This is a genomic window from Metabacillus sp. 22489 (genome assembly GCF_052044855.1).
Lineage (GTDB): Bacteria > Bacillota > Bacilli > Bacillales > Bacillaceae > Metabacillus > Metabacillus niabensis.
Genome location: NZ_JBQENT010000007.1, coordinates 1 through 57671, shown reverse-complemented (window position 1 = coordinate 57671; position 57671 = coordinate 1). Strand labels below are relative to the sequence as shown.

The 57671-nt window shown below is 35.8% G+C and carries 58 protein-coding genes (1 of these 58 running past the window's edge); 50 read left to right on the top strand and 8 right to left on the bottom strand.

The features are described from left to right. The 5 genes from ACTJJ9_RS06220 to wecB form a co-directional block, all read left to right on the top strand. Window positions 1-1066, top strand: partial view of a nucleotide sugar dehydrogenase gene (locus ACTJJ9_RS06220; protein WP_145581322.1) — the 3' portion only. 191 nt of this gene lie to the left of the window's left edge; only the last 1066 of its 1257 coding nucleotides appear in the window; its start codon lies off the left edge, out of view; its stop codon occupies window positions 1064-1066. A 166-nt stretch (window positions 1067-1232) separates the two neighbouring features. Then, window positions 1233-2012 carry an ABC transporter permease gene (locus ACTJJ9_RS06215; protein ID WP_095299735.1) on the top strand — a complete coding sequence of 260 codons (780 nt, stop codon included), beginning with the start codon at window positions 1233-1235 and terminating at the stop codon, window positions 2010-2012. Beyond that, entirely contained in the window at window positions 2013-2747 is a 735-nt protein-coding gene (locus ACTJJ9_RS06210; protein WP_095299736.1) for an ABC transporter ATP-binding protein, read from the top strand. Then, on the top strand, window positions 2747-3970 hold the full coding sequence (locus ACTJJ9_RS06205; protein WP_145581320.1) for a glycosyltransferase: 1224 nt from the start codon (window positions 2747-2749) through the stop codon (window positions 3968-3970). Before ACTJJ9_RS06210 ends, ACTJJ9_RS06205 begins: the two co-directional genes overlap by 1 nt. A 47-nt stretch (window positions 3971-4017) precedes the next feature. Continuing rightward, window positions 4018-5163, top strand: coding sequence for a non-hydrolyzing UDP-N-acetylglucosamine 2-epimerase (wecB, locus tag ACTJJ9_RS06200; protein WP_095299738.1), 1146 nt, complete (start codon window positions 4018-4020; stop codon window positions 5161-5163). Window positions 5164-5184: 21 nt separating this feature from the next. Here the strand turns inward: wecB and ACTJJ9_RS06195 are convergent, their stop codons facing one another. Then, window positions 5185-6429 (bottom strand): glycosyltransferase family 4 protein, encoded by a 1245-nt coding sequence (locus ACTJJ9_RS06195; protein ID WP_145581319.1) that lies wholly within the window; start codon window positions 6427-6429, stop codon window positions 5185-5187. A gap of 101 nt (window positions 6430-6530) precedes the next feature. On the opposite strand from ACTJJ9_RS06195, the gene ACTJJ9_RS06190 reads away from it, so the two are divergent. Both ACTJJ9_RS06190 and ACTJJ9_RS06185 read left to right on the top strand, forming a co-directional pair. Further along, the gene (locus tag ACTJJ9_RS06190; protein ID WP_145581318.1) at window positions 6531-7655 is read left to right on the top strand and encodes a glycosyltransferase family 4 protein; all 1125 of its coding nucleotides are present in this window, start codon (window positions 6531-6533) and stop codon (window positions 7653-7655) included. A gap of 158 nt (window positions 7656-7813) precedes the next feature. Continuing rightward, the gene (locus tag ACTJJ9_RS06185; RefSeq protein ID WP_145581317.1) at window positions 7814-8881 is read left to right on the top strand and encodes an MraY family glycosyltransferase; all 1068 of its coding nucleotides are present in this window, start codon (window positions 7814-7816) and stop codon (window positions 8879-8881) included. A 105-nt stretch (window positions 8882-8986) separates the two neighbouring features. On the opposite strand, the gene ACTJJ9_RS06180 is transcribed toward ACTJJ9_RS06185, so the two are convergent. Beyond that, a complete protein-coding gene (locus ACTJJ9_RS06180; RefSeq protein ID WP_145581316.1) occupies window positions 8987-10036 on the bottom strand; it encodes an LCP family protein in 1050 nt (349 codons plus the stop codon). A gap of 18 nt (window positions 10037-10054) precedes the next feature. Continuing rightward, window positions 10055-10693, bottom strand: coding sequence for a YigZ family protein (locus tag ACTJJ9_RS06175; protein ID WP_145581315.1), 639 nt, complete (start codon window positions 10691-10693; stop codon window positions 10055-10057). A gap of 248 nt (window positions 10694-10941) precedes the next feature. Here ACTJJ9_RS06175 and ACTJJ9_RS06170 point away from each other — a divergent pair, with 248 nt between their 5' ends. From ACTJJ9_RS06170 to ACTJJ9_RS06080, 19 genes are all read left to right on the top strand, one after another. Beyond that, window positions 10942-12120, top strand: coding sequence for a sensor histidine kinase (locus ACTJJ9_RS06170; protein WP_145581314.1), 1179 nt, complete (start codon window positions 10942-10944; stop codon window positions 12118-12120). Window positions 12121-12190: 70 nt separating this feature from the next. Then, complete coding sequence (locus tag ACTJJ9_RS06165) at window positions 12191-12874, top strand: response regulator transcription factor (RefSeq protein ID WP_095299745.1); 684 nt, start codon at window positions 12191-12193, stop codon at window positions 12872-12874. Window positions 12875-13323: 449 nt separating this feature from the next. Next, window positions 13324-14166 (top strand): DegV family protein, encoded by an 843-nt coding sequence (locus tag ACTJJ9_RS06160; protein WP_145581313.1) that lies wholly within the window; start codon window positions 13324-13326, stop codon window positions 14164-14166. Window positions 14167-14411: 245 nt separating this feature from the next. Next, entirely contained in the window at window positions 14412-14612 is a 201-nt protein-coding gene (locus tag ACTJJ9_RS06155) for an SANT/Myb-like DNA-binding domain-containing protein (RefSeq protein ID WP_095299747.1), read from the top strand. 9 nt (window positions 14613-14621) lie between these two features. Continuing rightward, window positions 14622-16112: a DEAD/DEAH box helicase gene (locus ACTJJ9_RS06150; RefSeq protein WP_440768539.1), complete on the top strand. Its 1491-nt coding sequence runs from the start codon at window positions 14622-14624 to the stop codon at window positions 16110-16112. 72 nt (window positions 16113-16184) lie between these two features. Further along, window positions 16185-16490, top strand: coding sequence for a late competence development ComFB family protein (locus tag ACTJJ9_RS06145; protein WP_095299749.1), 306 nt, complete (start codon window positions 16185-16187; stop codon window positions 16488-16490). Next, window positions 16471-17160 carry a ComF family protein gene (locus tag ACTJJ9_RS06140; protein WP_186324151.1) on the top strand — a complete coding sequence of 230 codons (690 nt, stop codon included), beginning with the start codon at window positions 16471-16473 and terminating at the stop codon, window positions 17158-17160. The genes ACTJJ9_RS06145 and ACTJJ9_RS06140 overlap by 20 nt, the downstream gene beginning before the upstream one ends. Window positions 17161-17217: 57 nt before the next feature. After that, window positions 17218-17637 (top strand): TIGR03826 family flagellar region protein, encoded by a 420-nt coding sequence (locus tag ACTJJ9_RS06135; protein ID WP_145581256.1) that lies wholly within the window; start codon window positions 17218-17220, stop codon window positions 17635-17637. A gap of 79 nt (window positions 17638-17716) precedes the next feature. Next, window positions 17717-17977: a flagellar biosynthesis anti-sigma factor FlgM gene (gene flgM, locus ACTJJ9_RS06130; protein ID WP_145581255.1), complete on the top strand. Its 261-nt coding sequence runs from the start codon at window positions 17717-17719 to the stop codon at window positions 17975-17977. A gap of 18 nt (window positions 17978-17995) precedes the next feature. Further along, window positions 17996-18475, top strand: coding sequence for a flagellar protein FlgN (locus ACTJJ9_RS06125; protein ID WP_186324150.1), 480 nt, complete (start codon window positions 17996-17998; stop codon window positions 18473-18475). A 16-nt stretch (window positions 18476-18491) separates the two neighbouring features. Next, on the top strand, window positions 18492-20081 hold the full coding sequence (gene flgK / locus ACTJJ9_RS06120) for a flagellar hook-associated protein FlgK (RefSeq protein ID WP_145581253.1): 1590 nt from the start codon (window positions 18492-18494) through the stop codon (window positions 20079-20081). A gap of 17 nt (window positions 20082-20098) precedes the next feature. Continuing rightward, complete coding sequence (gene flgL / locus ACTJJ9_RS06115; protein ID WP_145581252.1) at window positions 20099-20989, top strand: flagellar hook-associated protein FlgL; 891 nt, start codon at window positions 20099-20101, stop codon at window positions 20987-20989. A 42-nt stretch (window positions 20990-21031) separates the two neighbouring features. Beyond that, window positions 21032-21601: a DUF6470 family protein gene (locus ACTJJ9_RS06110; protein ID WP_145581251.1), complete on the top strand. Its 570-nt coding sequence runs from the start codon at window positions 21032-21034 to the stop codon at window positions 21599-21601. Window positions 21602-21622: 21 nt separating this feature from the next. After that, window positions 21623-22060, top strand: a complete 438-nt coding sequence (gene fliW, locus ACTJJ9_RS06105; RefSeq protein ID WP_145581250.1) for a flagellar assembly protein FliW — start codon at window positions 21623-21625, stop codon at window positions 22058-22060. 12 nt (window positions 22061-22072) lie between these two features. Next, window positions 22073-22303, top strand: a complete 231-nt coding sequence (csrA, locus tag ACTJJ9_RS06100) for a carbon storage regulator CsrA (RefSeq protein WP_095299758.1) — start codon at window positions 22073-22075, stop codon at window positions 22301-22303. A 388-nt stretch (window positions 22304-22691) separates the two neighbouring features. Continuing rightward, window positions 22692-23507: a flagellin Hag gene (hag, locus tag ACTJJ9_RS06095; RefSeq protein WP_145581249.1), complete on the top strand. Its 816-nt coding sequence runs from the start codon at window positions 22692-22694 to the stop codon at window positions 23505-23507. A 91-nt stretch (window positions 23508-23598) separates the two neighbouring features. Continuing rightward, on the top strand, window positions 23599-25440 hold the full coding sequence (locus ACTJJ9_RS06090; protein WP_145581248.1) for a glycosyltransferase family 2 protein: 1842 nt from the start codon (window positions 23599-23601) through the stop codon (window positions 25438-25440). Window positions 25441-25542: 102 nt separating this feature from the next. Then, window positions 25543-26604: a glycosyltransferase family 2 protein gene (locus ACTJJ9_RS06085; protein ID WP_095299761.1), complete on the top strand. Its 1062-nt coding sequence runs from the start codon at window positions 25543-25545 to the stop codon at window positions 26602-26604. 13 nt (window positions 26605-26617) lie between these two features. Further along, on the top strand, window positions 26618-29284 hold the full coding sequence (locus ACTJJ9_RS06080) for a glycosyltransferase (protein WP_186324149.1): 2667 nt from the start codon (window positions 26618-26620) through the stop codon (window positions 29282-29284). A 631-nt stretch (window positions 29285-29915) separates the two neighbouring features. Here the strand turns inward: ACTJJ9_RS06080 and ACTJJ9_RS06075 are convergent. After that, window positions 29916-30917, bottom strand: coding sequence for a CatB-related O-acetyltransferase (locus tag ACTJJ9_RS06075; protein WP_440768538.1), 1002 nt, complete (start codon window positions 30915-30917; stop codon window positions 29916-29918). 612 nt (window positions 30918-31529) lie between these two features. On the opposite strand from ACTJJ9_RS06075, the gene ACTJJ9_RS06070 reads away from it, so the two are divergent. Next, window positions 31530-31655, top strand: a complete 126-nt coding sequence (locus tag ACTJJ9_RS06070; RefSeq protein ID WP_255451828.1) for a hypothetical protein — start codon at window positions 31530-31532, stop codon at window positions 31653-31655. Window positions 31656-31731: 76 nt separating this feature from the next. Here the strand turns inward: ACTJJ9_RS06070 and ACTJJ9_RS06065 are convergent, their stop codons facing one another. Continuing rightward, window positions 31732-32544, bottom strand: a complete 813-nt coding sequence (locus ACTJJ9_RS06065) for a flagellin N-terminal helical domain-containing protein (RefSeq protein ID WP_145581244.1) — start codon at window positions 32542-32544, stop codon at window positions 31732-31734. Window positions 32545-32680: 136 nt separating this feature from the next. On the opposite strand from ACTJJ9_RS06065, the gene ACTJJ9_RS06060 reads away from it, so the two are divergent. From ACTJJ9_RS06060 to ACTJJ9_RS05970, 19 genes are all read left to right on the top strand, one after another. Then, the gene (locus ACTJJ9_RS06060) at window positions 32681-33040 is read left to right on the top strand and encodes a flagellar export chaperone FliS (protein ID WP_095299765.1); all 360 of its coding nucleotides are present in this window, start codon (window positions 32681-32683) and stop codon (window positions 33038-33040) included. A gap of 149 nt (window positions 33041-33189) precedes the next feature. Further along, on the top strand, window positions 33190-33531 hold the full coding sequence (flaG, locus tag ACTJJ9_RS06055) for a flagellar protein FlaG (protein WP_095299766.1): 342 nt from the start codon (window positions 33190-33192) through the stop codon (window positions 33529-33531). A 12-nt stretch (window positions 33532-33543) separates the two neighbouring features. Then, a complete protein-coding gene (locus tag ACTJJ9_RS06050; protein WP_145581243.1) occupies window positions 33544-35061 on the top strand; it encodes a flagellar hook-associated protein 2 in 1518 nt (505 codons plus the stop codon). A gap of 19 nt (window positions 35062-35080) precedes the next feature. Beyond that, the gene (fliS, locus tag ACTJJ9_RS06045; RefSeq protein WP_145581242.1) at window positions 35081-35482 is read left to right on the top strand and encodes a flagellar export chaperone FliS; all 402 of its coding nucleotides are present in this window, start codon (window positions 35081-35083) and stop codon (window positions 35480-35482) included. Beyond that, a complete protein-coding gene (locus ACTJJ9_RS06040) occupies window positions 35482-35835 on the top strand; it encodes a hypothetical protein (protein ID WP_145581241.1) in 354 nt (117 codons plus the stop codon). The genes fliS and ACTJJ9_RS06040 overlap by 1 nt, the downstream gene beginning before the upstream one ends. 9 nt (window positions 35836-35844) lie before the next feature. Beyond that, window positions 35845-36228, top strand: coding sequence for a hypothetical protein (locus tag ACTJJ9_RS06035; RefSeq protein ID WP_145581240.1), 384 nt, complete (start codon window positions 35845-35847; stop codon window positions 36226-36228). 31 nt (window positions 36229-36259) lie between these two features. Beyond that, window positions 36260-36460: a YjfB family protein gene (locus ACTJJ9_RS06030; protein ID WP_095299771.1), complete on the top strand. Its 201-nt coding sequence runs from the start codon at window positions 36260-36262 to the stop codon at window positions 36458-36460. A 262-nt stretch (window positions 36461-36722) separates the two neighbouring features. Then, on the top strand, window positions 36723-37274 hold the full coding sequence (hpf, locus tag ACTJJ9_RS06025) for a ribosome hibernation-promoting factor, HPF/YfiA family (RefSeq protein WP_095299772.1): 552 nt from the start codon (window positions 36723-36725) through the stop codon (window positions 37272-37274). A gap of 57 nt (window positions 37275-37331) precedes the next feature. Beyond that, on the top strand, window positions 37332-38237 hold the full coding sequence (rbsK, locus tag ACTJJ9_RS06020; protein WP_145581239.1) for a ribokinase: 906 nt from the start codon (window positions 37332-37334) through the stop codon (window positions 38235-38237). Between the two features lie 242 nt (window positions 38238-38479). Then, window positions 38480-40990 (top strand): preprotein translocase subunit SecA, encoded by a 2511-nt coding sequence (secA, locus tag ACTJJ9_RS06015; protein ID WP_145581238.1) that lies wholly within the window; start codon window positions 38480-38482, stop codon window positions 40988-40990. Window positions 40991-41341: 351 nt separating this feature from the next. Next, window positions 41342-42443 (top strand): peptide chain release factor 2 gene (gene prfB, locus ACTJJ9_RS06010; protein WP_141231498.1). Its coding sequence is split into 2 segments (ribosomal slippage): window positions 41342-41413 and window positions 41415-42443, totalling 1101 coding nucleotides; the frame shifts between segments, so codons are not numbered across the junction. A 104-nt stretch (window positions 42444-42547) separates the two neighbouring features. Next, the gene (locus ACTJJ9_RS06005) at window positions 42548-43000 is read left to right on the top strand and encodes a hypothetical protein (RefSeq protein ID WP_095299775.1); all 453 of its coding nucleotides are present in this window, start codon (window positions 42548-42550) and stop codon (window positions 42998-43000) included. Between the two features lie 341 nt (window positions 43001-43341). Further along, window positions 43342-43662, top strand: coding sequence for a cytochrome c551 (gene cccB / locus ACTJJ9_RS06000; RefSeq protein WP_095299776.1), 321 nt, complete (start codon window positions 43342-43344; stop codon window positions 43660-43662). 364 nt (window positions 43663-44026) lie between these two features. Next, window positions 44027-44713 (top strand): cell division ATP-binding protein FtsE, encoded by a 687-nt coding sequence (ftsE, locus tag ACTJJ9_RS05995; protein WP_095299777.1) that lies wholly within the window; start codon window positions 44027-44029, stop codon window positions 44711-44713. Continuing rightward, window positions 44706-45596 (top strand): permease-like cell division protein FtsX, encoded by an 891-nt coding sequence (gene ftsX / locus ACTJJ9_RS05990; protein ID WP_095299790.1) that lies wholly within the window; start codon window positions 44706-44708, stop codon window positions 45594-45596. Before ftsE ends, ftsX begins: the two co-directional genes overlap by 8 nt. A 157-nt stretch (window positions 45597-45753) precedes the next feature. Beyond that, complete coding sequence (locus ACTJJ9_RS05985) at window positions 45754-47169, top strand: peptidoglycan DD-metalloendopeptidase family protein (RefSeq protein WP_145581237.1); 1416 nt, start codon at window positions 45754-45756, stop codon at window positions 47167-47169. Between the two features lie 378 nt (window positions 47170-47547). Continuing rightward, a complete protein-coding gene (locus ACTJJ9_RS05980; RefSeq protein ID WP_145581236.1) occupies window positions 47548-49005 on the top strand; it encodes a S41 family peptidase in 1458 nt (485 codons plus the stop codon). Between the two features lie 234 nt (window positions 49006-49239). Next, window positions 49240-49587 (top strand): swarming motility protein SwrAA, encoded by a 348-nt coding sequence (locus ACTJJ9_RS05975; protein ID WP_095299780.1) that lies wholly within the window; start codon window positions 49240-49242, stop codon window positions 49585-49587. A 75-nt stretch (window positions 49588-49662) separates the two neighbouring features. Next, on the top strand, window positions 49663-50850 hold the full coding sequence (locus ACTJJ9_RS05970; protein WP_095299781.1) for a PDZ domain-containing protein: 1188 nt from the start codon (window positions 49663-49665) through the stop codon (window positions 50848-50850). 107 nt (window positions 50851-50957) lie between these two features. Here ACTJJ9_RS05970 and ACTJJ9_RS05965 read toward each other — a convergent pair whose 3' ends face one another. Then, complete coding sequence (locus ACTJJ9_RS05965; protein ID WP_095299782.1) at window positions 50958-51407, bottom strand: Lrp/AsnC family transcriptional regulator; 450 nt, start codon at window positions 51405-51407, stop codon at window positions 50958-50960. Window positions 51408-51528: 121 nt separating this feature from the next. Between ACTJJ9_RS05965 and ACTJJ9_RS05960 the strand changes: the two genes are divergently transcribed. From ACTJJ9_RS05960 to ACTJJ9_RS05950, 3 genes are all read left to right on the top strand, one after another. Continuing rightward, window positions 51529-51945 carry a carboxymuconolactone decarboxylase family protein gene (locus ACTJJ9_RS05960; RefSeq protein WP_095299783.1) on the top strand — a complete coding sequence of 139 codons (417 nt, stop codon included), beginning with the start codon at window positions 51529-51531 and terminating at the stop codon, window positions 51943-51945. Between the two features lie 197 nt (window positions 51946-52142). Further along, window positions 52143-52676 (top strand): GNAT family N-acetyltransferase, encoded by a 534-nt coding sequence (locus tag ACTJJ9_RS05955; RefSeq protein ID WP_145581235.1) that lies wholly within the window; start codon window positions 52143-52145, stop codon window positions 52674-52676. Window positions 52677-53134: 458 nt separating this feature from the next. Then, a complete protein-coding gene (locus tag ACTJJ9_RS05950; protein ID WP_440768537.1) occupies window positions 53135-54685 on the top strand; it encodes an NTTRR-F1 domain in 1551 nt (516 codons plus the stop codon). Between the two features lie 174 nt (window positions 54686-54859). Here the strand turns inward: ACTJJ9_RS05950 and ACTJJ9_RS05945 are convergent, their stop codons facing one another. Further along, window positions 54860-56209, bottom strand: coding sequence for a helix-turn-helix domain-containing protein (locus ACTJJ9_RS05945; RefSeq protein ID WP_095297090.1), 1350 nt, complete (start codon window positions 56207-56209; stop codon window positions 54860-54862). 198 nt (window positions 56210-56407) lie between these two features. On the opposite strand from ACTJJ9_RS05945, the gene ACTJJ9_RS05940 reads away from it, so the two are divergent. After that, window positions 56408-56974, top strand: a complete 567-nt coding sequence (locus tag ACTJJ9_RS05940; RefSeq protein ID WP_095297092.1) for a hypothetical protein — start codon at window positions 56408-56410, stop codon at window positions 56972-56974. A gap of 249 nt (window positions 56975-57223) precedes the next feature. On the opposite strand, the gene ACTJJ9_RS05935 is transcribed toward ACTJJ9_RS05940, so the two are convergent. Beyond that, window positions 57224-57671 (bottom strand): transposase (locus tag ACTJJ9_RS05935; RefSeq protein ID WP_440768536.1); only part of this gene is annotated, 448 nt, incomplete at its 5' end.

Genomic DNA, 57671 nt, shown 5'->3' with positions numbered 1-57671 from the left:
TAAAGCATCTACAGCCCCTGAAAAGGGTGATGTGTTTATCATTGCTGTTCCAACTCCAAATCGAGATGACCAATATAAATCTGTAGATTTAAAATATGTTCTAAGTGCTGTTGAAATGATCATTCCTTATTTAGAAAAGAATAATACGGTTATTGTAGAGTCTACAATCGCACCTCGTACAACGGATGATCATGTTAAGCCATTACTTGAAAAAGCTGGATTTACAATTGGAGAGGATCTTTTCCTTGTCCACTGTCCAGAACGAGTTTTACCTGGCCAAATTATGCACGAGCTTATTCACAACAACCGGATCATCGGTGGAGTAACTGAAGCGTGTAAGGAAGCTGGTAAAAAGGTATATGGTACATTTGTTCAAGGTGAATTAATCTTAACAGATGCAAAAACAGCTGAAATGTCTAAACTAATGGAAAACACATACCGTGATGTGAATATTGCCTTAGCGAATGAGCTTGTAAAAGTTTGCACGAAGCTAGGCATAAATGCGTTGGATGTTATCCAAATGGCGAATAAGCATCCTCGTGTTAATTTGCATTCACCAGGTCCTGGTGTTGGAGGTCACTGCTTAGCTGTTGATCCTTACTTTATCGTTGCTGAAGCACCTGACCAAGCGAAATTAATTTATCAAGCACGTGATATTAACGTTTCAATGCCTTCCTTTGTTGTTGAGCATACAGCGAAACTTTTGAATGGTCTAGAAGGAAAGAAAATTACAGTATTTGGCCTAACTTATAAAGGAAATGTTGACGATATTCGTGAAAGTCCAGCAATGGATATTTACGGTATGTTAAAAGCATCTGGTGCTGGGGAAGTTGTTGCTTATGACCCACATGTGAATTTGGAATGGGTAGAGCAAGATATGGAAAAAGCCGTAAAAGATTCAAGTTTAGTTTTAATCCTAACTGACCATAATGAATTTAAGGAATTCAACGGCTCAGAATTTGCTGGTATGGCAACGAAGCAAATTTTTGATACGAAGAACATTGTGAAGCAATCACCTTCTGATGTTTCGTATATTAACTTTGGAAACCTATATGATTTTGTTTAAAGAAATGAAACATTAGTGAATATTTACTCTTATTTTGCGACCATATTCGACTATGGTCGCCTTTTACTTACTAAATCTTTGACAAAATTCTAGTTAAACTTGAAAGCTGTTCTAAGTAAGTTTATTATAATTAAGATGCAACATTTCGTTAGTTAGGAGAAGCTGTATGTTACTAGAAACATTTAAATCAATTAAAGCCAATAAAGATTTAATCTACCATTTAACTGCTTCTGACTTCAAAGCAAATACATCAAGAACATACTTTGGATTTACGTGGTGGATACTAGATCCAATCTTTTATATGGCTGTCTTTTACCTATTAGTAGTCGTGATACTGGATAGAGGTACTCCTAATTACCCGGTCGTTATTTTTACGGGGTTAATTCCGTTGAAATTTGTTACTGCTTGCCTTGTAGATGGGACAAATGCAATTTCCTCTAAAGGGAATATCTTGCAGCAAGTTTATATACCAAAGATTATCTTTATTTTGGTTAGACTGCTCGTTAACTGTATAAAATATCTCATTAGCGTTGTCGTTTTAATCTTATTCTTGGCGATTTATGGTATAGATTTCACTTGGAACGTTCTTTATTTCCCAGTTATTTTTATTATTAATGCGATCTGTTTGCTAGGAGTCATGATATACCTAGCACATCTAGGAGTCTTTTTAAGAGATATAAAAAATATGATGCAATATATTTCAAGAGTTTTAATGTATCTTTCACCAGTACTGTTTGAAATGAGTACCGTTCCTGAAAAATTAGTTCCAGTTTTATATTTAAATCCTTTTACGACTTTCCTTGAATCCTATCGAGACGTGTTAGTATATGGAAAGCCTCCAGAGTTTTTACCGTTATTCCTATTAACCGTTATTTCGGTTGCTATTTTATACTTTGGATTACGTTTGCTTAATAAAAATGAAAAAGAATATGCTAAGGTGATTTAATTGACACAAAATATAATTGAAATTAAAGATCTTTGGGTTTCTTATCCGGAATTTACCGAGAAACCTCTCAAAAAGTTATTAAATCTCCATAAAAAAGAAGACCGGTTTTGGGCGCTTAAAGGCTTAAACTTTGAAGTGAAAAAAGGAGAGGTGCTTGGTGTCATTGGGCGAAATGGCTCTGGAAAAAGTACACTTTTAAAGCTTCTTAGTGGATTGATTTCTCCAGATAAGGGGGAATTTAATATTTATGAAGATGAGCATCCTGTTCTTCTCTCATTAGGGGCAGGTTTTCAGCCGGAGCTTCCGGGAATTGATAATATTTATCTGAATGGCTTATTGCTAGGTCATAACAAGAAAGCAATTGATGAAAAGGTAGAGGATATTATCGAGTTTTCCGAATTAGGTGATTTTATTTACAAGCCTGTTCGTACGTATTCAGCAGGGATGAAATCGAGACTAGCCTTTGCTACGGCGATTTCTTTAGATCCTGAAATCTTGCTTATTGATGAAGTGTTAGGTGTAGGGGATACAGCCTTCCAACAAAAATGCCGTAATGCCATCATGGAGAAAATTAAACAGGATCGAACAGTCATTTTAGTGACGCACTCCTCGAATTTAGTTCGCTCGATTTGTGATCGAGTGGTATGGATTCATTTAGGGGAACAAAAGGCAGTGGGGGAAACTGGACCTATCGTAACAGAGTATGACCAGTTTATGAAAAGGACCGTAAAATAATGAATATACTTATGCTCCTGTATAAAGATATTCATTTCGATGCGAGAGTAAAAAGGGAGGCATTGGCATTAGCTGAAGCAGGCCACCAAATCTATTTAGCCTGTGTGAGGGAATACCAATCGCCACCCCCCCACATACATAACAATATAAAGCTCATTCGAACAAATATATCAGTGAAAAGCATTAAATCATCGATTTCAAATGGGACAAGCACAAAGAAAAAGCCGACAATACTAAATAGATTGCTAGTATGGACAGTGCGAACACCAGTTGTAAAAATCATCAAAGATTACCTTGCTTATTATGAATTTTATAAAAAGGTGAAGTCGAGTGTTAGCGGGATGACGATTGATGTGATTCATTGTCATGATTTAAATACTCTTTGGCAAGGCTCGATGCTTGCAAAGGATTTTTCAGCTAAGCTTGTTTATGATTCACATGAAATATTTAACGAAATGGCAGGTAGAAATCGCCTTGATCGAATAGTTGGGTATCGGGTTGAAAATCTCTTGTTTAAAAAAATTGACTATTTTGTAACAGTTAATGAATTTTTAAGAGATTATTTGTTTGAGAAAAACGGTAAAAAGCCGAGTGTGCTTATTCAAAATATCCCGATATTTGATCAACAAGACCTAAATGCTAACCAAGATATGTTCGCTAAGTATGGATTTACAAAAGCCGACACCATTCTTCTTTACCAGGGAGGCTTTTCACCTTACCGGGGATTAGAATTAATTATAAAAGCAATGGGGAAATTACCAGCGCATTTTAAATTAGTCATGATCGGATCAGGTGTTTTAAAGGAAGAATTAGAAAAATTAGTCACAACTCTTCAGCTGGAACAGAGAGTTTTTTTTCATGAACAAGTACCATCTGAGGAATTGATGAAATATACCGCTCAGGCACATATCGGTCTTGTTATGTACGAGAAAGTATCTAAAAACAATTATTATTCAACTCCGAATAAAATCTTTGAGTATCTGCAAGCAGGAATACCTGCCGTATCATCTAATCATCCAGGAAAATCGGTTATTATTGAAAAATATAAAACAGGTGTACTAGTTGATGAGAATGTTGAAGCGGTAGTAAACGGGATACATGAAGTCATGAATGAGTATAATCAATTTCAAGAAAATTGTTTTCAAGCTCAGAAGGAATTAACGTGGGATAATGAGAAACAAAAGCTAGTTCAGCTCTATCAGCAATTGGCGGAACAGTCATAAGGATGAGACCTTCAGTTCATATATAAAGCTTAAAGGAGAGTAATAGCATGGACCGTAAAATAAAGGTAATGACAATCTTTGGTACAAGACCCGAAGCGATAAAAATGGCGCCACTAGTGTTAGAATTAGAAAAATTTCCGAATGAAATCGAATCAATTGTTACGGTAACAGCGCAGCATCGTCAAATGCTTGACCAAGTTTTAGAGCTATTTAACGTAACGCCAGATTATGATTTAAATATTATGAAAGACCGCCAAACATTAACAGGTGTAACAACACGTGCATTGGAAGGCTTAGATAACGTTATGAAGGAAGTAAAGCCAGACCTTGTGTTAGTTCACGGTGATACAACGACAACGTTTGTTGCTAGCTTAGCGGCTTTTTATAACCAAATTGCTGTCGGTCATGTTGAAGCAGGACTACGAACATGGAATAAATATTCTCCATTCCCTGAAGAAGTAAATCGACAAATTACAGGTGTTATTGCTGATCTTCATTTCTCACCAACTGATAAGTCTGAGGCGAATTTATTACAGGAAAATAAAAAAGCCGATACGATTTATGTAACAGGTAATACAGCGATCGATGCACTTAAAACAACGGTGAAGGATACGTATACTCATGATGTAATTGAGAAGCTTGGTTCAGACCGTATGATTTTGTTAACAGCACATCGAAGAGAAAATCTTGGCGAACCAATGCGTAACATGTTTCGTGCAATTAAGCGTCTTGTTACTGAGCATGATGATGTTCAAGTTGTTTACCCGGTTCATTTAAATCCAGCTGTTCGTGAAGTAGCTGATGAAATTCTTGGTAATGATCCGAAAATTCATTTAATTGAGCCGTTAGGTGTCTATGATTTCCACAATTTCGCTTCACGTGCTCATATTATCCTAACGGATTCAGGCGGTGTACAAGAAGAGGCACCATCATTAGGCGTACCAGTTCTCGTTTTACGTGATACTACAGAGCGCCCAGAGGGTATTGAAGCAGGTACATTAAAGCTTGCTGGAACAGATGAAGAAACAATTTATAAGCTAGCATATGAGCTACTTAACAATAAAGAAGAATATGAAAAAATGTCGAAGGCCTCAAATCCATACGGTGATGGACAGGCATCAAATCGTATTGTTCATGCGATTCTTCATTATTTCGGAAAAAGTGAAGCAAAGCCGGAACGCTTCCAGCCATAAGTATAAAAAAACGGCCAACTACTAAAAGTTGGTCGTCTTTTTATGTAACTTATTCAGTTCTTTCTTCGTTAAATGTTGTAAAGCATCTGACAATTGCTTTGCAAGCGTCTCTCGATTAAAAAACTGAAGAAGCTTATCTCTGACATTTTGTCTAATATTTTGCAGCTCTTCAGGATGAGAATGGGCATATGACAGAGCCCGGATAAAGTCAGCTGGGTTTTCCGGTTCAAAGGAGTAACCTGCTTGATATGTTTCGACAATATCCTTTGCTTCCCCATCAACACCGATTAAAATAGGTGTCGACATTGACATATAGTCAAATACTTTAGAAGGAATTGTTATATTGAATAATGGATGTTTTTTTAGTGAGACAATTCCAATATCTGCAGCTTCATAATAGGTAATTAATTCTTCCTTTTTCATACTATCGAGGAAGATCACATTCGAAAGCTCTAATGATTTAGCTCGCTCAATTAATTGTTGCTTCTCAACCCCTTCACCGATAAACATAAACATATACGAAGGGTCGTCCTTTAATTCATTTGCAGCAGTTATAATTGTCTCCAAACCTTGGGCAGCACCGATATTTCCTGCATATAGAACAAGGAATTTATCCTCAATACCGTAATGCTTTTTTACTTGGAGACCTGAGTCTGTGTCCCTAATGTCTAACGAGTCAGGGTTGACTCCGTTAGGAATCACCGTTATTTTATCCTTAGGTATGCCAAGTTCAATTAAACGCTGTTTATAGCCTTGAGTAACAACAACAATATGGTCTGCTTTATTATAGAGAAATTTTTCAAGCTTACGAGCTAGATTTAATATCTTTTTATTTTTAAATTGCCCTAATAGTTCGGCAAAATCGACCCATAGATCGCGGATTTCAAAAACAAATTTTGCCCGGTGAACACGGCTTAAGAAATATCCAGTTACCCCTTGGAACAGTTGAGGGGAGGTTGCATAGATAATATCGGGTTTTTTGACTAATAGTCCTGAAAAACAGCTAGAAACCATAAATGATAAGTAATTAGCGATTCTTCGTATGGAGCTTGTCTTCGTATCTCTTATTCGAAAGGAACGATAGACCGTTAGTTTATGATGCTTCTCTTTTGTAAAAAACTTGTTTATAGGCTTTGAATTTGGAAAGGTCGTAAGGACATGAAGATCATGGCCTAGATCTGCTAGATTTGAGCTCATATCAAATGCACGTCCTTGTGCAGCACCGATTTCAGGTGGGAAATGTTGAGTTATATAGACGATTTTCATAGTAGCTCCCTTTCCATAAAATATTAGGAATTATCAATATTATAGTGTAAAGTATAAAGGGAAAAGTTACAACTTGGATATTGAAAAAGGTAGGATATTTTATGACGAAAATTTGTGTTTTAACGACTGTCCATCAAGCGTATGACGGACGGATTTATCATAAACAATGTAAATCATTAAAAAAAGCTGGCTATGACGTAACCTTGTTAGCACCTAAGCCTGATAAAATGATCAAGAATGATGGTATTAACCTCATTCCGATCGAAAAGCCAAAAAATGAATTGAAGCGGTTTTTACATGCGTTCAAGGTTTTTAAACTAGCGAAAGAAACAAAGGCTGATTTGTACCATTTTCATGACCCAGAATTAATTCCTGTCGGGGTTCTGCTTCGGATTTTTACGAGGAAGCCTGTGATTTTTGATGTCCATGAGCATTATCCAAACGCGATTATGAGTAAAAAATATTTAAAGTCTTGGCTAAAGAAGCCAATTAGGCTTGCCTACGAAATCATCGAAAAACTATCTCTACCGATTTTATCGGGAGTCATTTACACGACAGAAGAGATTGGAAAACGGTATAAATCATATACTAGCTGTAAGATTGAAAATTATCCATTGACAGATATGTTTCCGCCACTTCAAAAAGTGAAGGGAGATCACCATACTCTGTTATATTTAGGTGGGATTACTCGAATAAGAGGAATCGAAGAGTTAATAGACGGCTTTGCAAAGGTAGCTATTGAACGGCCAGAGGCAAAGCTCTTATTTGTTGGTGGCTTTGAATCAGACTCATTTGAACGAGAAATAAAACAAAAGGTAAAGGAACATCATTTAGAGGAAAAGGTACAGTTTAAAGGCAAGGTTCCTTATGAGCAAATCGAGGAGTATTTATCAACAGCTTCAATTGGGATTATTCCTTATTTACCTGTGCCGAATCATTTAGTCTGCCTGCCGAATAAGCTGTTCGAATATATGGCGGCAGGGGTAGCTGTTATTTCTTCTGATTTTCCCCATTATCGAAAGGTTGTTGAGTCTTCTAGCAGTGGTCTGCTCATCGATCCTGAGAGCCCACAGTCAATTGCGAAGGCGATGATTTCGCTATTAGATGATGCGACATTAACCGATGAAATGGGGCAAAACGGTCGAGTTGCTTTTGAAACGAAATATAATTGGAATTCTGAGGAAGAGAAACTAGTTGCATTCTATCGAAAAATTTTGACTAAATAACAAATAGATGAATTATGTTAAATGTATATGTTTGTTTTCTTACGTAATTGATAATAGTAATAGATATGTCATAAATTTTAAGCAAAAAACAATTGAATCTTTAATAATTTTTGCTATGATGGAATAAGTGTAAATTTCTCACACAAGTGGGTGGAACTATGCATTCTTATATAGACTATATTGTAGCGTTTATTCTTTCATTTACAGTTGCTGTCTTCATTACGCCTGTCGTTAAGAAAATTGCAATTAAAATTGGCGCAACTGATAAACCAAATACACGAAAAATTCATAAAGATATTATGCCAAGACTTGGAGGTCTCGGAATCTTCATTGGTGTAATAGCCGGCTTCTTATATTTACAGCCACATTCAATCTATATGAAGGAAATTGTGATAGGCGCTTTCATCATTATATTAGTTGGTATTTTAGATGACAAATATACATTACCAGCAAAGTATAAATTTATCGGACAGCTCATTGCTGCGATTGTTGTTGCGTCATCAGGACTTCTAATTGAAAAATTTAATATTCCTTTTTATGGACTTGTTGAATTAGATTATTTAAGCTATCCGGTGACTGTCATTTGGATTGTCGCGATAACGAATGCGATCAATTTAATTGATGGCCTTGATGGCTTAGCAGCAGGTGTATCATCAATCGCTATGACTAGTATTCTAATTATGGCCTTTGCTGATTCACAATTTTTAGTTGTTGCCCTTTGCTTTATTTTGATCGGAAGTACATTAGGCTTCCTTGTTCATAATTTTTACCCAGCAAAGATTTTTATGGGGGATACAGGGGCATTGTTTTTAGGATACTCAATATCGATCATCTCGATGTTAGGGTTATTTAAAAATATAACAATATTTAGCTTTATCATTCCGATTGTTGTTTTAGCAGTCCCAATCTTTGATACAGTATTTGCGATTATTAGGAGGCTTTTAAACAAAAAGAGTATTGCTGCTCCTGATAAGCTACACTTGCATTATTGTTTAGTTAACTTAGGCTTCAGCCATCGCTCTGCTGTTTTAATCATTTACTTCTTTAGCGCATGCTTTGGGTTTTCGGCAATTATCTTCTCAAATGCAACGCTATGGATTTCATTATTGTTAATGATTATTTTATTGCTAGCACTGCAATTCATTGCTGAGATAGTAGGGTTAATTGGCATCAATCGAAGACCATTAATTAATATGATTCGAAAGATCTCTCAAAAGAATAATTAAGATGAAGAAAATGCCCAACCTATTTTATAGGTTGGGCATTTTTTGATAGTTAAATAAAACTTATAAGAAAACCCAGGGGTTGAATAACCTCTGGGTTTATTTATGCTATTCTGTTTCTGATTCATAAGAACTATCTGATGAATCATCAGAACTCTCAGATGATGATGAAGTAGATGATGAGGTTGCGGATTTGAGTCCTAAATGTACTTTTAGCTCGTCTTGAACTTCTTCAACACTTTCCTCGTCAGGGAACCAATAGGATATATCATCAATATCATCACTTGCACCTTCAAGCGTTACGGTATCAATATCGTTTGAATTAAAGCCTGAATATTTTTGGTAAAAACCAAGCAATTCAGATACTCGCAAGTTTGTTTCAACGTTCTTTCCGACCTCAGCTGTTAATTTATCAACCTTTAAGAGCGTACCAGCAGAAGCGATTTCGTCGATGATGGCTTTTACGACTTCCTGCTGTCGTTCGTTACGACCAATATCACCTAGAGGGTCTTTCTTTCTCATCCTCGCATAAGCTAATGCGTGACGACCGTCTAACTCCATAGGTCCTTCATAAAACTCAAGCTTCTCTGCTTTAGGGTCATCACTGTTTTGTTCGAAATCAAATGGAACATCGACAGTGATCCCTCCTACAATATCAACAATGTTTTTAATTCCATCAAAATTGACTGTTGCATAATAGTCAATTGGAATATCTAAGAAATCCTCGACAGTGTCAATCGTTAATTCTTTTCCGCCCTTTGAATAGGCGTGGTTAATTTTATCCTCCCCTTTTCCAGGGATTTCCACGCGAGCATCACGTGGAATACTTAATAGCTTCATCGATTGATCTTTAGGATTAAATGTTGCCACCATTATCGTATCGGATCGGCCACCTTTACCTCCACTTGAATAATCCTCAATCCCTAATAATAAAATCGAAACCGGATCATTTGAAATGCTAACTGCTGATTCACGTAACTTTGATTTATCTCTACCTAAATCATCATAGGATTCATTTGCCGCACTTAATGTGTGGTAAAATACCCATCCAAGATAACCTGCTACACATACGAATACTAATAGGAGAAAAAATAAAAATCTCCTTAAAATAGGATGCTTGCGTTTCCTCTTTTTTTTCTTTGCTTGACTTCTATTCATAAATTTCTCCTCTAAATGTTAAATTTGTACGTCTTGTTCTAAATAAACGACATCACCATCAACAATTTCACTTTGTCCATTTGTCATTTCAGTCATCCAGCTAATAAAGTCAGCTTTTTTATCTTCTTCCACATAGGTTTCCACTTCGACATCATTTAAATAATGAATATCCTTTATTAAATAGTTGGAAGCTCTTAATTCATTTTCCACTTTTCCTAACCATGTATAGTCTATTTTTGTATGCATAATACACATTAATTTTCGTTCAACGATGCCTGTCGCATTTAGGCCCTCTGAAACTGATTTTCCGTAAGCGCGGATCAGTCCGCCTGTGCCAAGCTTAATGCCACCGAAATAACGGGTGACGACGACAACAGTGTTTTTTATGTCGCGTTTTTTCAAAACCTCAAGCATCGGGACGCCAGCTGTGCCACTAGGCTCCCCATCATCGTTTGCCTTTTGGATTTGGTTGTGTTCTCCGATAAGATATGCTGAGCAATTATGATTTGCATTAGGATGCTGTTTTTTTATTTTTTGGATAAAGCTTTGAGCGTCATCCTCAGTAGTGACTCGCTCTGTATAACAAATAAACCTTGATTTTTGGATAATTAGTTCATGCTCTCCATAGCCTTTTACGGTATAATAATGAGAAAGCATGCTTGTACACCTCCTGACAAGCGAGCGAGTTAGGGACATGTTTCGCGTTTTTTACAGTAAAAAAAACGATCAGCAAATATGCTTCTGCTGATAGCAGTCCTATTCTATTATAAAACGACATTTTTTGTACTTCAATCGTAATCTTTTGACAAACGAAAAAGAATCATGTAGTAAAATGTGACAAAATGTAGAATATTAAAGAAAAAATTACATAAAAACAAAGGGGACATAAATAGGAGGAATGCCGTATGAACCCGATAAAACTTGATAGTAAGCTGTTAGACGAAATAATAGATAAAATGATCCATACTGTTGATTCAAGCAAGGATGAAATTTTTCAAATTGGTGAACAGTCACGTCAGCAATATGAATCACTTGTTGAGGAATTAGCTGATATTAAACGTCAAGTAAGCATTGTGATTGAAGAAGGAGATAAGCTTGAGGTTCATTCAAGAATTGCTCGTAATCGACTTGCACAGGTGAGTAAGCATTTTAAGCAATTTTCCGAAGATGAAATTCGTGAGGCATATGAAAAAGCCCATAAACTTCAAGTAGATCTTTCAATGATGCAGCAGCATGAGAAACAGCTTAGAGATCGTAGAGATGATCTAGAGCGACGTTTATTAGGCTTGCAGGAAATTATTGAACGCTCAGAAACACTCGTTAGCCAAATTACGGTTGTTTTAAACTATTTGAATCGTGATTTGCGACAGGTCGGAATATTGTTGGAGGATGCCCAACAAAAGCAGGACTTTGGTTTGCGAATTATTGAAGCACAGGAGGAAGAGCGGAAACGAGTATCGCGTGAAATTCATGATGGACCGGCACAAATGCTTGCAAATGTCATGATGCGTTCAGAGCTCATTGAAAGAATTTTCCGTGAGCGTGGAACGGAGGACGGCTTTAAAGAAATCCGCAATCTTCGTGATAATGTTCGAAATGCTTTGTACGAGGTAAGAAGAATTATCTATGATTTGAGACCGATGGCGCTGGATGACTTGGGACTTATTCCAACCCTCAAAAAATATTTAAACACGATCGAAGAATATGATGGGAGAACAAAAATCCTATTTCATAGCATTGGCTGTCTTAGTGACATTCGCCTTCCCCCAAGATTCGAGGTTGCCTTGTTCCGGCTGGCGCAGGAGGCAGTGACAAATGCGATAAAGCATGCGGAAGCAACTGAAATTAATGTAAGGGTAGAGGTTGAGGACGATTATATTAGTATGATCATCAAAGATAATGGAAAAGGCTTCAATGTAAAAACAGTAAAAGAAAACCGAGATAAAAAATCGTTCGGTCTAATTGGAATGAAAGAACGAGTAGAACTGCTAGAGGGAAAAATTACAGTTGATTCCAAAAAGGGGTTAGGTACATTTATCATGATTAAAGTGCCCTTTCAAGTAACAAATCCTGCAAAAGTATGAGAATGAGTACGAAAGACTTATTGACACAAACAATAGCTTATAGAATAGAATATAATGGGGAGGCGTAGACATGAAAACAAAAATTGTTATTATAGATGATCATCAATTATTCCGTGAGGGCGTTAAACGTATTTTAGATTTTGAACCGAGCTTTGAGGTCGTTGCTGAAGGTGACGATGGTGAAGAAGCGTTAGAAATCGTTGAAACACATAAACCAGATGTTGTTATAATGGATATCAATATGCCGAAAGTAAACGGTGTAGAAGCGACAAAGCAATTAATTGAAGCAAATCCAGAGGCAAAGGTAATCATCCTTTCCATTCATGATGATGAGAATTATGTCACACATGCATTAAAAACAGGTGCAAGAGGTTACTTATTAAAAGAAATGGATGCTGATACATTAATCGATGCTGTAAAAGTTGTCGCAGATGGCGGCTCTTACTTACATCCACGCGTAACCCATAATCTTGTCAATGAGTTTAGAAGACTTGCTACTGCAAATGGACAAGCATCCAATCAACCATTGCAGCCAGAAATACGCAGACCATTACATATCTTAACTCGCCGGGAATGCGAAGTTCTGCAAATGCTTGCAGATGGAAAAAGCAATCGAGGAATCGGCGAAGCTTTATTCATAAGTGAAAAAACGGTTAAAAACCATGTAAGCAATATATTACAAAAAATGAATGTAAATGACCGTACACAAGCGGTTGTTGTCGCGATTAAAAATGGTTGGGTAGAAGTAAAGTAATAAATAGTAGGTCAGACTTTTAACATAAAGAGTCTGGCCTTTTATTTTTGGCTCGGTACTAAAATATTGTAAAGGTTAAGGGAGGCTCACCGCCTAACCCACAAAAATAGCAACAAAGCTTACGAATACAGCTTTATTTTATATGATTCTCTAAAAATAGTGTCTAGCAATATCATAAAGCTTTTTCTAGAAATATTATCTAATTAGTGAAATTAAGTACATGATCCGTTAAAATGATAGTACACTAAAAGAAATACTGAAATCTTACAAAACGGGCTTCGTTACTCTTTTCTGTTGTTTTCAATTAGTAAGTCACTATGCACAATTGTACTAAGGGTATGCATAGCGTCTTCCTTTGATTAGCTTCTTTAGAAGTAGAAACTTTAGGCAACGCTAAGTTTACGATTGTCTGATAAATAAGATTTTCAATAAGGAAGGAAACAAAAAAGATGAAAACGGCTATTTTAACAGATAGTACCGCATATATCCCGAAGGATTTACGTGACAAACACGATATTTATATGATTCCGTTAAGCGTGATTTTTGGAGATGAGACGTACCAAGAGGAAAACGAAATGACTGCTGAACAATTTTTTGCAAAGGTGAAGGAAAGGCAGGAGCTTCCAACAACCTCACAACCACCTGTCGGAATGTTTGTTGAATTGTTTGAGAATTTGTCAAAGGAATATGATGCAGTGATTTCCATTCATCTATCAAGTGGAATTAGTGGTACATATAACGGTGCTGTAACAGCAGGGACGATGGTTGACACAATAAAGGTTTATCCATTTGATTCAGAAATTAGCTGTATGGTTCAAGGGTTTTATGCACTTGAGGCATCTGAAATGGCAAAGGCTGGCCGGACCCCTGAAGAAATACTCGAACGATTAAATGAAATGAAAAAGTCCGTAAATGCATATTTTATTGTTGATGATTTATCAAATCTCCAACGCGGTGGCCGATTAAGTGGAGCGCAAGCATTAATTGGAAGCCTATTGCAGGTAAAGCCAATTCTTCACTTTGAAGATAAAGTAATAGTTCCATTTGAGAAAATCCGTACAAAGAAAAAAGCATTAAACCGTGTATATGACTTATTTCACGAGGTTGCTGGAAATAACGAGCGAATTCGTGCCGTTGTTATCCATGCAAATCGCCCAGAAGAAGCTGCAGCAATGAAGCAAGAGCTTGAAGAAAAGTATCCGAATGTCGAATGCTTGATTAGCTATTTTGGTGCTGTAATTGGCACACACCTCGGTGAAGGTGCGATTGGTTTAGGCTGGTATAAAAAATAAGTATTAAGTTTATATTAGAAACATTCATTTTTTCATACTTCATTTTGGCGCCAAGCCCTTTGAGGTAAGGCAAGAAAGAATAGAAGGGTAAGGAGCTCCTTCCATTCTTTTCTTGTCTTATGCTTGTCGTTGCGCTTCCGCTTTTCGTATAGTACTTTCCTCCCTTATTAGGTACAATATGTAGACATGTCCAATTTTATCCTCCATAATATTTATTGAAAAGCTTGAAAGAAGGTTTGATAGAAATGTGTATGACGTCACGTCATAACTCTTGTGCAGATCATGAAGGTAAAAAAAGGACATATCGTCACTGGACAACCTTAGAGGATCGGAAGCTTTTAGAACTGCGAAACAGTGGCATGAAATTTAAGCATATTGCGACAGAACTATCTCGTACTCCGATTAGTGTAGAAAAACGTTATCGAAAAATAGTTGGTAATAATTGAGGGTGAACCATGAGATTTACAATCTACAATAAAATGTTAGCTCCCGTCTTCTCATATCACGAAGGTTTGCCGATAGCACATCTCAGTGAACTCCCACAAAATCCGACAGAACCACAATATTCCTATTCAAAACAACTACAGCAACACATGGCAGGGAAGGAATTACTCATATCAGAAATCCCATTCCCATTTGAAACAATTCTAGAACATTACTATCACGGCTATATTCAATTGAATTATGGTGTCTTCCGAAAACATAACAAGCTTTATTGTAATCGATGTGGGAACGATTCCCCATCTTTATTTGCGTCCTTTGCTTGTGCTCGATGTGGCGCAGCAAATTGTTTTTATTGTCGGAATTGCATTATGATGGGAAGAGTTAGTGAGTGTACCCCATTGTTTAGCTGGTCAGGACCTAATGATGAAGAGATGGAAAGGGTCGACTTCACATGGGACGGAAAGCTATCAAAAGGGCAAGCCGCTGCCTCAGATCGAGTCGTTCAAGCGATAAAGGAAAACAACCAGCTACTCGTATGGGCGGTATGTGGGGCAGGGAAAACAGAGGTACTGTTTAAAGGAATTGAATACGGATTACGAAATCAAAAACGAATTTGCCTTGCAACTCCACGTACAGATGTTGTACTTGAGCTAGCTCCACGATTGAAAAAGGTGTTTCCGGTGACAAAGATTTCAGCCCTTTATGGTGGAAGTGAAGAAAAGCATCAGCGTGCATCGCTTTATATATCTACAACACATCAGCTCCTTCGATTTAAAGAAGCATTTGACATCATCATTATTGATGAAGTCGATGCCTTCCCTTACTCAATAGACAAATCTCTCCAATTTGCCGTAAGTAAGTCACGAAAACAAACAAGCTCATTAATTTATTTAACTGCTACTCCATCAAAACAATTAAAAAGAGACGTTATGCAAAAGAAGCTCGACGCCGTCAAAATACCTGGTCGCTTCCATGGACATCCTTTACCAGTACCGAAATTTACATGGTGTGGTAATTGGCAAAAGCAGCTGAAAAAGGACACATTACCGGCTGTCATCCTTACTTGGATTAAAAAGCAGCTAGAGAGTAAGAAGCAAGCCTTCCTATTTGTTCCGTCTGTTTCGATTTTTGAGCAAGTAGTGACAATATGTCGTAAATTTGATTCAAGGATAGAAGGTGTCTATGCTGAAGACCCTGCCCGTAAAGAGAAGGTTCAGCGTTTTCGAAACGGAGAATTTCCGATTATCGTTACATCAACGATATTAGAACGCGGTGTGACGATTCCAAACAGCGATGTAGCTGTGCTTGGCAGTGAGGATGATATTTTTACAGAGAGTGCTCTTGTGCAAATATCAGGAAGAGTCGGCAGAAGTGCTGCTTATCCAACTGGTGACATTATCTTTTTTCATTATGGCAAAACGAAAGCGATGGTCGAGGCCAAAAAGCATATTCAACAAATGAATGACATTGTACGAAAAATGAACAATTCTGTTAAAAACTAGTATATTCCTTCAAAATCTACAATTATTATGGCATAATAGTTACTAATACTTTCATTCAAGGGGCTCTTTTAGATGATTATAAACGCGATGGAAAAAATCATGCTAGATTTATTAGATGAATATAAAGATAAGCTGCAATTAACATGTACCTGTAATGAGTGCATGGATGATATCATTGCGCTTACATTAAATAATGTTCAACCACGCTATGTTACGAACAAGGAAAAAATCATGTACATTAAGGCAAGCTATGTTGACAAGCAGGAGATGACGTCTTTAGTAGTCAAGCTCGCTGAATGTGCAAAAATTGTATCTGACCGTCCTTTATGCAAAACCTATCAAAAAAGGGTTGATGCGAATGAGATGTCTTATTTGTAAACAGGAAATTTCAGAAACTCCATCTTGGAAAAGCCTCCTCCTTTTAAATGAAATGGCAACGTGTGAGGAATGCTTTCAGCAATTCGAGAAAATTTCCGGGTCAACCTGTCCGCTTTGCCACAGACCACAGACGAATGAGCAGCCTTGTCAAGATTGTATGAAATGGCAGGAAGACAGCAATTGGCGAGACATTCTTGAGAGAAATGTTTCGATTTTTACCTATAATGAGGCAATGAAGGAGGTTCTTGCTACTTATAAATTTAGAGGAGATGCTGCATTATCAGCAGTCTTCAGGCAGGAGCTTATCGAAGCATATAACAAGTTTCTAAAACCATTTAAGCTAGACATCGCAATCCCTATCCCTCTTAGCAAGGAACGCTTGTACGAGCGGGGCTTCAATCAAGCGAAGCTTTTCGCTGACTTTCTCCCACTTCCACAGCTAGACACCCTCACGAGATCAGACGATAAAAAGCAATCAAAAAAATCACGACATGAACGATTATTATCTGAAAGTGTGTTTTCTCTTAGAGAATCCAGTAAAATAGAAAAGAAACAAATTCTCCTAGTAGATGATTTATATACAACAGGTAGTACACTACGACATGCTGCAAAAATCCTTCTGCAAAATGGCGCCGAAAAGGTTTATTCCTTAACATTAATTAGAAGCTAAAAAAAGAAGGTTTATTGCCGATATAAAGGATAGAAACGTAAGGATAGGAGAATAACAATGGGTGAATTATCAAATTGTCCGAAATGCAATACGTTATTTGTGAAAACACAATTTCGTTCCGTATGTGACGCATGTTTTAAAGAAGAAGAAAAAGCATACGAAACTGTTTATAAATTTTTACGTAAGCGTGAAAATCGCAAAGCACTTTTACATGAAGTCGTCGAAGGAACAGGGGTAGATGAAGATTTAATTTTAAAATTTATACGTAACGGAAGAATTCAATTATCTAACTTTCCTAATTTAGGATACCCATGTGAAAAATGTGGTAAATCGATTAAAGAAGGTAGAATTTGCAATAGCTGTACATCTGATATTAATGAGCAGCTACATCAGTTAGATGAGGTAGAAAAAATTAGTGAACGCAATAAATCATCAAACATTCAAACAACCTACTACTCCCAAAGTACTAAAAAATAGAAAAAGCTAAAAAATAGCAAATGAACGCCGATATATATAGTAGACAAATGGTGAGCTTAAAAGAAAGTGAGGGAAACTCATGAAAATTAATAACATTGGCTCAATGGGAGTCAATCCATATAAACGTAATTTAGAAAAAAATACAGCAGTGCAAAAATCACAAACAAAAGAAGATAAAGTAGAGATTTCCTCAAAAGCAATTAATCTGCAAGCATCAAATGAGATGACAAAAGCAAGACAAGAAAAGGTTCAAGCGATTAAAACACAATTAGAGAGCGGTAATTATACAATTGACCCAAAGGCCATTGCTAAAGGGCTACTTAATTTCTATAAGAAATAACATATAGGGGGGTAAATATTGTCAGCAGCCGAATTAATTTTATCACTAGAAAAGCTATTACAACTTCATAAAAATCTCTATCAACTTACCCTTCAAAAAACAGAAATATTAAAAAGTGAAAACATTGATGAGCTAAAGGAATTATTAAAAAAAGAGCAAATGTTTGTGAAAGCTATATCTCAGCTTGAAGATGAGCGGATTAAGCAAACTGTTGCTTTTTTAGGACGTGAAGATGAGTTATCGATGTCAGCATGTATTGAAAAAGCAACAGGTTCAGAGCAAGACAAGCTTAAAGAACTTGAGAAAGACTTTAAAGAAACAATCGATAGCTTAAAAGCAACAAATGAATTAAATAGAGAACTAGCAAAGCAAGCTATACAGCTAGTATCGATGACACTTGATATGCTTATGCCACAAGAAACAGAATTTAACTACAATAAACCAGCAAATAAACCGATCGAAAAGCAACGTCGATCTTTATTCGATTCGCAAGCTTAGGTAAGGAGAGAAAAATATGCGTTCATCATTTATGGGACTTGAAATCGCCAAACGTGGAATGTTCACACAACAAAGTGCACTTTACACAACGGGTAACAATATTTCTAATGCCAATACACCTGGGTATACACGACAACGAGTGAATTTTCAAAGTACTGAACCGTATCCGTCACTGGGCGTTAACGCGCCAACAATTCCTGGTCAAATGGGGACAGGTGTTGAAGCTGGTAGCGTACAACGTATTCGTGATAGCTTTTTAGATGTCCAATACCGCTCGGAAAACAACAAAATGGGCTATTGGGAGACTAGAGCTGACGCTTTAAAGAAAATGGAAGAGATTATGAATGAGCCATCTGACACAGGTTTGTCAGCAACAATGGATCAGTTCTGGCAGTCATTACAGGATTTAGCTGTAAACCCTACAAATTCAGGAGCTCGCGCAGTAGTCCGTGAACGTGGAATTGCTGTTGCGAATACATTTCAATATTTATCGACATCATTAAAGTCTGTGCAATCTGACTTGAAAAGTGAGTTAAATATTTCAGTGGATGAAATAAATTCAATAGCAAACCAGCTAAACAACATTAATAAGCAAATCGCTAGCATTGAGCCAAATGGCTATTTACCAAATGATTTATATGATGAACGAGATGTCTTATTAGATAAGCTATCATCGTTAGCAAATGTGAAGATATCTTATGATAAGAGCGGTGGGAATTCATTAGATATTGCAGAAGGATCTGTTACCGTTCAAATCGTTGATGACAATGGAAACTCTCTTGGTACTTTAGTAGATGGTAAGGCGCAAACGGTTAGCGAGGTTTCCGTACAATATCATAATGATAATGGATTAGTCGAATCAGTTAAGATTGGGAACGGGGATTCAATCAATGTTTTGGACTTTAATAGCTCAGGTAAGATTAGTAGTTTAATTGATTCATATGGATATACGTATACCGAAAATGGGGAAGCTGTTGAAGTAGGACTTTATCCAGAAATGCTAGATAATCTAGATAAAATGGCCTATAGCTTTGCGAAGGAATTTAATAGTGTCCATAGTGCAGGCTGGAGCCTATCGAATTTTGATGAGAACAATAATCCAACAGCACACACTAATATTAATTTCTTTTCATTTGGTGTAAATGCAGCAGGTGAAGACCAATATTTATCAGATGAAGACTATAAAGGTGCAGCTAGTCTCATTCAAATTACAACAGATATTAAAGAATCGACAAATAATATCGCAGCTTCCTTTGCAGAAGAAGGTCAAACTGCTGAGGTTGGTAATGGGAGCAATGCGATAAAGCTCGCCGAAGTTAAAAATAAAACGCTCAATATTGACGGAACAAAAACAACGATTCAAGAATTTTATGAGGGCGTTATCGGTGGTATGGCGGTCGATGCACAGCAGGCGGAAAGACTCACTGCGAATAGTAACGTATTACGTGATTCTGTTGAGCAAAGAAGACAATCTGTTAGTGCAGTATCGTTAGATGAAGAAATGACGAATATGATTCAATTCCAACATGCATATAATGCTGCGGCAAAGATGATTTCTTTACAGGATGAGCTTTTAGATACAATTATTAATAAAATGGGAATCTAATAGGTAGGTGAAAGAAAATGCGAGTAACACAAAGTATGTTAGCGAGTAACTCATTACGAAATTTAAGTAAAAGTTATTCGAATATGGGAAAATATCAAGACCAATTAGCAACAGGGAAAAAAATCAGCCGACCATCAGACGATCCAGTCGTAGCGATAAAGGGTATGTTCTACAGAACAAACTTGACTGAGGTTGAACAGTATAAGCGTAATCTTAATGAGGCATATACATGGATGGAAAATTCCGAAGCAGGGATTGAACAGGCTACTCAGGTTATCCAACGTATACGTGAACTAACGGTACAGGCTAATAACAGCACAAATAGTCCAGAGGATTTAAAGGCAATCGGTGTAGAGATTGCTCAATTAAAAGAGGATTTAATGGGAGTTGCTAATACCCAAGTTGCCGGGAATTATATTTTTAATGGTACGCAGACGAAAAACCCGCCGATCCCTTTAGATGCAAATGGTAATCCGGATTTTTCGCAAATAAACTCAACAGCTTATAATATTGAGGTATCAAAGGGTGTTCAATTAAAGGTAAATGTCGATGCGAATAATGTATTCAGCCAAGAACTTTTTGATACATTATCAGCGTTAGAAACAAATTTATTAGACGGAGAAGGCACGCTTGAAAACGGTGATGAGCTTCTTGCGGATTTAGACAAGCATATCGATTCCATGCTAGCAGAGCGTTCTGAGCTTGGTGCACGTTATAATCGTCTTGAACTTGTAGATAGTCGCCTAAGTGACCAAGAGGTTATTGCAAATCGTATTTTATCTGACAATGAGGATGCTGATATTGAACGAGTGATAACAGATTTGACTATTCAAGAAAGCATTCATCGTGCTTCATTATCTGTTGGAGCTAGAATTATTCAACCTTCTTTAATCGACTTTTTAAGATAAGCTATCTATCAAATAGATAGCTTTTTTACTAGGAGTGGTCAAATGAGAATTCCGCAAATCCGACTTGAAAGTACAAATGCACAAATTGGGATTAAAACAACAAATGCAGTAAATAATATCAGTCAACCTAAAGCAGATCTATCAATCGAACAACCTAAGGCAGATATGACAATAAACACAACTCCTTCAAAACTAACAATCGATCAAACACAGGCAAGAGCGGACGTTGATTTAAAATCAATTTTTCGAAGAACAGAGGAATTTGCACAAATCGGTTATCAGGACTTGCTTGCAGGAATAGCCCGACGCACCCAACAAGGTGCAGAGCTGATGAAAATAGAAAACCGCTCAAATCCAATTCCGAGTCAGGCAAAGCAAAATAGTGTAAAGCCATGGAAGGAATTTGGACTAGGTTTTATTCCATCTGCGGGAAGTGTGAAGATTCAATATGACCCAGCTAAGGTAAATATTGAAATAGAGCCTAATAAACCAATCATTAATGTGAAGGTCAATAAACCGATTTATGACTATGAGCCTGGTAAGGTTAATATTTATCTTGAAAGAAGAAACGATCTAAAAATAGATGTTGAAATGATTGATATAAAGGCATAATAGAAAGAAGGATGGTGACATATGGAAATACAAACGAAATATCATGGAGCTATCGAGGTAGAACAAAATGAGTTCATTCACTTTGAGCAAGGAATACCGGGATTCCTGGACGAAAAGGAATTTGTTTTTTTACCTCTAGATGATAAGGGACAATTATTGATTATGCAATCAACGAAAACCTCTGAGCTTGGCTTTGTTGTAACGAATCCATTTGAATTTTTTAAAGAATATGAGTTTGAATTATCAGACCAAGATAAAGAGTCGCTAAAGGTAGAAAAGGAAACAGACATTCAAGTGTTCACAATTTTAACTGTTAAGGAACCATTTGCAGAAACGACAGCAAATTTACTAGCACCATTAGTGATTAATATCGGAACAAAATTAGCAAAACAAGTCATTTTAACAGATACAGCGTACACAACAAAGGATAAAATCATTGAAAATGCTATCCAAAAGTAGGAGGTGGAAGCTTTGCTTGTATTGACGAGAAAAACCGGTGAAGCAATTCAAATAGGCGGAGAGATTGAAATTACGGTTCTTTCTGTACACGGTGATCAAATTAAATTAGGTATCAATGCCCCAAAGCATATTGAAATACATCGGAAAGAAATTTACGTAAGTATCCAAGAATCAAATAATGAAGCAGCTTCCATTAGTGAAAAATTAATAAGTAATTTAAAAGCAAGTAAAATAGACCTCTAAGAAGTGAAATAGGGGGTCTATTTTTTTGTGTTCGTAAAGCTTTTGGGTTGAGAGGCTTTCTAGACTTCACTAGAAGAATGAGAAAGACTGCTTGTAAGGGAAAAGCATTTACTAGAGGAGGCTCCTAATAGAACGCATCTAAACGATAACGGAAAGCACCAACCTATGGGGAAAACCGAATGTTTCTTCAAATAGTAAAGGAAATAATTGGACATAAAAAAACATATAAAACTTTTAAAAAAACTATTAAATAATTAAAAACCATGTCGATAATATTAGTGTAAGGTGAAAACACAACATGGCGGCCGACAAAATGTGTTTTCACTTGAAAAATATCTATTCATTCACAAGGATGTGAATGAGCCTAAATTCAAGGAGGAAAAACAAAATGAGAATTAATCACAATATCGCAGCTTTAAACACATACCGTCAATTAACTGCTGCAAACAACGGACAATCTAAATCAATGGAGAAATTATCTTCAGGTCTTCGCATCAACCGTGCTGGCGACGATGCAGCAGGTCTTGCAATTTCTGAAAAAATGCGTGGTCAAATCCGCGGTTTAGAAATGGCTGGAAAGAACTCTCAAGATGGTATCTCTTTAATCCAAACTGCTGAAGGTGCTTTAAACGAAACACATGCAATCCTTCAACGTATGCGTGAACTAGCAGTTCAAGGTGGTAACGATACTAACGTTACAGCTGACCGTACTGCTATCCAAGACGAGTTAAACCAATTAATGTCTGAGATCGACAGAATCGCTGATACTACTGAGTTCAACACTCAAAACCTATTAGGCGGAAACTTCTCTGGTACTTTACAAATTGGTGCTAACGAAGGACAAGTAATTAACATTACTATTTCTTCTATGGATACTACAGGTTTATCATTAAATACAACAAATGTATCAGTTGGTACAAATGCATTAGCAAGTTCTTCTATCAGCCAAATCGATGCTGCGATTGAATTAGTATCACAACAACGTTCTAAGCTTGGTGCAGTTCAAAACCGTTTAGAGCACACTATCAATAACTTAGGTGCTTCTCAAGAAAACTTAACAGCTGCTGAGTCTCGTGTACGTGACGTTGACATGGCTAGCGAAATGATGTCTCAAACTAAGAACTCAATCCTTGCTCAAGCTGCTCAAGCAATGCTTGCTCAAGCTAACCAACAACCACAAGGTGTTCTTCAATTACTTCGTTAATCATTAACAGTAGTAATCTCAAAGAAATATCGTGCTGTATTTTATGGCACGATATTTTTATTGGGTTTACTACTTCTAGGAGGAAACAGAAATGAAACCATTTATATCTTTATGTATGATCGTAAAAAATGAAGAGAAAGTGATAGAACGTTGTCTTTCTTCAATAGCTCATTTAGTTGATGAAGTAGTAGTTGTTGATACTGGATCTACTGATAAGACAAAGGAAATTGTCTCAAAATATACATCTAATATTTATGATTTTGAATGGGTAGATGATTTCTCTATTGCTCGTAATTTTGCAGCTTCAAAAGCAACAGGAAAATGGATTTTGGTACTTGATGCGGATGAATATGTAGATGAAGAGAATTTTAAAAGCTTTACTTTAGAATTAAAAAATGATAGCGATCAGTACGATGCTTATTATGCAAAAATACTAAACTTCTCAGGGAATTTTGGTGAAGCATTGGTTCAAAACTATCATGATAGAATATATAAAAATAATGGAAAGATCAGCTATTATCGTAAAATTCATGAACAGTTTCGACATAATGAAGGCTTAGAATTAAGTTATAAAAATTCAAATTTATTAATTTTTCACTCTGGATACTTGAAGCACACTGTTAGTGAAAAAGATAAAAATACTCGAAATAAAAAGCTTATAGATATTGAGATGCAAAGTGATAATAAAAATGCCTTTGACTATTTTAATCTTGGGAATGAATATTCCTCTATAGGTGAAACAAATAAAGCACTTGAGGCTTATATCGAAGCATATAAACAAAAGTCTGACTTTAGATTATCATGGGTATCAACGACGTTAATACAAATAATTATATGTTTAATCCAATTAAAAAGATATAATGATGCATTAAACGTAATAAGTGATGCAGAAACAATTTATGAGAATTCTCCAGAGTTCCTTTACCTAAAAGGTGAAGTATTTTATTTAAGAGGTCAAATGGAAGATGCTAAGGCAGCATTTTTAGAAATAGTAAATAACTCGGCGAGATACAATCACATTATTTTTAGACCTGATTTAAAAGACCAAAAGCCTCATAGCCGTTTAGGGGAAATTTTCCTTTATGAAGAGGATTATCAAAACGCAATTTTTCACTATACTAGTGTGTTAAATATAAACAAGCATAATGAAGAATCAATAAATAAAGTTATTTTTATATTGAATAAATTTCACTCTATAACAGAAATAAAAGAGTTTTTATATAGAAGTGAACTAATAAATGAAAATAATATAAGACAATATGTTCGGGCATGTTTTGAAATTGGAAATTTTGATTTAGCCTTATCTATTTTAGTGGAAGTTAAGGAAGAAAATAACTTATTATACCAGGTCGGATTATTAAAGAAAATAGCTGTAGAAAAGCAAGGGGATCTAGCAGAAATACAAGATATTCTTGAGGAAACTACTGCAATGGATCTTATAAAATCAAATTGGATTAATATTATCGATTTATATTTATTAAGAGACATCATTCAGGAGGATACTCGTATTGCAAGTTTAATGGAACAGCTTAAGGGTGAAGTTTCATTAAATACTCTTATAAAACTAATAAATGAAGAGACTCATAGTGAGAATATTGATAATGATTTATATTTAACTGCTTTTCAAATTCTTATGAATTATAAACAATATGCACTATGTACAAAATTTTTAAATCATATTAATTCAATAGAACCGGATGAACAGGGGAAAGTAGCGAGAATATTATTTACAAATGGATTTAAAGTTGAGGCACTTCAATTATATGAAAAAATTGATTGGAGTTATTTAAAAGAACAAGACTTTGTGAACATCATAAATAGTCTTATTCAAACAAATGCGCATGATAATGCAGTTGAAGTATCTAAGTATGCAAATGTTTTATATCCAGATGATTTTAGATTTCATCATCAATTAATAAATATTAAAAGATAACCTGACTATTTCAACATACCTTTTAGGAAGCGAAGCCAATGATCCATTCAATCATTGGCTTTATTTGGATATGCGGATAAATATAGGGGAGAGGTACCGGTTGTGAAAATATCATTAGCGATGATAGTCAAAAATGAAGAAAAAAATATTGCTAGATGTTTACAGAGTGTTAAAGATTTAGTTGACGAAATTGTAATTGTTGATACAGGCTCCACTGACAATACAATAAATATCATTAGAGAACATCAAAATGTAAATCTATATCATTATGAGTGGTGTGATGATTTTTCTTCTGCTCGAAATTATTCAATAGAGAAAACAACAGGTGATTATATTTTAGTTCTAGATGCTGACGAATATATTATTTCTGGAACTAGAAATGATCTGGATTTGATCATGAGTCAAAATGCTATCGGGAGAATTTTAGTTTACAGTGATTTTAAAAAAGAAAATCAAGATTTATGTTCTAAAAATTATATTTCAAGATTTTTTCCGAAGGATGTCCAATTTACAGGAATCATCCACGAGCAACTTAATAGTAAGCTTCCAAGAGTAAAGATGAATTTAAAAGTAAAGCATAGTGGCTATTATAATACAAAAAAAGGCGAAAGAAATATTCCTTTACTTATTAAGGCAGTACAAAGGAATCCCCTTGATCCTTACTATCTTTTTCAATTAGGAAGAGAATTACGAATAAGTGAAAAATATTTAGAATCGTTTAATTTCCTTATTAGATCTTATAAATTAATTAATCAGAATGAATCTTACTATGGTGAACTTGTAGTAGAATTAATCAATTGTGGGAAAGAGTGTGGAAAAGAAGAAGTATTGGAAGTGATTAAGCAAAATGAGAATCTATTAAATAATGTTTCGGATTTTCATTTTGCTAAAGGATTGTATTTTTTAAATTATTGTTTTCAATTTCCAACAAAGGCACAATTATATATTCAAAATATTGAAAGTAGTTTTTTAACGTGTTTGTTATTAAACGATAAGGTACATGTTGAATATTTAGAAGGAACAAGTACCTTTTTACCTGCTTATAATCTAGGTGTTTATTATGAAGTAAATGGAGAGAGAAATAAAGCACTAGAATTTTATAAATTATCGTCACATTATGGATATCGTTTGGCTGATAAACGTATTAAGGAATTATGTAGCTGAGGGGGCAAAAGATATGTCTGGACAAAATGAGCTTGAAATATATAAAAAAAATATAAAAAAGCAAATTCAAGAGTATATAAATTTAAATAAGCTTAAGGAAGCGGAATTACTGATTTCGCAATACGAGGATATTATTCAAGGTGACGTAGAGATTTATCAAGCAAAGTCAATAATTTATATACAGGAAGGTAAATTAGAGCTTGCTGAAAAGGTTTTAAAGGATGCTATTCATATTGATAATTATAATAGTGATACATTTTTTAATTTAGCTACATTATTCCAAATAAATAATAACTTGGAGGAAGCTATTAAATATTTTAAATTGGCAAAAGAAAATAGCATTGATGAGTTACAGAAAGTGGAAATTGACGGAATTCTTAGCGACTTATTAGCAAAGCAACCTACAACATCTACTGAAATGAAGACTGTAGAAAATAAGAAGGTACTGATTATAGCTCATATTTTCCCCCCAATCGGTGGATCAGGTGTACAGAGAACGTTGAAATTTGTTAAATATTTAAGCTCCTTTGGATGGGAGCCAATCGTTGTGACGGCTGGAAAAACAAATTATCCTTTAATCGACGAGAGTTTATTATCTGAAATTCCACATGGTACTAGAGTCATTCGAATCGATGAGGATAATAAATTAGATTCAACAATTGTTTCAGAAATTCATTCCATTATTGAAAAAATGAAGGTGAATAAGGATTTATTCACTTCATATAGAACATTTACATTAGCAAATCTAGAAGCAATTCAAATTCCAGATCAATATATTTTTTGGGCTAATAAAGTGTTGAAAGAAATTCATCAATTTATTGACGTTTCGGAAATTGATTTAATTTATACAACTTCAGGACCTTATTCAGACCATGTGATTGGCTATCATTTAAAGGATGAATTTCAAAAGCCTTGGATAGCGGATTTTAGAGATGAATGGACTAATAATCCATATGCTGACCCAGATAAAAATAGTCTATATTATAAAATGGCTTTTGAACTTGAAAAAAGAATTGTAAACACTGCTGATAAAGTAGTTACTGTAACACCAAAGTCTAAAGAAAATTATCAAAATACCTTTAATTTGGATGATGGAATAATTACAACAATCACTAATGGATATGATGAAGATGACTTTAAAGAAATTCATTTCACTAAATCAAGAAATGAAAAATTCACCATTATTCACAATGGATTATTATATGGAATAAGAACACCAGTTACTTTTATGAAAGCTTTAAACAACCTGATTCAAAATGGAAGAATAGATAAGAATAAGATAAAAGTTTATTTTTCTTGGACAAATAATGATGAAAAATGGATCAATTTTGCTAGCGAATTAGGATTAGGGCAAATTGTTGAATTTTTTGGTTATGTTCCGCATCAGGTGAGTTTACAAAAATCTGCTAATAGTGACTTACTGTTACTTATAGTTGGGCCAGGGGAAAAGAATAAGGCAACATATCCTGGTAAAATCTTCGAATATCTTAGACTTAACAAATCTATTCTCTCGTTAGCACCAACAGATGGAGTTGTTCATCAACTGATTGAAGAAACTAATCGTGGATATAATGTTGATTTTAATGACGTTGAAGGTATAGAGCAAAGTATTTTAATGGAATATAAGAAGTGGTTGAATAAGGAAAAAGCTCATTATGAGGCAAATACTAATGTGGAAAAATTTGAAAGAAAAAATTTGACAGAACAACTAAGTAATTTGTTTGATTCAACCCAGTTAAATGATAACCACAATAATTCTAAAATAGTATTTTTTTCTATTAAGAATGGTGATAAGTTCTTAAATGATATTATTCATGAATTATCGAAGGTTTATACTGTTCGAAAAATAATTGTCACGAATATATCCCAAATTGATGAAGGGATGAAATGGGCAGATATTTGTTGGTTTGAATGGTGTGATGATTTATTAGCGTATGGTAGTAATCATGGATTAGCTAAAAAGAAGAAGATAATATCCAGAGTCCATAGATATGAAGTTTTTACTAATAATCCACAAAAAGTAAACTGGATGAATGTCGATAAGTTAATTGTTGTAACAGATCACTTAGTGAAGTTATTAGAAGACCAGTTACCTGACATTAAGGAAAAAGTAGCTATAGAGACAATAAAGAATGGCGTTGATATTAACAAATATACATTTAGAGAAAATAAAGGCTATAAAATAGCATTTGTAGGTGCGATGATATACAGAAAGAATCCTTTTTTTATGTTACAAATAATGAAAAAACTGATCAGTAAAGATAGTAGATATGAACTGCATATAGCAGGTGACTTTAACGATTTACTGATAAAGAAATATTGGGATTACCAGATTAGTGAATTAGGGTTGGAAAATAATATTTTCTTTGATGGTTGGCAACATGATATTAATGAATGGTTGGAGGATAAAAGTTATATCCTTGCAACTACAATTCATGAGAGTTTTGGATATTTTATAGCTGAAGGTATGCTTAAAGGAATTAAACCAGTAATTCATAATTTTTTATATGCGAAAGAAATATGGCCAGAAAATTATCTTTTTAATACAATTGATGAAGCGGTTGAAATGATTTGCAATAATGAATATTTCGCAGAAGATTATAGAGATTTTGTGGAAAATAACTATTCACTTAGTATACAAATTGAACAGACTAGAAAATTGATAAATAGTCTTTCATAAAGCGAAATGATATCCGATAAGAGGTAATTATATTGTGTAAGTAAGGAATACGTACGGCTCCTTACTTACACAGTTTTTTATTTGATAGAATAACTAGTTCATTTGGGATAACGAAAAGAGATCAGAACTACATAGAATTAACTAATTCAAAATTATTGAACAGAATCAACATGGATATGGAAAAATTCGTGAGCACGATCACTGGATAAGTTGAAATTGCGGTTCCTCGTGATTTTGATTGTTCATTTGAACCGCAGCGGATTCCAAATTGTAAAAGGGACGTATCTTCTATCAAGGATATGTTCATTTCGATGGTATGCAAGAGGAATGTCCCAACAAAGACACCACAAAACTGTAGAAAGGGTATGCACTCTAGCCTTCGGAAAGTTACGAAAAAAATAGTGTTATTATTTTTACTAACAAAGGAATTGGAAAAGATAAGGGAGAGTGGACGCACCCAACAATAGTCCATGGGTACCTGAAGAAATATCTAGAATAACTTACTCGATTTTCTTGACAAGCCGGATACAGCCACGTGAGTATGAGCCCTACTCTCTTTACCTATACTATCTAATCATTTGCGTTATTTTTATACATGAATCTAAAGGGATACGTATTTAAAATAGTCCTCTTACCTATTATTTCCTTCTAATATTTGCTCCTTTAAATAGTCAGTAAATACAGGAACATCCACTCCTGATATTATATTCACATTAAACTCATCAGCATATTCAATATACTCAATAGTTTTTTGATTTCTTGTCGTAATAAAATAATTAATATCTTTAAATAACATTTTTTCATTAGATATAATATCATTTATAATTAGAATATCTGGATAATCTGCTCTTTCAGAAATTAAATTTATAACGTTATTTATATTTTCTTCGAAATTTTCATCCTGTTCGATTCTTAGTATAAGAGTAACTTCATCATAGCTTGAAAAATGACTTATATATTGATTTATTACATTTCTCCATATTGGATATGATTCATTGAAATCAGGTATAAATAAAATAGAATTTAATTTTTTATCCATTACGATACTTTGAACTTCTGTATCTCTATAAGTATTAAATTTACTAACAAACTCTTGAATGTCTTTGCCGAACCACATTTTATTTTCTTCAATTTCCTCTGTTCCCCAATTCCACCATTTAATCTCGAGTAACTGCTTAATTTGTTCCTTGTCAAATCTATATTTAATTATTTTCATAGGATTTCCTATTGCTATTGCATATGGAGGGATATCTTTAGTTACAATTGTTCCTGCCCCTACTACAGCGCCATCTCCAATTCTAACTCCGGATAAAATTGTTACATCATTACCTATCCAAACATCGTTTCCTATAATTATTTGACCTTTTTTAGGTAACTTTCGAGTCACTTCTAATAATGGTGAAGTAGAAATAGATTTATAATCGTGATTTCTATCAATTAATAACGTTACATTATATGCGATAGAACAATAGTTTCCTATGTGGATATTGATAACTTCATTACCCATGTTTACTTGAATTTTCATGTCATTAATATAACTATTTTTACCAATGGTGAAAAAAGGGAAGTTTTCTTTTCCGCCATTATTAAAGACGAATGTTCTTATAGAATCATCACAACTAACTGTTATCATCGATAAACCCCTTATAAAATTATTTTTATTGTCACTAGAACTTCATTGCTATCTTCATTTAATATCGGATGCGAAAAATGATTTTAGGCTCTTCACTAAGACCTGTTCTTATTTTAAAAAGAAAGTAGTTCTTCGTTTCACGCTTATAAAATATGTTGTTATATTGCTTTGGATTTCGAGTGAAGTAATGACTAAGTTGTAAGTCCTTGATATTATTACTTCTTCCTTCTACTGCTGCATTGTAAAACATAAATGGTTGTCATTATGTTTGTTTTTTCTTGGAATTTTCCCCATTGTTATAAGGATTCTTGTGCATTGGTGTGATAATTTAATTTGTAAACAGAGTAAAGTTGTAAAACAACAGAAATTGCTTCATTAATTTAACTTCTTGCACAGATAATTGCTCATTCCGTTCACCTTAAAGTCGACACTTTCCTTTAATTGTTAATACATATAATGAGAAAACATTTTACGATCGTCTTCGAGCTAGTTGTATATCCTCTGTTACGTAACAATTTACATCGAAATAATTAAGTCAATTGAATATACGATTAAAAAAGTATCAAAAGTACCTGGCCAGTTAGGACCTTACAAAAAAATAGAGAAGATAATTTGGATGTATCGAAAAATTTAACTTCTAGTGAGTCTCGAATTTGTGATGGTGATATGCCAAATGATTTGATGAATCAAACAAAATTATCAATTCTTTCTCTAGCAAAGCAATGTAGCTCTAGCTAATCAACTGCTACAATGTATTGCAATGATTAAGGTTAATATTTAAAGAGCCTTCCTTTTTAAAAGAAAGGCTCTTCGTTTAATGCGAAAGTATCTTCAAAATATCAGCCGTATTCTGATTAATCGTCGATACAAACAGTTGATCACTCTTCTGACGTACTTCTAACCCAACAAAATTCATCATCTCTTTGGCCATATCTGTATCAGTTAATAAAGATACGGATGCGGTGATATTTGACTCTTTTACAAATGAATTTTCCATATGATGCTCAATTGCTTCGTAATAAGAACCAATCTTCGTCAAATTACTCGTTGTTTGAACAATTGCCTCATCTAGCTTGCCTATTAAGTCTGAAGAAGCATCACGTGTAAGTAAATTAACAGCATCTAATCCAAGAGCAGTAGTACTTGTATCCATTAAATCGATCGTAATTTGCTGACCTGGATTTGCTCCGACCATTAATACTAATGGTGCGTTTTCTCCGAGAATTTTCATCGTATTGAATTCTAACTTATTTGCTGTATCATTAATACCTTCCATGATTTGCTCGAGCTCCATCTGACTTGCCTGGCGATCCTCGTCTGTCAATGTATCTGTTGCATTCATGACAGCAAGCTCACGTGCTCTTTGCAATAAGCTGTTCACATTATTTAAGCCTTCATCTGCTGCAGATAAGACGGAAAGACCATCCTGCATATTTCGTTGTGCCTGTGAAAGACCTCGTACTTGGGCACGAAATGTCTCAGAAACAGCTAGTCCTGCAGCGTTATCACCTGCACGGCGAATATTTAACCCTGATGCCAATTTATCAAGTGTTTTCTCGACTTTTGTTTCATTTCGTTGGTAACGATTCATTGAAAAGGTAATCGCTGTCTGATTCTGAATTTTCATCTTTTCACCTCTTTTCACATAAATCTCTATATCACTTCTTATATCGACGAAAAAACAATCGTTTTCAAGATAATAGGTGAATTTTTTCAAAAAAGTGCCGATATTATAAATAGAAATAATGAGGAGAGAAGGCTGAATGGACGTAAAGCAAGTAGAAAATGTATATAAGCAGCATAGTTTATCGTCCTTACCTCCAAGAAAGCTTATTTTATGGATGGTTGAAGAAGCTTCCAAAGCGCTAGGAAAAGGAAAACGAGCAATTGAAGAAAAAAACAAAGTTGAACAAAATAAGCAAATTCAAATTACACAACAGCTTATACTTGAAATTATTCCATTAGTGAATAATTCGATTGAAACTGGCAAAATCTTGACAGCTATCTTAGATTTTATGAATCGTAGACTTATTGAAGCAAACATAAAACAAGATAGTACAATATTAGTAGAGATAGAATCATTGCTGCTTCAGTTTAAATTGATTTTGATAGAGGAAAAGTAATCTTTTTAATTATTTTACAAGTATTTTCGATAATATAGATATTAAGCACATTTTTTCTATTAAAAGGATAAATCTGAAAAGACGGATTAAACTTCTTAGAAGATAGTCCGATATAAGAATTAGAACATATTTAAGAGGAGTGTTTATTTATGTCTGTCGCTAAAATTGCTTCACAGCCAACACTTCACAACTTAGATCAAACATACAAAACTGCTGAAAAAGAACATATAGAGACAAGCACTGTACAAGAGAATCAATTCACTCAAAATGAAGCGGATTTAGAAAAGGTTGTAAAAAGTATGAACGACTTCCTGCAGCCTGCAAATACACATATTAAATTCGAGCTTCATGAAGAATTGAACGAATACTATGTAACAGTAGTAGATAATCAAACGAATGAAGTAGTAAGGGAAATCCCATCGAAGAAAATATTAGATATTTATGCGAAAATGACAGAGTTTATGGGACTTCTGTTTGATAAAAAGATATAGAGGTGATGAGACATGGTAACTCGTATTGGTGGATTAGCAAGTGGAATGGATATTGATACGCTTGTAAGTGATTTAATGAAAGCAGAACGAATTCCACTCGACAAATTAACGCAAAAGAAGCAAATTTTAGAATGGCAACGTGATGACTATCGCAGCATGAATACCCTTTTAAGTGATTTCGATAAGTATATTTTTGATAATATGACACTTCAAAAGGATTTTTTAAAGAAGACTGTTACAAGTACTATGTCGGATGCAGTAACTGCAACAGCTAATACTGCTGCTGGGAATGTATCGACTAGTATTAGTGTAAGTCAGCTTGCAACATCAGCTAACTGGGTTTCTGGTGCATCTAACTTTACAGCATATTCAACAGACACCGAAATTGAATTACAGGTAACAAATGGTGATGGAACGGTTAAGGATGTTAAGCTTACAGTTAAAGCTGGAGCAACTCTAGATGATGTATTAAAGCAATTATCAAGTAATAAGGACTTAGGTGTAACGGCTTTTGCTGAAAATGGCAAAGTAGTCTTGTCCAAAAATGACACTGGTGCAAAAGCATCAATTAAATTAATGGATGCAGATGCAGAAAAGTTGTTCACAGATTTAGGATTTACCTTTGATGGTAATTCAAAAGAATTAACTCCAACTACGGCAGGTACTGATGCAGAATTTACTATCAACGGCTTAGCTACAACACGCTCAAGCAACACATTCACAATCAACAACGTAAACTACACACTCAACGACGTAACAAATGGAAAAACAGCAAGAATTTCCGTTGCAACTGACACTGATAACATGGTTGATAAAATCGTCCAATTTGTTAACAAATACAATGAAATGATTGAAAAAATCAACGGTGAAATAAGTGAAACTCGTTATCGCAGCTATCAGCCATTATCTAATGAAGAAAAAGAGGCGATGACAGATAAGCAAATTGAGCTTTGGGAAGATAAGGCGAAAAGTGGTCTTCTTAAAAATGATTCAATTTTGTCAGGTGCATTAACAAAAATGCGTACAGCTATGTATTCTCCATATACTGGAACAGGCGCAAATAGTGAGCTGAACCAACTAGCTCAAATCGGAATTACAACATCAAGTAATTTTAGAGATAACGGGAAATTGACAATTGATGAAACAAAGCTAAGAGCCGCAATCGAAAAAGACCCAGAAGCGGTATTCCAACTTTTTAGTGGTTCAACTAAAGTAACAACAACTGCAGCAGATGGTACAACAACAACGAAGAATAGTACCGTATCATCAGAGATGGGGATTACAAACCGTCTTCGTTCAATTATCAGTGAAACAGTAAAAAGTATTGAGGAAAAAGCAGGTAAGGCGACTTCAACAAACCAGCAATTTTCAATTGGTCGTAATATCGTGGATATCGATTCACAAATTACCCGTTTTGAGGCTCGTCTCCTTCAAATTGAGGATCGCTATTGGCGTCAATTTACAGCAATGGAAAAAGCAATTCAACAAGCAAATTCACAATCAACATACCTAATGCAACAATTTGCTTAAAAACAAAGGAGTGTCTTAAGTGGCTATTAATAATCCGTATGCAGCCTATCAACAAAATTCAATTACAACAGCATCGCCAGGTGAACTTACGTTAATGCTATACAATGGATGTATTAAATTTATTAACCAGGCATCACAAGCGATTGATGCTTCTAATATTCAAGAAAAGAATACAAATATCCAAAAGGCACAAAAAATCATTACTGAGCTTATGATCACGTTAAATAAAGATTATGAGGTCGCTAAAAAATTTGAAGTGATGTATGAATATATGAATCATCGTTTAATTGAAGCAAACATAAAAAATGATAAAGAGATTTTGCAAGAAGTAGAAAATTATGTTGTCGAATTCCGAGATACATGGAAGCAAGTCATCCAAATTAACCGTCAGCAGCAGTATGGTCAAGGTGGACAAGCATAGTGAGTTCAATTCAAGACGTCTATCAAATTACTGAGCAACTTGTTCAGCTTGTTGAAAATCCGATTCCTAAGGATAATCGAGATGATTTTATTGAAAAAATCACGTTATTGCTATCTGAACGAGAGTATGTGATGGCCGGAGTAGAAAAGCCTGTAACTGGGAAAGAGAAAGAGCTTGCGAATAAAATTATTAGTTGGAATGAGACAATTATAGAAAATTTTAAGATGATCCAAAAGCAAATTCAACAAGATATGATGCAATTGAAGAAGACAAAAACGTCGAATAATCAATATACTAACCCATACCAACATCTATCAGTATCAGACGGTATGTATTATGACAAGCGAAAATAGGTGATATACGTGATATCACTGACGGAGCAGGATGTTGAGTTTCTCCAATACTATTACCATCTTTTGGATACGATTGAAGAAGGCTTTGATTATATTCTAAATAGTTTTATGGAGATAGAAAATATTGAAAACAATCAAGTATTTAAAGACATACTTATTGCATTCTATTATATTGATTCCTCTCGTACTCTATTAGAAAAAACGTTTCATAATGATAAATGCCTTCTTCATTCGATACATAAATTTGATGAAATTATCGAATTGCTTGAAGATGAATTAAGATGTAACACAAGCTTTGAACAATCTCTTTTCATGAAGCATCAGTTAATTCCTGCGTTTCTGAATTGGAAGGCTTCAATGCAAACAAATATAAAAACCTATGTTTTACATTAAATAGGTATTTTAATAGATAGGACGTGTCTGTATGGATATCGCATTAATGTCAATGGCCCTTAGTCAAGGAAAGGTCCAGCAACAAGCATCATTATCTGTTATGAAAATGGCAATGGGGAATGCAGAGCAACAAGGAGATGCGCTTCAAACATTATTAAGCACAACTAACGCATCAGCAATTCAACATGCTGCACAACCGCATTTAGGTGGAAATATTGATATAAAATTATAAGTGATATAGAGTAACCATAGTCATTATGGTTGCTTTTTTATTTGTGAGAATTTTTTGCAGTAAATGATGTTTTATTTGAAACCCCTTACATATTTGGAGCACCTCCCGCATATATTACTACACCCCACCGCACAATAAATTCCAATCGCTTTTTCTACAAATTTTCACAATTTTTTCACATCTTTTTCGATAATAAGCAGGAGTTTGGCAGGGTAACATAGAATATTGTATACATAGCTTTATCAAAAAGGAGGAGTTCTACATGAAATTTAACGTCAGAGGGGAAAACATTGAATTAACTCCAGCTTTAAGAGAATATGCAGAAAAGAAAATTGGTAAGCTTGAACGGTACTTCGATGAATCAGTTGATGCGAAGGTCAATATTAACCTGAAGTACTATAATGATCAGGATTCTAAAATCGAGGTTACAATCCCGATGACTGATTTAGTGCTACGTGCAGAGGAGCATAACCAAGATATGTACGCGGCAATTGATTTAGTTGTAAATAAATTAGAACGTCAAATTCGTAAACATAAAACAAAAGTAAACCGCAAATTGCGTGAGCAAGGAGATCCGAAATTTGTGTTTAATAACGTACTCCCGGAGGATAATGCTACAGAAGAAGAGGACACACAAGAGCTTGTTCGTACTAAGCGCTTTAACCTAAAGCCAATGGACAGCGAGGAAGCAATTCTTCAAATGGACATGCTTGGTCACAACTTCTTCGTCTTTACAGATGCGAAAACGAATAAAACGAATGTTGTATATAAACGAAAAGATGGAAAATATGGCTTAATTGAGCCACAAGTTTAAAATAGATAAATCGACAGCGCCTCCTTAAAGGGCGCTGTTTTTCATAAGGAGAAGGAAATGATACAACCAAAAATCACCGTAATCGGCAGCATCAATATGGATTTAGTTACAAGAACATCAATCATTCCAAAAGTAGGAGAAACCGTCCTCGGGGAAAGCTTCCATACGATCCCTGGTGGTAAGGGAGCAAATCAGGCGGTAGCAGCTGCAAGATTAGGTGCAGACGTTACTCTTATTGGCTCTGTTGGGAATGATGGGTTTGGAAGCATGCTAAAGGAGCATTTACAAGAACAAGGCATAAACACTGAATATATTAAAACGGTGGAGGGAATATCAACTGGAATAGCTGCGATAACTTTATCACAAGGAGACAACAGCATCATAGTCGTATCTGGAGCAAACAATGAAGTCACTCCAGCATTAATCACAGATTATGAACAAGTAATCGCTAAAAGTGACCTCATTCTCTTACAACTAGAAATCCAAGTGAAAGCAGTAATTGAAGCTGTCTGTCTAGCAAAGAAACATAAAGTACCTGTTATCCTAAACCCAGCGCCAATTCAAAAACTACCAAGAGATCTGCTATTACAAGTAGACTACTTAACACCAAATGAGCATGAACAAACGATGCTGTTCTCTAGTATAGATGAGGATGAATTATATGACATGAAAGAAAAATGCATCGTCACCAAAGGAGCAAATGGAGTTACAATCTATCAACATCAAAAAGAAACAACAATCCCGTCCTACAAAGTAAATGCCATAGACACAACCGGTGCCGGAGACACGTTTAATGGAGCCTTAGCCGTATCACTAAGCAAAGGCAAAACACTCCAAGAAGCATGCAATTTCGCCAATGCAGCAGCAGCCCTCTCCGTCACAAAACTCGGCGCACAAACAGGAATACCAACACTTGAAGAAGTTGAATCCTTTTTGGGGGACAGTCCCCAAAACAACATCTAAAAGCAAAAAAGCGTTAATTTTGAGTAAAACGGGGACAGTCCCCCAAATGTTCAATTTCTTGTGTTCATTGAGTTATATGAATTCTCTGTTGGAAATGATGTTGAAACGGGGACAGTCCCCACACATATGCCTCTCCACATACGTCCCTGTTGTACCATATCCCAAATAGTGCTAAAATAAAGGATGGTTTATAATATGAACTATTTGAATGATTTCACTCTAAATACAGAGGAGCGTTTTGAATGCTTGGAATTTTAAACAAGGTGTTTGATTTAAACAAACGTGCGTTAAATCGTTATGAGAAAATGGCGAATCAGATTGATGCCTTGAGTGGCAAGATGAGCAGTTTATCTGATAATGAGCTTAAAGCAAAAACAGAAGAGTTCAAAGGTCGGCTTGCCAAGGGTGAGACACTTGATGACCTTTTAATAGAAGCTTTTGCTGTTGTTCGTGAGGCAGCAAAGCGTGTATTAGGATTGTATCCTTACAAGGTGCAATTAATGGGGGGTATTTCACTACACGAGGGAAATATCTCAGAGATGAAAACAGGTGAAGGGAAAACATTAACTTCAACTATGCCTGTTTATTTAAATGCACTTTCAGGTGAAGGTGTGCATGTTGTAACGGTCAACGAATACTTAGCAAGTCGTGACGCAAATGAAATGGGTCAGCTTTATGAGTTTCTTGGCTTAAAGGTAGGCTTGAACTTGAACTCCCTTACAAAGGATGAAAAGCGTGAAGCCTATGCTGCGGATATTACGTATTCCACAAATAATGAATTAGGCTTTGACTATTTACGTGATAACATGGTTCTTTATCGTGAACAAATGGTTCAACGCCCATTAAATTTTGCCGTTATCGATGAGGTTGACTCCATTCTTATTGATGAAGCGAGAACACCGTTAATTATCTCGGGACAAGCTGCAAAATCGACCAAGCTTTATCTACAAGCAAATGGCTTTGTACGTCAATTAAAACAAGATGAAGACTTTACGTATGATGTGAAAACAAAGGCTGTTCAGTTAACTGAGGAAGGAATTACGAAGGCTGAACGTGCTTTTGGTATCGATAATTTATATGATATTACGCATGTTGCACTTAACCATCACATTAACCAAGCGTTAAAGGCGCATTTTGTCATGCAAAAAGATGTTGATTATGTCGTTGAGGACGAACAGGTTGTCATCGTTGACTCGTTTACAGGACGTCTAATGAAAGGACGTCGTTACAGCGACGGTCTTCACCAGGCAATCGAAGCAAAAGAAGGCTTAGAAATTCAAAATGAAAGTATGACACTTGCAACGATTACCTTCCAAAACTACTTCCGGATGTATAAAAAACTCGCTGGTATGACTGGTACAGCAAAAACAGAGGAAGAGGAATTCCGCAATATTTACAACATGCAAGTTATTGCGATTCCAACAAATCGACCAATTGCCCGTGATGATAGAGCTGATTTAGTCTACCGTTCAATGGAAGGGAAATTCCGTGCTGTTGTTGAGGATGTCAAGCAACGCCATGACCTTGGTCAACCGGTTCTAGTTGGGACAGTAGCGGTTGAAACATCTGAATTAATTTCCCAGCTTCTTAAGAAAAAAGGTGTTCCACATCATGTATTGAATGCGAAAAACCATGAGAAGGAAGCGGAGATAATTGAAAATGCTGGGCAATTAGGTGCGGTGACGATTGCAACAAACATGGCAGGTCGTGGTACTGACATCAAGCTTGGCGAAGGTGTTATTGAAAAGGGCGGTCTTGCGGTAATTGGTACAGAGCGACATGAATCACGTCGTATCGATAACCAGCTGCGAGGACGTTCTGGACGTCAAGGGGATCCAGGTATTACGCAATTCTACCTCTCAATGGAGGATGAATTAATGCGTCGTTTTGGATCGGAAAATATGATGAATATGATGGATCGACTTGGAATGGATGATTCACAGCCAATCCAAAGTAAGATTGTCACTCGTGCCGTTGAATCAGCACAAAAACGTGTTGAAGGAAATAACTTTGATGCACGGAAACAGCTGCTTCAATATGACGATGTTTTACGCCAGCAGCGTGAAGTCATTTATAAGCAACGCTTTGAAGTATTAGATTCTGATAACCTGCGGGAAATTGTTGAAAAAATGCTTGTTTCTACAATTGAGCGTGTTGTTGATTCATATATGCCAAGGGATGAGGACGAGGATGCTTGGAATTTGGAAGGCATTGTCGATTATATGAATGCAAACATCCTTCAAGAGGGTGAGCTTGAAATCAACGATCTTCGTGGTAAGGAACCTGAAGAAATCGCACAAATGATTAAGGAAAAAGCGATTGAGCGTTATAATGCGAAGGAAGAAGACTTCGGCGAAGAGCAAATGCGCGAGTTTGAAAAGGTTATTCTTCTTCGTGCTGTTGATTCAAAATGGATGGATCATATCGATGCGATGGATCAGCTTCGTCAAGGTATCCACCTTCGTGCTTACGGACAAAATGACCCACTCCGCGAATACCAAATGGAAGGCTTTGCGATGTTCGAAAACATGATTGTAGCCATTGAGGAAGATGTTGCGAAATTTATTATGAAAGCACAAATCCGCAACAACCTTGAACGTCAAGAAGTAGCAAAAGGTCAAACAGCCGTTCATGCGAAAGAAGGCGACGAGCCAGTGAAGAAAAAGCCAGCTCGTAAAGTAGTAGAAATTGGCCGAAATGATCCGTGTATTTGCGGAAGCGGCAAAAAATATAAAAATTGCTGTGGTCAATAATAATTCTTTGAAAATTATCGGCACTTCTTAAGGTTTGTTGTGTTCGAATCAAAAACTAAGTAATGGTTGATTGGAGCGGAAGTATAAGACTCCTGCGGGATGCGTGGGAAAGGTGAGACGTGAGCAGGTTTACCGAGGAGGCTCACCACCCACCCCGCGGAAAGCGAGTACTGTAGAGGAAATCAACCAAAACACTAACTTAGTAAAAGACAATAAAGATACAAAAACATATGATAAAAGAGTCATAACCATATAAAAGGGGAAAAATAGATACAACAATCTGAGAGAGGTGACAGCCACCTCTCTCTTGTTTCGAAAAATATTTTCTAAAATCATATAGAGGTGACTGGAATGGAATTAGTAGAAATTCGTCAAGAGCTTGAAAAAACAGCTAAACGTTTAGCGGACTTTAGGGGGTCTCTTTGACCTCGATATAAAGGAAGCACGTATTCAGCAGCTTGAAGGGCAAATGACTGCACCTGATTTTTGGGATAATCAAAATGCAGCTCAAGCTATTATCAATGAAACAAATGCGTTAAAGGAAATGGTTGACCAGTTTCATGAACTAAATGAATCATATGAAAACCTCCAATTAACGTATGAACTCGTAAAGGAAGAAGAAGATGCTGATTTACAAGCTGAGCTTTCTTCTGAAATTAAAGAAATTGTAAGTAAATTAAATGATTTTGAATTACAGCTTCTTTTAAGTGAGCAGCATGATAAAAATAACGCCATCTTAGAGCTTCACCCTGGTGCTGGTGGGACTGAGTCACAAGACTGGGGCTCAATGCTACTTCGTATGTACACTCGTTGGGCTGAGAAAAAGGGCTTTAAGGTTGAAACGCTTGACTATTTACCTGGTGATGAAGCGGGGATTAAAAGCGTAACCCTTCTTATTAAAGGACATAATGCGTATGGTTATTTGAAAGCGGAAAAAGGTGTTCATCGTCTTGTCCGGATTTCTCCGTTCGATTCTTCTGGCCGACGTCACACATCATTCGTTTCCTGTGAAGTAATGCCAGAATTTAATGAAGAAATCGATATTGAAATCCGTACCGAAGATTTAAAAATTGATACGTATCGTGCAAGTGGTGCCGGTGGACAGCATATTAACACAACTGACTCTGCTGTTCGGATTACCCATCTTCCAACAAACATCGTTGTAACATGTCAAACGGAGCGTTCTCAAATTAAAAACCGTGAGCAAGCGATGAAAATGTTGAAGGCGAAGCTTTATCAAAAAAGAATTGAAGAGCAAGAAGCAGAGCTTGCAGAAATTCGTGGTGAGCAAAAGGAAATCGGTTGGGGAAGCCAAATCCGTTCATACGTTTTCCATCCCTATTCAATGGTAAAAGACCATCGTACGAACACAGAAATTGGGAATGTGCATGCAGTCATGGATGGAGAATTGGATCCGTTTATCGATGCGTATTTACGTTCGAAATTATCATAAGAAAAAACATTCAAGCAGTGATTTTTAACATCACTGCTTTTTTGTATAGAATAAATCGAATTGGTTAAGATAAAGAAAACTACGCCACACTGAGGAGTATCAAAGTGACCATTACCTTTTTAATTGTGTCCTATAGTGTACTCATCTTAGTTTTGCTTTTGATGCCAAAGCGCCTCACAAAAGTAGAGGCTTATATGACTTTCTTTGTCGTATCCTTCCACACATTAGCTGCTGATCTTTTATTTGCAAGCATCATGGGCTTGTACAATATTATGGGAAAGAAAGGCCCACAAATATCAGATTTCATAACAGAAACGACTTTACCCGCACTATTTGGGATTATTTTTGTCAATTTCCTTCCTACCGGAAAAGTAAAGCTTTTTTTATATATTATTTTATGGGTTTTGCTTTCAACCATTTTTGAGGGTATTGCGAGATATGTTCATTATCTTGAATTTACTGGCTGGAAAACGAGCTATTCCATCCTATTTTATATTTACGCTTGTCTGTTTATGATATGGCATGTTTCATTTACTAGGAAAAATAGAATGAAATAATTACCATTCCTTATTTGGAAAATGGCTATTTCTTTCGGGGCATCACCTATCCAACATATCCCGCGGTAGTTTCACACTTACTCTCCGATCAACCTAAAAAAACAACAATTTGTTTGAAAGTACAAAGAGAATAAAGGCTACTTAATAAGTTCACAAAATTGATCAAACTAAGCAAACGGTTGAATTATCAAGGTTTTCTATAAAAACAGGCCCGATGTAGTACATAGAACTTGTTTCAAACCTAGTAATTTGTGGTTATAATAAGTGACGAGATCACGATACATAGTGAATAAATAAGTAGACTCCATTTAAGCAAATTGAAAATAGAGGAGGATTAGAAAATGAAAAAGAAAATAGCGGCGTTATTACTCGGAACATCAATGCTATTGGCAGCATGCGGTGGTGAAGAGGAAGCGAGTGATGGTTCGAATACGAATATGACAGCTAGTGGCGATGTTGAAAAAATCGTTCAACAAAACTGTATTGGCTGCCATGGTGAGAACCTTCAAGGACGAAACGGTCCAGACTTAACGGAAATAGGGGCAAAATACAATAAAGATGAAATAAAGGATATATTAGTTAATGGCTACGGGAGAATGCCTAAGGTGTTAGGTGAGGCAGAAGCAGAAACAGTTGCTAGCTGGCTCGCTGAGAAAAAGTAAAACATATGTCATATAAAAAGATGAAGGAGTGATCGTACAATGGTCACTCTTTTTTTATTTTTTCTTGCAGTTTTAGTCAAAAAGTTCTAAAATTCAAATAGTAGAAGCACTTACATTTTTCTCTCCCACTTGTCACATTATTCCATATTTCAACAAGAATTCCGCTCCACACAAGGTTTTTATCCAATGCTACAAAGATGAAACAAAAATGTAATATAAATTTAGTCTATAAATGACGAAATTTGATGGTATAATGAATTTTGTAGTTTGAAGACAAGGAGTTCGTCTGTCTTTTGTATCGACAATATGTGACACTAACTGACAGTACTCCCCAAATACACAACTATATAGGTGGTATTAATTTATGATTGAAATGTCAGAAGTATATAAAACATATCCGAACGGGGTATTAGCCATTAATGGTATTGATATAGTTATACATCCTGGTGAATTTGTTTATGTTGTTGGTCCTAGTGGTGCTGGGAAATCAACTTTTATTAAAATGATGTACCGCGAAGAAAAGCCGTCTAGCGGAAAGATTGTTATAAACGGTATTGATTTATCAACTTTGAAGGAATCAAAAGTACCAATGCTAAGACGTAGCATCGGTGTTGTTTTCCAAGACTTTAAGTTGCTGCCAAAGCTAACAGTCTTTGAAAATGTTGCATTTGCTTTAGAAGTTATCGGTGAAAGTCCGAGAAATATTAGAAAACGAGTTTTAGATGTACTAGATTTAGTTCAGCTTAAGCATAAAGCGCGATTTTTTCCAGATGAATTATCAGGCGGAGAACAGCAGCGTGTGTCAATTGCCCGTTCAATCGTTAATAACCCAGCTGTTATGATTGCTGACGAGCCTACTGGTAACCTTGATCCAGATACATCATGGGAAATTATGCATCTATTTGAAGAAATCAATAATCGAGGAACAACGGTTGTTATGGCAACACATAACAAGGAAATTGTTAATACGTTGAAAAAGCGTGTCATCGCAGTTGAAGATGGAAAAATTGTGCGTGACGAAGCAAGAGGGGAGTATGGTTTATATGATTAATACCCTTGGCCGTCATTTTCGTGAAAGTTTAAAAAGTTTGGCAAGAAATGCGTGGATGACCTTTGCATCAATTAGTGCCGTAACGGTGACGTTAATTCTAGTTGGTACATTTCTAGTGATCATGATGAACTTAAATCATGTCGCAGATAATTTAGAAAACGATGTAGAGATTCGGGTTTTAATTGACGTAACGGCAAATGAAAATGCGAAAGCAACACTTAAAAGTGAAATTGAAAAGATAAAACAAGTAGAATCTATTACGTACTCATCTAAAGATCAAGAACTAGATAGTCTAGTTGATAGCTTAGGTGAGGAAGGAAAATCGTTTGAGCTGTTTGAGCAAAACAACCCTCTAAACGATGTATATGTTGTCAAAGCAAAAGAGCCACAGGCAACGGAAAAAGTAGCAAAACAAATAGAAAAGCTAGACAATGCGTACAAAGTAAATTACGGAAAAGAGGAAGTTGAAAAGCTATTTGATGTCCTCTCAATCTCTCGTAATATAGGGATTGCCTTAATCATTGGTTTGCTCTTTACAGCAATGTTCTTAATTTCTAATACTATTAAAATTACAATTTTTGCGCGTCGCCGTGAAATTGAAATTATGAAACTAGTTGGAGCAACGAACGGATTTATTCGTTGGCCATTTTTCCTAGAAGGGTTATTCCTCGGTGCATTAGGTGCTGTTATACCAATTGCCTTAATCATCTTTGGCTATAATTCCATTTATAAATATGTTGCTCAAAGCGTTCAAGGAACATTTATTGAGTTTTTACCGTTTAATCCATTTGTCTTCCAAGTATCAGCTATCTTATTGTTAATTGGTGCATTAATAGGTGTATGGGGAAGCTTAATGTCTGTACGTAAGTTCTTAAAAGTGTAAACTAGCAATTTTTTATTGCTAGTTTACTAGTTTTGTTACGCGAAAAGCAAGGCGTTTGCGTTTTACATATATATCAACACATTGAACATCGTAATCCAAAGTTTTTTAAATCGGCGCTGCTCAATGCGTCTACATATATATTTGGGGAGGAAAGATTGTGAACAGAAAATTTGTGACATTTAGCTTGGCTACCGCCATCGGTACAAGCGGATTATTACTACCATTGAACAATTCTGCCCTCGCTGAAACGCTAGAGGAGAAAAAGCAAGATATCCAGCAAAAGCAATCAGATGTTTCAACAAATCTTGAAAAAAAGGAAACCGAAGCAGCTGGATTGCAGGCGGAAAAGTCAAAGCTTGATGAAGAAATTAAATCCATTGACTTACAAGTTTCAGAAACAAGTGGTAAAATCCGTGAAAAAAAAGAAAGCATTGAAGAAACAACAAAGAAGATTGAAGATTTGAAGATTGAAATTGATGAAGTCAAAAAGAGAATTTCAGAGCGTAATAATTTACTAGAAGACCGTGCTCGCTCATTGCAACAAGGCGGTGGAGTAGTTAGTTATTTAGAGGTCGTTTTAGGTGCGCAAAGCTTCGGCGACTTAGTCAGTCGAGTTAGTGCTGTATCAACGATCGTTGAAGCAGACCGTGAGATACTTAAAGCTCATGAAGAGGACAAAGCAACATTAGAAACGGCTGAGACTGCATTAATAACAGAAAAGAAAAACCTAGAGGATTCTTTAAAAGAGCTTGAATCATTAGAGAAAAAGTTAAGCGAACAGTCTAAACAAAAGCAGGAGTTAATGAAGCAAGTTCAGGCTAAATATGGCGATACGATCCAAGATATTCAGGAGCTTGAAGTTGAGGCAGACTTTTTAGCTGAACAAAAGAAAGCAATTGAGCAGGAACAAAAGAGACAAAAAGAAGCCGCTGAAGCAGCTGCCCGTGCTGCAGCAGAAGAAGCAAAAAAACAAGCTGAAGCAGCCAAGCAGCAAGCTGAGGAAGCAAAAAAAGCACAAGAGGCACAGCAGAGTAAGCAAACGACACAAAGTACAGAAAGCACTCAAAGCTCAAGTAGTTCAAGTTCTTCAAATAACTCAAGTAGCTCAAACGACTCAAGCAATTCTAGTAACTCGTCATCATCAGAAACACCTGCTGAAGTGAGTAGTAGTTTCATATGGCCAGCATCTGGAACAGTCACATCTGAATTTGGCATGCGTGTTCACCCGGTAACAGGGAAAAGAAAGCTACATGCGGGAATTGATATCGCAAACAGTTCTGGGACACCGATTTATGCTCCAGCAAGTGGTACAGTTATTCGCTCAGGAGTTATGAGTGGCTATGGTAATGTCGTTTTTATTACACATAATATGAATGGACAAGTATATACAACTGTATATGGACATCTTGAAGCAAGTTTGGTAAGTGCTGGTCAGACAGTCTCACAAGGCCAACAAATTGCACTCATGGGTAATACAGGTATTTCTACTGGACCGCATTTACATTTTGAAATCCACGAAGGACCTTGGAATGGATCGAGTAATGCTGTCAATCCAAGAAAGTATCTTCGGTAAACATCAATCATTATTGAAGTCTCTAAAACAATTGTTTTAGAGGCTTTTTATTATGCAAAAGTATTAGTTAATCGATAGAATGTTAAAAACCGCATTCTGAACTAGCGGGAAAGAAACGATGAAATACTAGAGGTGCTAAGGCAAAATACATGCTAAAAAAAGAATCATACGGACAAATCCAAATAAAATGCTCATATAAAACAAAACTAGCTAAAATATATTGGATTTGTCACACCTGTATGAAAATGCTATTTCCAATATTAGCTGTTTCTTTTCACATTTGCTTACATGATTTGTCCAAGCATAACATATACTAATAAAAGTCTACTTATAAGTTTGTTAAAACCTGTTTATATTGGAATTTCAAGGAGGTATAGGATGAAGCAGAGAGTAGCCGCATTGTTAATCGTACTAGCATTCATTGCAGGAGCAGGTAGCATGTACTTAGGCACGGAAGTTTTCCATCAGGAGAACGCGAGCAAGACTGAAGCACTCCCGGTAATGGGAAATGTATTTAGTGCTGAGGAGGAAGCTTCTGAAATAAAAGGATTTGATAAGTTTAAGCAGGCACTAGAGCTCATTTCAACTCGTTATGTAGAAGAGGTTGATGAAGAAAAGCTTTTAGAAGGTGCCATTCAAGGGATGCTGTCTACGTTAGATGATCCGTATTCCGTTTATATGGATAAGGAGACGGCAAAGCAATTTTCACAATCACTTGATTCCTCATTTGAAGGAATCGGTGCGGAAGTTGGAATGAAGGGTGGTAAAGTAACGATTGTTGCACCTTTTAAAGGCTCTCCTGCTGAGAAGGCAGGTCTTCAGCCAGATGACCAAATTATAAAAATTAATGGTGAAGATGTCGAAGGGCTAAATTTACATGAAACGGTTTTGAAAATTCGTGGAGAAAAAGGTACGAAGGTAGCCATCGAGGTGATGAGGCCAAATTCTCGGGAAAGATTAACATTTGATGTTGTTCGTGATGAAATTCCAGTTGAAACGGTATTCGGCTCAATGAAGGATTATAAAGGCAAAAAAGTAGGGTATATTCAAATTACATCGTTCTCTGAAAATACTGCTAAAGATTTTCAGGCAACCCTTAAGGATTTAGAGGATAAAAAGATGGAAGGTCTTGTCTTAGATGTTCGTGGAAATCCTGGTGGATACTTGCAAAGCGTTGAGGAAATTTTAAAGCAATTTGTCACAAAGGACCATCCGTATATTCAAATTGAAGAACGCAATGGTGATAAAAAACGATATTTCTCTACTTTAAAAGAGAAAAAGAAATATCCTGTTACAGTTCTTATTGATAAAGGAAGTGCCTCTGCCTCAGAAATACTTGCAGGTGCCTTAAAGGAGGCATCTGGCTATAAGGTTGTTGGTGACACATCCTTTGGTAAAGGAACGGTACAACAGGCTGTTCCAATGGGAGATGGAAGTAACATCAAGCTCACACTTTACAAATGGTTAACACCTGAAGGAAATTGGATTCATAAAAAAGGTGTAGAACCGACAATCCCTGTTTCCCAGCCGGCTGTTTACCAGTTAAGTCCGTTGCAAATCGATAAATCATTAGTTGTTGATATGAATAATGAACAAGTAAAAACTGCACAAATTGCTTTAAAGGGATTAGGCTTTGAGCCAGATCGTGAGGATGGTTATTTTAGTAAAGAAACAGAAAAGGCAGTGAAGAAGTTCCAAGAAGCAAATGAGCTTCCGGTAACAGGAAAAATTGATTTGCAGACTGCCGATACATTAAATCAAAAAATCAATGAACTAAAAGACAATGATGAAAATGACCAGCAATTAAAAATGGGAATGAAGGCATTGTTTGAATAAGCAAAAAGGGGCTAACCTGTCGTTAGTCCCTTTTTATTTCCCGTAATTTCTTATTTCTGAATGCCTATAAATAAAAAACGTCTAGGTAAGATCCACTAATTTTAATCCGGTTAGACGGAAAACTGATAAAAATGTCGAATACATATAAGTGAACACGAATGATATTAAAAATAGGCTCATGGATAAAACATTGTAAGATAAATGATAAACGATTAGAAAGCCGGGGGATTCATCATGAAAAAGTCTAGCTATCATCGGGAAAAGGTTTATCAGCATTTAATTAAAGAATTAAGTGAGATAAACGCGGAGGCACAGGGTGCTGCTCATTCGAGTAAATGGATTCAGTTATTTTGCAGATATTTAGCAAATTACACGATAGTGAAAGAAACAGAGCAAATTGATAAAGAAGTCGTTCGTGACTATTTTACATACTTAGTTCAGAACAGTAAGAGACTGTCATTGAATTTAGCAGATATAAAAAAATCACTCCAAATGATAGAGGATATTTTGCATATTGAAATTGATCATTCATTAAGTGATTTTTCTTTATCAAATACAAGTCTATGGAACAACTTAAAATAAGCATACTCAATTATTCATAGAGGTGGTAAAATATGAGTAACCAATAGAGTAGAAACAGTTAGGTGGGATTCTGTTTTGATAGAACAATGGTTACTAGAGTTGCTTTTTGCAGTTGGCCGTTTTTTTCTTCATCCCCTATTTTATTTGTTCTTTCTACTAGCTCTTGCTCATGGATATATTCGCATTAAACGAGAAAGAAATTCCTTTCATATCCGTGTTCAAGATATGTATGAAGAGCTAAAGTTTACGTATACAAAAGGTTTATTCATCGGATTGATTGTTTCCATCATTCTTTTCGCACTTGGAGTAAGCCTTCCGTTTGGCACATTGGTTCTTCTCGCGATTGTGACGGCAATACTTGGGTTAACATTGCGTCTACGTTTGCTTTCGGCAGCATTTTCCGTTGGTATAACCTTTTTAGCCGCACAAATATTAGTTAATGGACAAGTTGCTAATGCCGAGCAATTTTTAATCGGTTTATCGGAAACGAGTTTTTCGTCGTTAAGCATTGTTGCTAGCTTATTAATCATTGCAGAAGGTGTGCTTATTTTTCGGACAGCACATAAGCGGACATCACCATATGTAAAGACGAGTACGAGAGGCTTGCCGATTGGAACACATGTTGCAAATCGGTCATGGATGCTTCCATTATTATTCTTAGTTCCTGGTGGAGAGCTATCGTCCACTCTTCCATGGTGGCCTGTGTTAACGGTAAACGGTGAACCATTTATGCTGCTTTTCGTTCCGTTTTTCCTAGGATTTCATCAGCAAGTCCAAGGTTCATTACCAAAGGAAAGCATTAAGGTGACGGGCGTTCGAGTTATTTGGTTAGGGATTATCACATTGCTCGTTTCAGTCGTTAGCATATGGGTACCGATCATTTCCTTTCTTGCTATACTTGTTGCAATTGTTGGGCGTGAATTTATTACGATAAGACAACGAATGAACGATGATTCTGCAGCATTTTATTTTTCAAAGCGTGATAAAGGATTAATGATTCTCGGGATTCTTCCACATTCACCAGCGGAGAAAATGAGTCTGCAGGTCGGGGAAATGATAATGAAGGTAAATGGTCATGCTGTAAAAACAATTGACGAATTTTATCAAGCACTTCAAAAAAACCGAGCATATTGTAAGCTCGAGGTCATCGATTTTAATGGAGAAATCCGCTTTACCCAACGCGCGTTATATGATGGAGAGCATCATGAATTAGGCATCTTATTTGTTGAAGATGATAAGAAGTGGGAAAATGAAGCGGTGTAATTTCTAAATGTAAAAAACGAGAGATAGTTGAATCTCTCGTTTTTTATTATTGTGCTTCCATTATATAATGATAATGAATATTACAGGCAGTCTTACATATAGAATTTTTATAAATAATCGTTAGAATCCATTTTAAATTGAGTCTCGACCTGTGAAAAAATAAAATGCGTGATCGTATGCGCATACGGATTCACATTTTCAATAAATTCCTCTGCTTTAGCAAAAGTATCGAATTGCATTTTAAGCATGTAACAGGCATTTCCTGCAATTCGATAACAAAATTCAACATTGGGTAACTTCTCAATATATTTTTTAAAAGAGGTATAGTCGCCATTCTTAACGGTAGCTTCTATTATGCATTGAATCGGAAGTCCTAATTTTTCATAATCCACTTCCAATGTATACTTTTTGATTATCCCAAATGACTCCATTCTCCTTACACGTTCTGTTACAGATGGAGAAGATAAATTGATTCTTCTTCCTAACTCACTCATCGATAATCTGCTATTTTCTCTTAATTCATCAATAATTTTCTTATCTATTGAATCAATTTTCATTTTTAAAGTTAATCTCCTTTTTTTGTTTGTTTTTTAAAATGTTAAGCCGAATTCGATTTCGTATTTAATGTGATATTCCTGAATACTTCGATATTATTAATAGTACAAGGAGGTATGAAGTATGGCAAGAATTCGTCAATCAAATCACGGGGATACCCCATTTCAAAAACTGTTAGGACATAACATAGAGATCATGAATTCGTGGAATAAATTAGGGGAAGAGCTTGAAAAGGATGGACTTCTTTCTGCTCAGTTAAAAGAGCAAGTAAGAAGAACGTTAGCACAAACGAATGGTTGTGAGTACTGTAAAGCAAAAGGAAAGCCAGATCCACGTTTATTCAATGAAAAAATAGCAATTTCGGTAGCATTCGCAGAGGTATTTAGTAAACAAAAGGGAAATATATCTGATGCGACATTTCAGGTATTGAAGGAGCACCTATCTGATGAAGAGATTAGCGAGCTTTGTGCTTTTATTACTTTTACTACAGCCTCGCAGTATTTTGGTGCTATTATGAAATTGGAGCCTATGAAAGCATAAATATGTTTGTTAAGCTTTATTGCACTTTGTTGATTTCAGAAAAAGTCTCGGTTTCCTTCGAGAAAGCGAGTAACTGCAACGAAAATTAACAATTAACTTTTATCATGCTTTTTTAAAACTGGAACTGAAGGGACTGAATTATGCGCAGATATCAATATTTTTATTTCATCCAAATTTCATCCTAGGAGGTAAAGGTATTGATTAACGATTTGTACACAAGGCGGTTACATTTAAGAAAAATGACAATAGAGGACGCGCCTAAATTATTTAAAATATGGTCTGATCCGAATGTAACAAAATATATGAATATTCATCGTTTCACAAATGTTAATGAGGCGATTGAAATGATTACCTTTTTAAATGGACTTGCTGAAGAAAATAAAGCGATCCGTTATTCGATCTTTCAAAGAGAAACGAATGAAATAATAGGCTCCTGTGGATTTAATTCATTCGACTTTGAAAATTGCAAGACTGAAATAGGATATGATATAGCAACGCCTTATTGGGGAAATGGTTATGCTCCTGAGTCGATTGCTATTTTAGTAGAAACCGCATTTAAAGAACTAAATCTTAATAGGGTTGAAGCAAAGGTTGAGCCGGAAAATATTAACTCAATTAAGGTCTTACAAAAACTAGGTTTCACCTATGAAGGAACACTTAGACAATCGGAAAAATCTAAAGGGAAATTTATTGATCTTGCTATTTATTCAAAGCTAAAATCAGATATTTAATATTCTTATGACAAAGAAGCTGTCTCGATACAAATGGGAAAACCCTTTAGACAGCTTCTTTGTTTGTACTTATATTCATTTCTAATGAACCTAATTTATATAGATAACAGACGTAATAGGCTGTTTAACATTATTATTGTATAAGGTTTCGCTTTTAGAAAGCTTTTTTAAATATGAAATTCAAGTGAAGATTAACGATTACTAAACGAATTGTGATAACGGACAGAAAAAACCTATTAAGGTAGCTGAGTGATAATTATAGATAAGAACCCTAAAAGTTGCTAAATGTTTTATATTCTATTGAGATTGGACAATCACTTCTCACAGTTTTTTTCAATAAATAATGATCCTACCTATTTAATTTGAGTAATATATCCCCTCACTACTATATTTGCTACACATATATTATAGTGTGCTCTTATATGAGTGATGAATAATAGCGAGGGAGGGTACAACTATTGAGTTTTGAGGATAGAATCATTAATAGCGGTTTTGAAACCGGCTCACTTCCACCATGGATTCCTTTTAATGCATTTGTAACAAGAGAATTTTCTCATAGTGGATATTATTCAACTAGGCTATTAGGTAATAGTGTCAATGGTTACATTTATCAAATAGTCGAAGCTAATCCTGGTGAAAGTTTTGAACTTTTAGCATCACTAGCCAGAGTCGGAACTGCTCTAAGTTCACCAATTACATTATCTGTCGGTTACTATGATCAATTCTTCAATTTTCTAGGTTATGGCTTAATAACAATCTTGGATGAAGATCGTATTCCTAATGTCGAAGACAATAATACATGGTTAGAAGTCTATCAAACTACATCTCCAGCTCCTCTAGGTACTACACAAGCACTAGTTTTGGTTAATAATCTACCAAGGATTGGTTCATCAGATGTTGTTGTTGATGATGTTTCCCTATTATCTGTTAGTGATGGTGGAGGGGTAACTGGCCCACCAGGCCCGCCAGGACCAACGGGAGCGCCAGGTCCAACAGGAGCACCGGGATTACCGGGAGCGCCGGGACCAACGGGAGCGCCAGGTCCAACAGGAGCACCGGGATTACCGGGAGCGCCGGGACCAACGGGAGCAGCAGGTCCAACAGGAGCACCGGGATTACCGGGAGCACCAGGTCCAACAGGAGCGCCGGGATTACCAGGAGCACCGGGACCAACGGGAGCACCAGGTCCAACAGGAGCACCGGGATTACCAGGAGCACCGGGACCAACGGGAGCACCAGGTCCAACAGGAGCACCGGGATTACCAGGAGCACCGGGACCAACGGGAGCACCAGGTCCAACAGGAGCAGCAGGTCCGACAGGAGGGGCAGGTCCAACAGGAGCAGCAGGCCCAACAGGAGCAGCAGGTCCGACAGGAGCAGCAGGCCCAACAGGAGCAGCAGGTCCGACAGGAGCAGCAGGCCCAACAGGAGCAGCAGGTCCAACAGGAGCGGCAGGTCCAACAGGAGCAGCAGGTCCAACAGGAGCAGCAGGTCCAACAGGAGCACCGGGTCCGACAGGAGCAGCAGGTCCAACAGGAGCACCGGGTCCGACAGGAGCAGCAGGTCCAACTGGTCCGACTGGTCCAACAGGAGCTACAGTTACTTCTAACTCAATGTTTGCTGCAAACACTGAAGGTAGTGTAATTAGTGTAGTTGTTGGTGGAACAGAAATACCACTTCCGAATGTTCAAAATTTAGATGATTTCACTGCAAATGCAACAGATACTGCATTTACCGTTCCAGCTACTGGTCGCTACTATATTAGTTATCAAATTAACACCACTGCTGGAGTTTTAGTAAGCTCGAGACTAGTAATCAATGGTACTACACCAATTCCTGGATCTATCATTTCACCAGTTGTTGGTATATCACAGTATAATAATGATGTAATTGTTGATTTAACTGCAGGGGATACAATTTCATTAGAACTATTTGGACTTTTAGGAGTAGCAACATTACTAGGTGGGGGAGCAACAGGAGCAGCGTTAACAATTATTAGAGTAGAGTAAGAATTTTTGAAGATGCTCTTTCTTAGGAAAGGGCATCTTCTTTGATTAAATTATTTTTAAGGAATGAATAAGCAATTATTAGCTGAATGTTGAATCTAATAAGAAGCGAGTATAAATAGTGAAGAATAAAAAACGAGAAAAGACAAACGTTCTGTCTTTTCTCTTCTATACATCTCAATATTTTAATCTTGGTAATGTCAGTTCATGAAAATGAGTAAACAAGAAATTTCCTTCTGTGTGGGAATGATAAATTTTTAGCGCATCCATTGCTTGATTATCTATTCCTAATAAGCTGCTGATTTCAAACAGAATGTCTGCCTTTAATAAGCCTTCATCAGCTTTGTCGAATGTGTCTAGTGCTTGCTGCATAAGAGTAAGGGCTCTTGCAGAATTTTGCTTGTAATGTCTTTCAAAAATTCCTTCTAAAAAGTAGCTTCTTGCAATAAGCTCTTGATTTGAGATGTTTGGAAGAAATGCTCTTGTTTTCTCAAATAGTTCCTCAATAAGATCCTGCTCTTCGGATTTTTTTAAACAGACATAAATACTCAACTGTAACAATGATAATGTTTCCTCTTCAAATTCTTGAGAGATTAAATCTAAGTCGAAGTAGAAACTGTCCTTCCATTGCTGTATAAGCTCTAAAGCCGGTTTAGCAGTCATGTCTGAGTATATCATGAGTGCCCATCCTCTAAGGATGCCTTCTCTATCATTTGTTTGTTGAACTTTCTCTCTTAGATTAAATAAGTCTTCTCTCATTTCATCGACAGAGTCATTTTCTAAAAATGAAATTAAAAGCTTTATATATTCTGTTTCGAGCGGTGAAATGATATGATGATTTACTTTATTTATATAATTTAATGCCAAATCGTTTAAGCCAGTGTATAGGCTAAGAATTGAGAAATTATAATAAATATTGTCTCTTTCCTCTTTTGTAATCGTAGGACTTGCCTGTGAAAGCTTTAACGCCTCACTTAATATGTAATTGCTTTTTGCGCTCTTTTTTTGATAAAAGTAAATTCCGACAAGAACGTTATACGCTTTTATTTTGAGACGAAGATTATAATTGTTCTCTTCTTCTTCCTCCATCACTTTTGTTAAAAATTCTTCTGCAAGCAAATAATGCTTTATTTCATAATAGTAGACACCGCTTAAATAGTTATAATCTATTTCTCTCGTGTGAATGGCATAGGTTTCAATTTTTTTCTTAAAGCTTGCTAACTGCAGCTTGATCGATTTCCAATTTTTCAACCTAATTAAGTCTATGATGATTTGCTTTTGATTGTCGAGTTCATTAATTTTGTCTTCAATATTAGGATCAGCAAAAAAATTAATAGGGATATTTAATTTCTCACAAAATTTTTTCAGTTCTTCATCTGTAACGGATACATGGCCATTTTCAATATTGCTCATTTTACCGAGAGAACAGATCCCTTTAGCTAATTCACCTAACGTAAGTCCTTTTGCTTTTCTTGCTTCACGAAGCTTTTCTCCAATTGAATTATGTCTAGGTATTTGCTTTTTCATATTATCTCCTATCAAGAACGACTATTCGACTATATTTTACACAATTCCGCATAAAATTACTATGGGTAGATATATTTTACTACGCAAATGAAGTTTTTTGTATTTTATTTTTAAAAAAAGATTGAAATTTCGTAAGTGATTGATATAATTTAATTCGTATTTACTATTCATATTTGACTAAATAGGGTGAGTGTTTTGGTGAAAAGAAGAAATTGGACAGATGAAGAGATTGATTTTTTAAAAGATAATGTTGGAAAACTTAAGATTACAACGATGTCGAAGAAGTTAAATCGGACAGAGGAATCAATCAAAAATAAGTTGAAGCGATTAGGTATATCAAATACGAAGGCGCAAACCGGGTACCTGACAACTTATGAACTAGCGAAATTAGTTCAAAAGGATGCAACGACTGTTAGAGCCTGGATAACAAAGCATGGGTTACAAAGTACAAAAAAAACGACTCGCTGCAGCAGGCAATTTTATTTTATTCATCCTGAAGATTTCTGGAAATGGGCAAAAGATAATCGTGAGAAAATAGATTTTTCAAAAATTGAACCACATACAATTATTCCTGAACCATCATGGGTTGAAAAGGAAAGAAAATATGAAAATCCAACCTCTTACAAGGTTTGGAGTATAAAAGAAGAAAACCAATTGAAAGTGCTAGTAATGGAAGGTTATACATTAAATGAGGTAGCCAATAAGCTTGATCGTTCACTTATAAGTGTAAAGCGTAAATATAGCCGTTTAGGAGCTGTAAGATAAACGATGCTACAAGATTGTGAATACAACCTGCTAATCTATTTATACTCGAAAGAAACGTGTGTGTAGGTTGAACAATAGAACAGAAACTAAAAGAGTGTATTAAACTATTGGGAATTGAAATTCCTTTAGTAGAGTATCCTTCGTTTATTATTCAAGAATTAGAAGAAATAATCAATAGGGAACAGTTAGTTAAATATATGAGGAGGGGAATGCTTATAGGGAGCTTACCCCTAAAAGTTAGAGTTTTTATTATGCAGCTGATTGGCTGGATTGAATTCGGTATTCAACCGGACTTAGTCCAGTCAATTTTTCTTTTGATCGTATATTGTTATACCAGTAAATATAATCTTCTATTTTTCTTTTTAAATCTTCATAGCTTACTAGTTTTTCCCCGTAATACATCTCTTGCTTTAAAATGCTAAAGAAATTCTCCATTGACGCATTGTCTGCGCAGGTTGCCTTACGTGACATGCTTTGGAATACTTTATTTTTCTTTAACTTTTTCACCCATTGGTTGTGCTGATAATGCCATCCTTGATCCGAATGAATGATAGTACGGTAGGTTGCGTGATTCTTTATAATCTCAATCGTTTCTTCTAAAGGTTCCATCACAAGATCTAATGTTGGTCGTTTATTGATTCCAAACGAAGTAATTTCTCCATTATAAAGGTCAAGGATGGGGCTTAAATACAACTTC

Coding starts and splice junctions, on each gene's coding strand:
- ACTJJ9_RS06215 (WP_095299735.1), top strand. CDS start 1,233: ATGTTACTAGAAACATTTAAATCAATTAAAGCCAATAAAGATTTAATC.
- ACTJJ9_RS06205 (WP_145581320.1), top strand. CDS start 2,747: ATGAATATACTTATGCTCCTGTATAAAGATATTCATTTCGATGCGAGA.
- wecB (WP_095299738.1), top strand. CDS start 4,018: ATGGACCGTAAAATAAAGGTAATGACAATCTTTGGTACAAGACCCGAA.
- ACTJJ9_RS06195 (WP_145581319.1), bottom strand. CDS start 6,429: ATGAAAATCGTCTATATAACTCAACATTTCCCACCTGAAATCGGTGCT.
- ACTJJ9_RS06190 (WP_145581318.1), top strand. CDS start 6,531: ATGACGAAAATTTGTGTTTTAACGACTGTCCATCAAGCGTATGACGGA.
- ACTJJ9_RS06185 (WP_145581317.1), top strand. CDS start 7,814: ATGCATTCTTATATAGACTATATTGTAGCGTTTATTCTTTCATTTACA.
- ACTJJ9_RS06180 (WP_145581316.1), bottom strand. CDS start 10,036: ATGAATAGAAGTCAAGCAAAGAAAAAAAAGAGGAAACGCAAGCATCCT.
- ACTJJ9_RS06175 (WP_145581315.1), bottom strand. CDS start 10,693: ATGCTTTCTCATTATTATACCGTAAAAGGCTATGGAGAGCATGAACTA.
- ACTJJ9_RS06170 (WP_145581314.1), top strand. CDS start 10,942: ATGAACCCGATAAAACTTGATAGTAAGCTGTTAGACGAAATAATAGAT.
- ACTJJ9_RS06165 (WP_095299745.1), top strand. CDS start 12,191: ATGAAAACAAAAATTGTTATTATAGATGATCATCAATTATTCCGTGAG.
- ACTJJ9_RS06160 (WP_145581313.1), top strand. CDS start 13,324: ATGAAAACGGCTATTTTAACAGATAGTACCGCATATATCCCGAAGGAT.
- ACTJJ9_RS06155 (WP_095299747.1), top strand. CDS start 14,412: ATGTGTATGACGTCACGTCATAACTCTTGTGCAGATCATGAAGGTAAA.
- ACTJJ9_RS06150 (WP_440768539.1), top strand. CDS start 14,622: ATGAGATTTACAATCTACAATAAAATGTTAGCTCCCGTCTTCTCATAT.
- ACTJJ9_RS06145 (WP_095299749.1), top strand. CDS start 16,185: ATGATTATAAACGCGATGGAAAAAATCATGCTAGATTTATTAGATGAA.
- ACTJJ9_RS06140 (WP_186324151.1), top strand. CDS start 16,471: ATGAGATGTCTTATTTGTAAACAGGAAATTTCAGAAACTCCATCTTGG.
- ACTJJ9_RS06135 (WP_145581256.1), top strand. CDS start 17,218: ATGGGTGAATTATCAAATTGTCCGAAATGCAATACGTTATTTGTGAAA.
- flgM (WP_145581255.1), top strand. CDS start 17,717: ATGAAAATTAATAACATTGGCTCAATGGGAGTCAATCCATATAAACGT.
- flgK (WP_145581253.1), top strand. CDS start 18,492: ATGCGTTCATCATTTATGGGACTTGAAATCGCCAAACGTGGAATGTTC.
- flgL (WP_145581252.1), top strand. CDS start 20,099: ATGCGAGTAACACAAAGTATGTTAGCGAGTAACTCATTACGAAATTTA.
- ACTJJ9_RS06110 (WP_145581251.1), top strand. CDS start 21,032: ATGAGAATTCCGCAAATCCGACTTGAAAGTACAAATGCACAAATTGGG.
- fliW (WP_145581250.1), top strand. CDS start 21,623: ATGGAAATACAAACGAAATATCATGGAGCTATCGAGGTAGAACAAAAT.
- hag (WP_145581249.1), top strand. CDS start 22,692: ATGAGAATTAATCACAATATCGCAGCTTTAAACACATACCGTCAATTA.
- ACTJJ9_RS06090 (WP_145581248.1), top strand. CDS start 23,599: ATGAAACCATTTATATCTTTATGTATGATCGTAAAAAATGAAGAGAAA.
- ACTJJ9_RS06080 (WP_186324149.1), top strand. CDS start 26,618: ATGTCTGGACAAAATGAGCTTGAAATATATAAAAAAAATATAAAAAAG.
- ACTJJ9_RS06075 (WP_440768538.1), bottom strand. CDS start 30,917: ATGATAACAGTTAGTTGTGATGATTCTATAAGAACATTCGTCTTTAAT.
- ACTJJ9_RS06065 (WP_145581244.1), bottom strand. CDS start 32,544: ATGAAAATTCAGAATCAGACAGCGATTACCTTTTCAATGAATCGTTAC.
- ACTJJ9_RS06060 (WP_095299765.1), top strand. CDS start 32,681: ATGGACGTAAAGCAAGTAGAAAATGTATATAAGCAGCATAGTTTATCG.
- flaG (WP_095299766.1), top strand. CDS start 33,190: ATGTCTGTCGCTAAAATTGCTTCACAGCCAACACTTCACAACTTAGAT.
- ACTJJ9_RS06050 (WP_145581243.1), top strand. CDS start 33,544: ATGGTAACTCGTATTGGTGGATTAGCAAGTGGAATGGATATTGATACG.
- ACTJJ9_RS06030 (WP_095299771.1), top strand. CDS start 36,260: ATGGATATCGCATTAATGTCAATGGCCCTTAGTCAAGGAAAGGTCCAG.
- hpf (WP_095299772.1), top strand. CDS start 36,723: ATGAAATTTAACGTCAGAGGGGAAAACATTGAATTAACTCCAGCTTTA.
- rbsK (WP_145581239.1), top strand. CDS start 37,332: ATGATACAACCAAAAATCACCGTAATCGGCAGCATCAATATGGATTTA.
- secA (WP_145581238.1), top strand. CDS start 38,480: ATGCTTGGAATTTTAAACAAGGTGTTTGATTTAAACAAACGTGCGTTA.
- cccB (WP_095299776.1), top strand. CDS start 43,342: ATGAAAAAGAAAATAGCGGCGTTATTACTCGGAACATCAATGCTATTG.
- ftsE (WP_095299777.1), top strand. CDS start 44,027: ATGATTGAAATGTCAGAAGTATATAAAACATATCCGAACGGGGTATTA.
- ftsX (WP_095299790.1), top strand. CDS start 44,706: ATGATTAATACCCTTGGCCGTCATTTTCGTGAAAGTTTAAAAAGTTTG.
- ACTJJ9_RS05980 (WP_145581236.1), top strand. CDS start 47,548: ATGAAGCAGAGAGTAGCCGCATTGTTAATCGTACTAGCATTCATTGCA.
- ACTJJ9_RS05975 (WP_095299780.1), top strand. CDS start 49,240: ATGAAAAAGTCTAGCTATCATCGGGAAAAGGTTTATCAGCATTTAATT.
- ACTJJ9_RS05965 (WP_095299782.1), bottom strand. CDS start 51,407: ATGAAAATTGATTCAATAGATAAGAAAATTATTGATGAATTAAGAGAA.
- ACTJJ9_RS05960 (WP_095299783.1), top strand. CDS start 51,529: ATGGCAAGAATTCGTCAATCAAATCACGGGGATACCCCATTTCAAAAA.
- ACTJJ9_RS05945 (WP_095297090.1), bottom strand. CDS start 56,209: ATGAAAAAGCAAATACCTAGACATAATTCAATTGGAGAAAAGCTTCGT.